The sequence below is a fragment of the Streptomyces ziwulingensis genome, assembly GCF_039542605.1.
Lineage (GTDB): Bacteria > Actinomycetota > Actinomycetes > Streptomycetales > Streptomycetaceae > Streptomyces > Streptomyces ziwulingensis.
Genome location: NZ_BAABIG010000041.1, coordinates 114,521 through 172,191 on the forward strand (window position 1 = coordinate 114,521; position 57,671 = coordinate 172,191).

At 71.6% G+C, this 57,671-nt stretch carries 48 protein-coding genes and 1 pseudogene (1 of these 49 cut by a window edge); 36 read left to right on the forward strand and 13 right to left on the reverse strand.

What is annotated here, in order from left to right:
• Both ABEB00_RS20965 and ABEB00_RS20970 read left to right on the forward strand, forming a co-directional pair.
• A protein-coding gene (locus ABEB00_RS20965) for a glycosyl hydrolase family 95 catalytic domain-containing protein (RefSeq protein WP_345621462.1) crosses the window boundary here: on the forward strand, positions 1 to 1,677 show its 3' portion. 552 nt of this gene lie to the left of the window's left edge; only the last 1,677 of its 2,229 coding nucleotides appear in the window; the start codon falls outside the window, past its left edge; its stop codon occupies positions 1,675 to 1,677.
• 34 nt (positions 1,678 to 1,711) lie between these two features.
• Positions 1,712 to 2,425 (forward strand): glycoside hydrolase family 12 protein, encoded by a 714-nt coding sequence (locus tag ABEB00_RS20970; RefSeq protein WP_345621463.1) that lies wholly within the window; start codon positions 1,712 to 1,714, stop codon positions 2,423 to 2,425.
• A gap of 43 nt (positions 2,426 to 2,468) precedes the next feature.
• On the opposite strand, the gene ABEB00_RS20975 is transcribed toward ABEB00_RS20970, so the two are convergent.
• The gene (locus ABEB00_RS20975) at positions 2,469 to 3,482 is read right to left on the reverse strand and encodes a LacI family DNA-binding transcriptional regulator (protein ID WP_345621464.1); all 1,014 of its coding nucleotides are present in this window, start codon (positions 3,480 to 3,482) and stop codon (positions 2,469 to 2,471) included.
• 368 nt (positions 3,483 to 3,850) lie between these two features.
• Here ABEB00_RS20975 and ABEB00_RS20980 point away from each other — a divergent pair, with 368 nt between their 5' ends.
• The 8 genes from ABEB00_RS20980 (at position 3,851) to ABEB00_RS21015 (ending at position 14,037) form a co-directional block, all read left to right on the forward strand.
• Complete coding sequence (locus ABEB00_RS20980; protein ID WP_345621465.1) at positions 3,851 to 5,791, forward strand: acyl-CoA dehydrogenase family protein; 1,941 nt, start codon at positions 3,851 to 3,853, stop codon at positions 5,789 to 5,791.
• 94 nt (positions 5,792 to 5,885) lie between these two features.
• The gene (dxr, locus tag ABEB00_RS20985) at positions 5,886 to 7,142 is read left to right on the forward strand and encodes a 1-deoxy-D-xylulose-5-phosphate reductoisomerase (RefSeq protein ID WP_345621467.1); all 1,257 of its coding nucleotides are present in this window, start codon (positions 5,886 to 5,888) and stop codon (positions 7,140 to 7,142) included.
• 8 nt (positions 7,143 to 7,150) lie between these two features.
• Positions 7,151 to 8,443: a M50 family metallopeptidase gene (locus ABEB00_RS20990; RefSeq protein WP_345621526.1), complete on the forward strand. Its 1,293-nt coding sequence runs from the start codon at positions 7,151 to 7,153 to the stop codon at positions 8,441 to 8,443.
• 206 nt (positions 8,444 to 8,649) lie between these two features.
• On the forward strand, positions 8,650 to 9,807 hold the full coding sequence (gene ispG / locus ABEB00_RS20995) for a flavodoxin-dependent (E)-4-hydroxy-3-methylbut-2-enyl-diphosphate synthase (protein WP_345621469.1): 1,158 nt from the start codon (positions 8,650 to 8,652) through the stop codon (positions 9,805 to 9,807).
• Positions 9,808 to 10,146: 339 nt separating this feature from the next.
• Positions 10,147 to 10,842: a TrbL/VirB6 family protein gene (locus ABEB00_RS21000; protein ID WP_345621470.1), complete on the forward strand. Its 696-nt coding sequence runs from the start codon at positions 10,147 to 10,149 to the stop codon at positions 10,840 to 10,842.
• A gap of 11 nt (positions 10,843 to 10,853) precedes the next feature.
• Positions 10,854 to 11,702, forward strand: a complete 849-nt coding sequence (locus ABEB00_RS21005; protein WP_345621471.1) for a GNAT family N-acetyltransferase — start codon at positions 10,854 to 10,856, stop codon at positions 11,700 to 11,702.
• A 26-nt stretch (positions 11,703 to 11,728) separates the two neighbouring features.
• Complete coding sequence (locus ABEB00_RS21010; RefSeq protein ID WP_345621473.1) at positions 11,729 to 12,262, forward strand: GNAT family N-acetyltransferase; 534 nt, start codon at positions 11,729 to 11,731, stop codon at positions 12,260 to 12,262.
• Positions 12,263 to 12,336: 74 nt separating this feature from the next.
• Positions 12,337 to 14,037: a proline--tRNA ligase gene (locus ABEB00_RS21015; protein WP_345621474.1), complete on the forward strand. Its 1,701-nt coding sequence runs from the start codon at positions 12,337 to 12,339 to the stop codon at positions 14,035 to 14,037.
• Positions 14,038 to 14,090: 53 nt separating this feature from the next.
• Here the strand turns inward: ABEB00_RS21015 and ABEB00_RS21020 are convergent, their stop codons facing one another.
• From ABEB00_RS21020 to ABEB00_RS21030, 3 genes are read right to left on the reverse strand one after another with little or no spacing between them, the layout of a single operon-like run.
• A complete protein-coding gene (locus ABEB00_RS21020; protein WP_345621475.1) occupies positions 14,091 to 14,990 on the reverse strand; it encodes an aminoglycoside phosphotransferase family protein in 900 nt (299 codons plus the stop codon).
• Between the two features lie 41 nt (positions 14,991 to 15,031).
• A complete protein-coding gene (locus ABEB00_RS21025) occupies positions 15,032 to 15,499 on the reverse strand; it encodes a DUF4439 domain-containing protein (RefSeq protein WP_345621476.1) in 468 nt (155 codons plus the stop codon).
• Positions 15,496 to 16,026, reverse strand: a complete 531-nt coding sequence (locus ABEB00_RS21030; protein ID WP_345621477.1) for a hypothetical protein — start codon at positions 16,024 to 16,026, stop codon at positions 15,496 to 15,498. Before ABEB00_RS21030 ends, ABEB00_RS21025 begins: the two co-directional genes overlap by 4 nt.
• 296 nt (positions 16,027 to 16,322) lie before the next feature.
• On the opposite strand from ABEB00_RS21030, the gene rimP reads away from it, so the two are divergent.
• From rimP to ABEB00_RS21080, 10 genes are all read left to right on the forward strand, one after another.
• Positions 16,323 to 16,865: a ribosome maturation factor RimP gene (gene rimP, locus ABEB00_RS21035; protein WP_345621478.1), complete on the forward strand. Its 543-nt coding sequence runs from the start codon at positions 16,323 to 16,325 to the stop codon at positions 16,863 to 16,865.
• Between the two features lie 2 nt (positions 16,866 to 16,867).
• Entirely contained in the window at positions 16,868 to 17,866 is a 999-nt protein-coding gene (nusA, locus tag ABEB00_RS21040; RefSeq protein WP_345621480.1) for a transcription termination factor NusA, read from the forward strand.
• A 139-nt stretch (positions 17,867 to 18,005) separates the two neighbouring features.
• A complete protein-coding gene (locus tag ABEB00_RS21045) occupies positions 18,006 to 18,320 on the forward strand; it encodes a YlxR family protein (protein WP_345621481.1) in 315 nt (104 codons plus the stop codon).
• 145 nt (positions 18,321 to 18,465) lie between these two features.
• Positions 18,466 to 21,606 carry a translation initiation factor IF-2 gene (gene infB, locus ABEB00_RS21050; protein ID WP_345621482.1) on the forward strand — a complete coding sequence of 1,047 codons (3,141 nt, stop codon included), beginning with the start codon at positions 18,466 to 18,468 and terminating at the stop codon, positions 21,604 to 21,606.
• Between the two features lie 197 nt (positions 21,607 to 21,803).
• Positions 21,804 to 22,100 carry a DUF503 domain-containing protein gene (locus ABEB00_RS21055; protein WP_345621484.1) on the forward strand — a complete coding sequence of 99 codons (297 nt, stop codon included), beginning with the start codon at positions 21,804 to 21,806 and terminating at the stop codon, positions 22,098 to 22,100.
• A gap of 134 nt (positions 22,101 to 22,234) precedes the next feature.
• Entirely contained in the window at positions 22,235 to 22,729 is a 495-nt protein-coding gene (gene rbfA, locus ABEB00_RS21060) for a 30S ribosome-binding factor RbfA (protein ID WP_345621485.1), read from the forward strand.
• The gene (gene truB, locus ABEB00_RS21065; protein ID WP_345621486.1) at positions 22,726 to 23,631 is read left to right on the forward strand and encodes a tRNA pseudouridine(55) synthase TruB; all 906 of its coding nucleotides are present in this window, start codon (positions 22,726 to 22,728) and stop codon (positions 23,629 to 23,631) included. Before rbfA ends, truB begins: the two co-directional genes overlap by 4 nt.
• 321 nt (positions 23,632 to 23,952) lie before the next feature.
• Positions 23,953 to 27,111: a trypsin-like peptidase domain-containing protein gene (locus ABEB00_RS21070; protein ID WP_345621487.1), complete on the forward strand. Its 3,159-nt coding sequence runs from the start codon at positions 23,953 to 23,955 to the stop codon at positions 27,109 to 27,111.
• Between the two features lie 24 nt (positions 27,112 to 27,135).
• On the forward strand, positions 27,136 to 27,309 hold the full coding sequence (locus tag ABEB00_RS21075; RefSeq protein WP_425586538.1) for a zinc-binding dehydrogenase: 174 nt from the start codon (positions 27,136 to 27,138) through the stop codon (positions 27,307 to 27,309).
• A gap of 719 nt (positions 27,310 to 28,028) precedes the next feature.
• Entirely contained in the window at positions 28,029 to 28,988 is a 960-nt protein-coding gene (locus ABEB00_RS21080; protein ID WP_345621488.1) for a bifunctional riboflavin kinase/FAD synthetase, read from the forward strand.
• 156 nt (positions 28,989 to 29,144) lie between these two features.
• On the opposite strand, the gene ABEB00_RS21085 is transcribed toward ABEB00_RS21080, so the two are convergent.
• The 4 genes and pseudogenes from ABEB00_RS21085 to eccE form a co-directional block, all read right to left on the reverse strand.
• Positions 29,145 to 32,162: a MinD/ParA family ATP-binding protein gene (locus ABEB00_RS21085; RefSeq protein ID WP_425586541.1), complete on the reverse strand. Its 3,018-nt coding sequence runs from the start codon at positions 32,160 to 32,162 to the stop codon at positions 29,145 to 29,147.
• 192 nt (positions 32,163 to 32,354) lie between these two features.
• Positions 32,355 to 32,471, reverse strand: a pseudogene (locus ABEB00_RS36095) (SCO5717 family growth-regulating ATPase); the annotation flags it as partial.
• A gap of 204 nt (positions 32,472 to 32,675) precedes the next feature.
• Positions 32,676 to 33,536 carry a hypothetical protein gene (locus ABEB00_RS21090; protein ID WP_345621491.1) on the reverse strand — a complete coding sequence of 287 codons (861 nt, stop codon included), beginning with the start codon at positions 33,534 to 33,536 and terminating at the stop codon, positions 32,676 to 32,678.
• Positions 33,536 to 34,858 carry a type VII secretion protein EccE gene (eccE, locus tag ABEB00_RS21095; RefSeq protein ID WP_345621492.1) on the reverse strand — a complete coding sequence of 441 codons (1,323 nt, stop codon included), beginning with the start codon at positions 34,856 to 34,858 and terminating at the stop codon, positions 33,536 to 33,538. The genes ABEB00_RS21090 and eccE overlap by 1 nt, the downstream gene beginning before the upstream one ends.
• Positions 34,859 to 35,417: 559 nt before the next feature.
• Between eccE and eccB the strand changes: the two genes are divergently transcribed.
• The 10 genes from eccB to ABEB00_RS21145 all read left to right on the forward strand — a co-directional run bounded on the left by eccB (position 35,418) and on the right by ABEB00_RS21145 (position 45,996).
• Entirely contained in the window at positions 35,418 to 37,031 is a 1,614-nt protein-coding gene (gene eccB / locus ABEB00_RS21100) for a type VII secretion protein EccB (RefSeq protein WP_345621493.1), read from the forward strand.
• Between the two features lie 241 nt (positions 37,032 to 37,272).
• A complete protein-coding gene (locus ABEB00_RS21105) occupies positions 37,273 to 37,584 on the forward strand; it encodes a WXG100 family type VII secretion target (RefSeq protein ID WP_345621496.1) in 312 nt (103 codons plus the stop codon).
• A 214-nt stretch (positions 37,585 to 37,798) separates the two neighbouring features.
• Entirely contained in the window at positions 37,799 to 38,083 is a 285-nt protein-coding gene (locus tag ABEB00_RS21110) for a WXG100 family type VII secretion target (protein WP_345621497.1), read from the forward strand.
• Between the two features lie 346 nt (positions 38,084 to 38,429).
• On the forward strand, positions 38,430 to 39,656 hold the full coding sequence (gene mycP, locus ABEB00_RS21115) for a type VII secretion-associated serine protease mycosin (protein ID WP_425586542.1): 1,227 nt from the start codon (positions 38,430 to 38,432) through the stop codon (positions 39,654 to 39,656).
• A 55-nt stretch (positions 39,657 to 39,711) separates the two neighbouring features.
• Positions 39,712 to 40,047 (forward strand): hypothetical protein, encoded by a 336-nt coding sequence (locus tag ABEB00_RS21120; RefSeq protein WP_345621499.1) that lies wholly within the window; start codon positions 39,712 to 39,714, stop codon positions 40,045 to 40,047.
• Between the two features lie 43 nt (positions 40,048 to 40,090).
• Complete coding sequence (locus ABEB00_RS21125; RefSeq protein ID WP_345621500.1) at positions 40,091 to 41,629, forward strand: WXG100 family type VII secretion target; 1,539 nt, start codon at positions 40,091 to 40,093, stop codon at positions 41,627 to 41,629.
• Between the two features lie 88 nt (positions 41,630 to 41,717).
• Positions 41,718 to 43,040 (forward strand): S8 family serine peptidase, encoded by a 1,323-nt coding sequence (locus ABEB00_RS21130; protein ID WP_345621501.1) that lies wholly within the window; start codon positions 41,718 to 41,720, stop codon positions 43,038 to 43,040.
• A 940-nt stretch (positions 43,041 to 43,980) separates the two neighbouring features.
• Positions 43,981 to 44,739 (forward strand): hypothetical protein, encoded by a 759-nt coding sequence (locus ABEB00_RS21135; RefSeq protein ID WP_345621502.1) that lies wholly within the window; start codon positions 43,981 to 43,983, stop codon positions 44,737 to 44,739.
• Positions 44,740 to 45,026: 287 nt separating this feature from the next.
• Complete coding sequence (locus ABEB00_RS21140) at positions 45,027 to 45,368, forward strand: hypothetical protein (protein ID WP_345621503.1); 342 nt, start codon at positions 45,027 to 45,029, stop codon at positions 45,366 to 45,368.
• 136 nt (positions 45,369 to 45,504) lie between these two features.
• Positions 45,505 to 45,996 (forward strand): hypothetical protein, encoded by a 492-nt coding sequence (locus tag ABEB00_RS21145; protein WP_345621504.1) that lies wholly within the window; start codon positions 45,505 to 45,507, stop codon positions 45,994 to 45,996.
• A 645-nt stretch (positions 45,997 to 46,641) separates the two neighbouring features.
• On the opposite strand, the gene ABEB00_RS21150 is transcribed toward ABEB00_RS21145, so the two are convergent.
• Positions 46,642 to 47,001 carry a hypothetical protein gene (locus ABEB00_RS21150; RefSeq protein ID WP_345621505.1) on the reverse strand — a complete coding sequence of 120 codons (360 nt, stop codon included), beginning with the start codon at positions 46,999 to 47,001 and terminating at the stop codon, positions 46,642 to 46,644.
• A gap of 491 nt (positions 47,002 to 47,492) precedes the next feature.
• On the opposite strand from ABEB00_RS21150, the gene ABEB00_RS21155 reads away from it, so the two are divergent.
• The 3 genes from ABEB00_RS21155 to ABEB00_RS21165 are packed head-to-tail and all read left to right on the forward strand — an operon-like array spanning position 47,493 to position 50,235.
• Entirely contained in the window at positions 47,493 to 49,154 is a 1,662-nt protein-coding gene (locus ABEB00_RS21155; protein WP_345621507.1) for an alpha/beta hydrolase, read from the forward strand.
• A 58-nt stretch (positions 49,155 to 49,212) separates the two neighbouring features.
• Positions 49,213 to 49,686, forward strand: a complete 474-nt coding sequence (locus tag ABEB00_RS21160; protein ID WP_345621508.1) for a hypothetical protein — start codon at positions 49,213 to 49,215, stop codon at positions 49,684 to 49,686.
• Positions 49,687 to 49,719: 33 nt separating this feature from the next.
• A complete protein-coding gene (locus tag ABEB00_RS21165; protein WP_345621509.1) occupies positions 49,720 to 50,235 on the forward strand; it encodes a type VII secretion target in 516 nt (171 codons plus the stop codon).
• A gap of 244 nt (positions 50,236 to 50,479) precedes the next feature.
• On the opposite strand, the gene ABEB00_RS21170 is transcribed toward ABEB00_RS21165, so the two are convergent.
• The gene (locus ABEB00_RS21170) at positions 50,480 to 51,199 is read right to left on the reverse strand and encodes a hypothetical protein (protein WP_345621510.1); all 720 of its coding nucleotides are present in this window, start codon (positions 51,197 to 51,199) and stop codon (positions 50,480 to 50,482) included.
• 1,146 nt (positions 51,200 to 52,345) lie between these two features.
• A complete protein-coding gene (locus tag ABEB00_RS21175) occupies positions 52,346 to 53,068 on the reverse strand; it encodes an ArsR/SmtB family transcription factor (RefSeq protein WP_345621511.1) in 723 nt (240 codons plus the stop codon).
• Between the two features lie 126 nt (positions 53,069 to 53,194).
• Between ABEB00_RS21175 and ABEB00_RS21180 the strand changes: the two genes are divergently transcribed.
• From ABEB00_RS21180 to ABEB00_RS36105, 3 genes are all read left to right on the forward strand, one after another.
• Complete coding sequence (locus ABEB00_RS21180) at positions 53,195 to 53,695, forward strand: GNAT family N-acetyltransferase (protein WP_345621512.1); 501 nt, start codon at positions 53,195 to 53,197, stop codon at positions 53,693 to 53,695.
• A gap of 119 nt (positions 53,696 to 53,814) precedes the next feature.
• Positions 53,815 to 54,132, forward strand: a complete 318-nt coding sequence (locus ABEB00_RS36100) for a transposase family protein (RefSeq protein ID WP_425586543.1) — start codon at positions 53,815 to 53,817, stop codon at positions 54,130 to 54,132.
• 211 nt (positions 54,133 to 54,343) lie between these two features.
• Positions 54,344 to 54,652, forward strand: coding sequence for a hypothetical protein (locus ABEB00_RS36105; protein WP_425586539.1), 309 nt, complete (start codon positions 54,344 to 54,346; stop codon positions 54,650 to 54,652).
• Positions 54,653 to 55,907: 1,255 nt separating this feature from the next.
• On the opposite strand, the gene ABEB00_RS21195 is transcribed toward ABEB00_RS36105, so the two are convergent.
• Both ABEB00_RS21195 and ABEB00_RS21200 read right to left on the reverse strand, forming a co-directional pair.
• Positions 55,908 to 56,486, reverse strand: a complete 579-nt coding sequence (locus ABEB00_RS21195; protein ID WP_345621513.1) for a hypothetical protein — start codon at positions 56,484 to 56,486, stop codon at positions 55,908 to 55,910.
• 75 nt (positions 56,487 to 56,561) lie between these two features.
• Complete coding sequence (locus tag ABEB00_RS21200) at positions 56,562 to 57,602, reverse strand: HEAT repeat domain-containing protein (protein ID WP_345621514.1); 1,041 nt, start codon at positions 57,600 to 57,602, stop codon at positions 56,562 to 56,564.
• Positions 57,603 to 57,671: the final 69 nt, after the last annotated feature.

Consider the following 57,671-nt stretch of genomic DNA (forward strand, 5'->3'; position numbering starts at 1 on the left):
CGCGTCGGCCACGGCGCCGTCCTCACCGCCGAGGGCGCCCTGCTCAGCCTCACCACCCGCTATCCGGGCGGAGACCTGGCGGTCACCGGCACCACCCTGGTCGTCGTCACCGGCGGCCGGACCGTCCTCGCGCCCCCCGGCGCGCGCGTCGAGGACGCCGCCGAGGTGCTGCTGCTGACCCGGGTGCGCCGGCACACCGGCGAGCCGGACGCGGCGGCCGAGGGCCGCGCCCTGCGGGACCTGGCCGAGGCCGGCTATCAGGACTTGCTCCGCCGCCACCTCGCCCTCCACCGCACCGCCTACCAGCGGGTCACCCTCGACCTCGCCGCCGACCCCGCCGACCGCGCCCTGCCGGGCTCCGCACTGCTCGCCCGCCCCGACAGCGCCGCCCTCCCGGAGCGCCTCTTCGCCGCCGGCCGCTACCACCTGCTCTCCGCCAGCGGCCTCCTCCCGCCCCGGCTCACCGGCCTGTGGACCGGCGACTGGGACACCGCCTGGTCCGGCGCCTTCACCACCAACGCCAACCTCAACCTCCAGACCGCCGCCGCCGCGGCCACCGCCCTCCCCGAGGTCACCGAGGCGCTCGCCCGCCTGGTCCACCGCCAACTGCCCGACTGGCGGGACAACGCCCGCGAGATCTTCGGCGCCCGGGGCGTGGTCGCGCCCTCGCACACCGACGGCGAGTGTGGCCACACGTACCACTTCAGCCGCGAGTACCCCCTGCACCTGTGGACCGCGGGCGCCGACTGGCTGCTCAAGCCGCTCGTCGACCACGACGAGTGCCACGGCGGCCACGACCCGCGCACCACCGCAGCCCTCGCCGAAGTCGCCTTCTTCTACGAGGACTTCCTCACCCGCACGGACACAGCCGGCCGCCTCACCGTCGTACCGTCCTACTCACCGGAGAACCGGCCCGCCGACGCCAGTTGGGGCGCGCTGGACGCCGCCATGGACCTCTCCGCCGCCCGGCACGCCCTGCGCACCGCCGCCGACCGCCACCCGGAGCACGCGGCCCGCTGGCGCGCCCTCGCCGACCGGCTGCCGCCGCACCGGATCAACGCGGACGGCGCGCTGGCCGAGTGGGCCCGCCCGGACCTCGCCGACACCTACGACCACCGCCACCTCAGCCACCTCTACGGCGTCTGGCCACTGGACGAGATCAACCCGTACGACACCCCCGAGCTGGCCGCCGCCGCGCACCGCGCGCTCGCCCTGCGCGGCGCCGAGAACGACTCCGCGCACGGCCACCTCCACCACGCCCTGGTCGCCGCCCGGCTGCGGGACGCCGACCGGGTGGCGCACGCGCTGGCCACCGTCCTCACCGGCGACTTCTTCCACGCCTCCCTGATGAGCGCGCACTACCCCCGCCGCGACGTCTACAACGCGGACGCCGCCCACACCCTCCCGGCGGTGCTCGTCGAGGCGCTCGTCCACTCCACCCCCGACCGCCTGGTCCTGCTGCCCGCCCTCCCCGCCACCTGGCCGACGGGCGCCCTCAAGGGCGTACGCACCCGGTTCGGGGCGGAGCTGGACCTCACCTGGGCGGCGGACGGCACCGCCACGGCCGTCCTGCGCCCCACCCGCAGCCACCGCATCGACCTGAGGACTTCCACCGGCGCCGAGCCGCTCGACCTCGTCGCCGGAGAAGACCGCGCCTTCGGTTTCAAGGCGCGGTGACCCGGCACCACCCCCCACCCATGGAAGGGACACCATGGCAACCCGCACGCTCGGCCGCGTCACCAAGGCACTCCTGGCCCCGGCGCTCGCCCTCGGCGCCACCGCCGGCCTCGCCGCCGCCCCCGCCCAGGCCGCCGTCTGGAACTCCTGCGACCAGTGGGGCAACACCACCCTGAACGGCTACCTCCTCTACAACAACATCTGGGGCTCCGGCGCCGGCAGCCAGTGCGTCTGGGCCAACTCCGGTACGAACTGGGGCGTCTGGGCCGACCACCCGAACACCGGCGGCATCAAGTCCTACCCGAACAGCAAGAAGGTGATCAACAAGGCGATCGGCTCGCTCACCTCGCTGAGCAGCACCTACCACGTCACGGTCCCGTCGGCGGGCGCGTACAACACCTCGTACGACATCTGGGACACCGACTACGACCACGAGATCATGCTCTGGGTCAACTACCACGGCGCCGTGGGACCGCTCGGCACCTCCCAGGGCTCGGTCACCCTCGGCGGCCACACCTGGAACGTCTACAAGGGGAACAACGGCGCCAACGAGGTCTACTCGTTCCTGCGCGCCTCGGACTCCACCTCCGGCACCGTCAACATCCTGCCGATCCTCAAGTGGATCAAGGACACCAAGGGCTGGATGGGCAATGAGACCATCGGTGACGTGCAGTTCGGCTACGAGATCACCTCGTCGGCCGGCGGTCTGGACTTCCGCACCGACAACCTGACGGTCAGCGGCGGCTGAGCCGCCGCCGACCGTCAGGCCGGCCCGGCCACCGGTCCGGCCGTCACGGCCGGGCCGGCACCGGCCCCGAACTCGCCCGGACCGTCAGCTCCGGTGCCAGCAGCACCACCTCGTCGCTGCCGCGCCCGCCGAGCTTGGCGACCAGTTGCTCCACGGCGTGCCGGCCCATCTCCTGCGCGGGGACGGCGACGGACGTCAGCCGCACCGACGCGTGGAGGGCGACCTGCTCCGGACAGACGGCGACCACCGACACGTCCTCGGGCACCGCCCGGCCCTGCTGCCGCAACAGCGCGAGCAGCGGTTCGACGGCCGACTCGTTCTGCACGACGAACCCCGTCGTGCCGGGCCGCTCGTCGAAGATCCGGGCGAGGGTCAGCGCCAGCGCGTCGTACCCGCCCGCGCAGGGCCGGTGCAGCAGCCCCAGGCCCAGTCGGCGGGAGCGGTCCCGCAGCCCCAGCAGGGTGCGCTCGGCGAACCCGGTGTGCCGCTCGTAGACGGCCGGGGCCTCCCCTATGACGGCGATGTCCCGGTGCCCGAGCGCGGCCAGATGCTCCACGCACAGCGCGCCGGTCGCCTCGAAGTCGAGATCGACACAGGTCAGCCCGTCCGTCTCGGCGGGGAGCCCGATCAGTACGGAGGGCTGGTCGGTGGCGCGCAGCAGGGGGAGCCGCTCGTCGTCGAGTTCCACGTCCATCAGGATCATCGCTTCGGCGAGCCCGCTGCCGGTGACCCGGCGCACCGCGTCCGGCCCCTCCTCGCCGGTGAGCAGCAGCACGTCGTACCCGTGGGTGCGGGCGGTGGTGGTGACGGCGATGGCGATCTCCATCATCACCGGCACGTACATGTCCGTGCGCAGCGGGACCATCAGCGCGATGATGTTCGACCTGCTGCTGGCCAGGGCCCGCGCGCCGGCGTGCGGGTGGTACCCGAGCCGCCGGATGCTCTCCTCCACCCGCTGCCGGGTGGCGAGGGAGATGGACCGCTTGCCGCTGAGGACGTAGCTCACCGTGCTCGCGGAGACTCCGGCGTGCCGGGCGACCTCGGCGAGAGTGACCATCCAGCTCTCCATGACTGTGTGAAGCGCTTCGACAGGAAGCGCTTGCGGAACTGGGGGCGACTGAGGGTGGCTAGACAGTAGTCCCGCGCCCGATGGGTGTCCATAGCCGGTCGAAGCGCTTCGACACTCGCCACCGCACCCCCTCCGGCACCCCGACCGAAACCCCTTCGGCGCCTTCTTACGCGCCTTCTTCGGCGCCTCGGCCGAACGGCCGCGCGAAGGGTGGCGGCACCCGTCCGAATCCGGTACATACGATCGAGTAACGCCGATGGGTGACACAGGCCCGCGAACTCCGCCGGAACGATCCTCACGGGCCCTTCCCCCCCGATCCCTATGCGCGGATCCCTATGCGCGGCGAGGTGAGCCTCATGACCGCACCAACCACCCCCTCCTCCCGGCCGGCCGTCACCGAACGCGAGGCCCGCGAGGTCGCCGAGGCGGCCCGGGAACAGCACTGGCGCAAACCCAGCTTCGCCAAGGAACTGTTCCTCGGCCGCTTCCGCCTCGACCTGATCCACCCGCACCCGCTCCCGGCCGCCGAGGACACCCGACGCGGCGAGGAGTTCCTCGCCGCGCTGCGCGTCTTCTGCGAGACGCGGATCGACGGCGCCGTGATCGAACGCGACGCGCGGATCCCCGACGAGGTGATCACCGGCCTGCGGGAACTCGGCGCCTTCGGCATGAAGATCGACACCAGGTACGGCGGCCTCGGCCTGACCCAGGTCTACTACAACAAGGCGCTCGCCCTGGTCGGATCCGCCAATCCGGCGATCGGCGCCCTGCTCTCCGCCCACCAGTCGATCGGCGTGCCACAGCCGCTGAAACAGTTCGGCACCCAGGAGCAGAAGGACACCTTCCTGCCGCGCCTGGCCGACGGCGACATCTCCGCGTTCCTGCTGACCGAACCCGACGTCGGCTCCGACCCGGCCCGGCTGGCCACCACCGCCGTCCCCGACGGCGACGCCTACGTCCTGGACGGCGTCAAACTGTGGACCACCAACGGCGTCGTCGCCGACCTCCTCGTCGTCATGGCCCGGGTACCGAGGTCCGAGGGCCACCAGGGCGGCATCACCGCCTTCGTCGTAGAAGCCGCCGCCCAGGGCGTCACCGTCGAGCACCGCAACGCCTTCATGGGCCTGCGCGGCCTGGAGAACGGCGTCACCCGCTTCCACCGGGTCCGCATCCCCGCGGCCAACCGCATCGGCCCCGAGGGCGCCGGCCTGAAGATCGCCCTGACCACCCTCAACACCGGCCGGCTCTCACTGCCCGCCATGTGCGTCGGGTCCGGCAAGTGGTGTCTGAAAATCGCCCGGGAGTGGTCCGCGGCGCGCGAGCAGTGGGGCCGGCCGGTGGCGCTGCACGAGGCCGTCGGCTCCAAGATCGCCTTCATCGCGGCCACCACCTTCGCCCTCGAAGCCGTCCTCGACCTCTCCTCCCAGATGGCCGACGAGGACCGCAACGACATCCGCATCGAGGCCGCCCTCGCCAAGCTCTACGGCTCCGAGATGGCCTGCCTGATGGCCGACGAACTGGTCCAGATCCGCGGCGGCCGCGGCTTCGAGACCGCCGCCTCGCTCGCCGCCCGCGGCGAGCGCGCGGTGCCCGCCGAGCAGATCCTGCGCGACCTGCGCATCAACCGCATCTTCGAGGGCTCCACCGAGATCATGCACCTGCTGATCGCGCGCGAGGCGGTCGACGCCCACCTGTCGGTGGCCGGCGACCTCATCGACCCGGACAAGACCCTGACCGACAAGGCCAGGGCGGGCGCACAGGCCGGTGTCTTCTACGCCAAGTGGCTCCCGAAACTCGTCGCGGGCCACGGCCAACTGCCCACCTCTTACAGCGAGTTCAAGCACGAGGTCGACCTCTCCGGCCATCTGCGGCACGTCGAGCGCACCGCCCGCAAACTGGCCCGCTCCACCTTCTACGCCATGTCCCGCTGGCAGGGCCGCATGGAGACCAAGCAGGGCTTCCTCGGCCGGATCGTCGACATCGGCGCCGAACTCTTCGCGATGAGCGCCGCCTGCGTCCGCGCCGAGCTGCTGCGCGGCCGGGGCGAGCACGGCCGCGAGGCCTACCAGCTCGCCGACGCCTTCTGCCGCCAGTCCCGCCTCCGGATCGAGGAACTCTTCGGCCGGCTGTGGGCCAACACCGACGACCTCGACCGCAAGGTCGTCCAGGGCGTGCTGTCCGGCACCTACGCCTGGCTGGAGGACGGCATCGTCGACCCGTCCGGCGACGGGCCGTGGATCGCCGACGCCACCCCCGGCCCCACCGCCGAGACGGACAAGCACCGTCCCATCAGGTGAGATGCGGCCGGCGGCGCTCCCCGGGCGGACCACGTGCCGCCCGCCCGGGGGACGCGCTGTCCTGCCGGACGGCCGTTGCGGCAACAATGGGGGGATGAGCGACAGTCCTGCCCCTCTCGCCGACCCGCATCTCGTCTACGACCCGGTGGCCGGCGACGGCCCCAGGGACGTGGTGATCCTCGGTTCGACCGGGTCCATCGGCACCCAGGCCATCGATCTCGTCCTGCGCAACCCGGACCGCTTCCGGGTCACCGCCCTGTCCGCCAACGGCGGCCGGGTCGCCCTCCTCGCCGAGCAGGCGTACCGGCTGCGGGCCGGGACCGTCGCGGTGGCCCGCGAGGACGCCGTCCCCGCCCTGCGCGAGGCCCTGCGCGCCCGGTACGGCACCGGGGAACCGCTCCCCGAGATCCTCGCCGGACCCGGCGCCGCCGCCTCGCTCGCCGCCTCCGACTGCCACACCGTGCTCAACGGCATCACCGGCTCCATCGGCCTCGCGCCGACCCTCGCCGCCCTGGAGGCGGGCCGCACCCTCGCACTCGCCAACAAGGAGTCGCTCATCGTCGGCGGCCCCCTGGTGAAGGCGCTCGCCAAGCCCGGACAGATCATCCCGGTCGACTCCGAGCACGCCGCCCTCTTCCAGGCCCTGGCCGCCGGCACCCGCGCCGACGTGCGCAAACTCGTCGTCACCGCCTCCGGCGGCCCGTTCCGCGGCCGGACCAGGCAACAGCTCGCCGACGTAACGGTCGAGGACGCCCTCGCCCACCCCACCTGGGCCATGGGACCGGTGATCACGATCAACTCCGCGACCCTCGTCAACAAGGGCCTGGAGGTCATCGAGGCACACCTCCTCTACGACATCCCCTTCGACCGCATCGAGGTGGTCGTGCACCCGCAGTCGTACGTCCACTCGATGGTGGAGTTCACGGACGGGTCCACGCTGGCCCAGGCGACGCCCCCCGACATGCGCGGGCCGATCGCCATCGGCCTCGGCTGGCCGGAACGGATTCCCGACGCCGCCCCCGCCTTCGACTGGAACAAGGCGTCCACCTGGGAGTTCCACCCCCTCGACAACGAGGCGTTCCCCTCGGTGAACCTCGCCCGCCGGGTCGGGGAACTCGCGGGGACGGCCCCGGCGGTGTTCAATGCCGCCAACGAGGAGTGCGTGGAGGCGTTCCGCGCCGGCGCGCTGTCGTATCTCGGGATCATGGAGACCGTCACCCGGGTGGTCGGCGAACACGGCACCCCGCCGCCGGGAACTTCCCTGACCGTCGCGGACGTCCTCGAAGCGGAGACCTGGGCCCGCGCCCGGGCCCGGGAACTGACGGCACAGACGGCGGAGGCCCGTGCATGACGACCTTGATGTTCATCCTCGGCATAGTCGTCTTCGCGGTCGGCCTGCTCTTCTCGATCGCCTGGCACGAGCTGGGACACCTCTCCTGGGCCAAGCTCTTCGGCATCCGGGTGCCCCAGTACATGGTCGGCTTCGGCCCGACGCTCTTCTCCCGCAAGAAGGGCGACACCGAGTACGGCGTCAAGGCCATCCCCTTCGGCGGCTACATCCGCATGATCGGCATGTTCCCGCCCGGCCCCGACGGCCGGGTGGAGGCCCGCTCCACCTCGCCGTGGCGCGGAATGATCGAGGACGCCCGCTCGGCCGCCTTCGAGGAACTCCAGCCCGGCGACGACAAGCGCCTGTTCTACACGCGCAAGCCGTGGAAACGGGTCATCGTGATGTTCGCGGGCCCGTTCATGAACCTGATCCTCGCGGTCGTGCTGTTCCTGATCGTCCTCATGGGCTTCGGCATCTCCCAGCAGACCACCACCGTCAGCTCGGTCTCCCAGTGCGTCATCTCCCAGACCGAGAACCGTGACAAGTGCACGGACACCGACGCGCCCTCCCCGGCCGCCGCGGCCGGCCTCAAGGCGGGCGACAAGATCGTCTCCTTCGACGGCGTCCGGACCGACGAGTGGAACGGCCTCTCCGACCTGATCCGCGCCAACCCCGGCAAGGAGATCCCGATCGTCGTCGACCGGGACGGCGCCCAGGTCACCCTGCACGCGAAGATCGCCTCCAACCAGGTCGCGAAGAAGGACGGCAGCGGCCAGTACGTCCAGGGCGAGTACGTCACCGCCGGCTTCCTCGGCTTCAGCGCCGCCACCGGCATCGTGAAGCAGGACTTCGGCTCCTCGGTGACCTGGATGGGGGAGCGGATCGGCGACGCCGTCGACTCCCTCGCCGCCCTGCCCGGCAAGATCCCCGCGCTGTGGGACGCCGCCTTCGGCGACGGACCCCGCGAACCCGACTCCCCGATGGGCGTCGTCGGCGCCGCCCGCGTCGGCGGCGAGATCTTCACCCTGGACATCCCGCCCACCCAGCAGCTCGCCATGGCCCTGATGCTGGTCGCGGGCTTCAACCTCTCCCTGTTCCTCTTCAACATGCTGCCGCTGCTGCCGCTGGACGGCGGCCACATCGCGGGGGCCCTGTGGGAGTCGCTGCGCCGCAACGTGGCGAAGGTCCTGCGCCGGCCGGACCCCGGTCCGTTCGACGTGGCGAAGCTGATGCCGGTGGCCTATGTGGTGGCGGGCGTCTTCGTCTGCTTCACGCTGCTCGTCCTGGTGGCGGACGTCGTCAACCCGGTGCGCATTAGCTGACGGCCCGATCGTCCGATGAAAAGCCCGATCCGGAGAGCATGTCCCTCCGGACCGGGCTTCACGCCCTCGCGCGCCGAGATGGCAGCCAAAGGGTGTATTGCCCGTACGCCTGTGTCCGGTGTTCATGTCGGTGCCGTAATCTCGAATGTCTGAGCCCGCCGCTGACGGGACCGGACCTTGATCCACGACTTGGGGTTGCACAGCAGATGACTGCGATTTCTCTCGGCATGCCGTCCGTTCCGACCAGGCTCGCCGAGCGCCGCAAGAGCCGGCAGATCCAGGTCGGCACCGTGGCGGTGGGCGGGGACGCGCCCGTGTCGGTGCAGTCGATGACCACGACCCGCACCTCGGACATCGGCGCCACGCTCCAGCAGATCGCCGAGCTGACCGCCTCCGGCTGCCAGATCGTGCGCGTGGCCTGTCCCACCCAGGACGACGCCGACGCCCTCGCCGTGATCGCCAGGAAGTCGCAGATCCCGGTCATCGCCGACATCCACTTCCAGCCCAAGTACGTCTTCGCCGCGATCGAGGCGGGCTGCGCGGCGGTCCGCGTGAACCCCGGCAACATCAAGCAGTTCGACGACAAGGTCAGGGAGATCGCCAAGGCCGCCAAGGACCACGGAACCCCGATCCGCATCGGCGTGAACGCGGGCTCCCTGGACCGGCGGCTCCTGCAGAAGTACGGCAAGGCCACCCCCGAGGCGCTCGCCGAGTCCGCCCTGTGGGAGGCGTCCCTCTTCGAGGAGCACGACTTCCGCGACATCAAGATCTCCGTCAAGCACAACGACCCGGTCGTCATGGTCGAGGCGTACCGGCAGCTCGCCGCCCAGTGCGACTACCCCCTCCACCTCGGCGTCACCGAGGCCGGCCCCGCCTTCCAGGGCACGATCAAGTCGGCCGTCGCCTTCGGCGCCCTGCTCTCCCAGGGCATCGGCGACACCATCCGGGTCTCCCTGTCGGCCCCGCCGGTCGAGGAGATCAAGGTCGGCATCCAGATCCTGGAGTCGCTCAACCTCCGCCAGCGCGGCCTGGAGATCGTCTCCTGCCCGTCCTGCGGCCGCGCCCAGGTCGACGTCTACAAGCTGGCCGAAGAGGTCACCGCCGGCCTGACCGGCATGGATGTCCCGCTCCGCGTCGCCGTCATGGGCTGCGTCGTCAACGGCCCCGGCGAGGCCCGCGAGGCCGACCTCGGCGTCGCCTCCGGCAACGGCAAGGGCCAGATCTTCGTCAAGGGCGAGGTCATCAAGACCGTCCCCGAGTCCAAGATCGTCGAGACCCTCATCGAGGAGGCCATGAAGCTGGCCGAGCAGATGGAGGCAGACGGCGTGGCCTCCGGCGAGCCGTCGGTGGCGGTGGCAGGCTGACGGGCTCGTTGTCCGGTGTCGGTGTGTCGGTGTCGGTGGCGGGCTGACGGGCCTGCCGTTGGTGGCGGTGGCGGGCTGAGGCTCATTGTCGGTGTCGGGTTGCCGCGCCTGCTGTTGGTGGCGGTGGCGGGCTGACGCGCCCGCTGCCGCGGGCTGACGCGCCGCACACCCGGAAGCGGGCCGGGATCTCCCAGCCCGTCCGTCGTCCGAGGAGGACGAGGCCCGTCCGGGGTCGACGCGGGGCACGGGGGCAGCGGCCCCCGGAGGGCCTGTGACCCTCAGGTCGGGTGCCCAGCGGCCCGGCTGGGCGGAGGGTCTGGGACGAGGGTGTGGGGCCCGGTGGTCGGACGGCCGTGCGGCCATGCGGCCCGGCGGCCGGACGGTCTGCGGCCCGGCGGCCGGACGGCCATGCGGCCCGGCGGCCGGACGGCCATGCGGCCCGGCGGCCGGACGGCCATGCGGCCCGGCGGCCGGACGGCCATGCGGCCCGGCGGCCGGACGGCCATGCGGCCCGGCGGCCGGACGGCCATGCGGCCCGGCGGCCGGACGGCCATGCGGCCCGGCGGCCGGACGGCCATGCGGCCCGGCGGCCGGACGGCCATGCGGCCCGGCGGCCGGACGGCCATGCGGCCCGGCGGCCGGACGGCCATGCGGCCCGGCGGCCGGACGGCCATGCGGCCCGGCGGCCGGACGGCCATGCGGCCCGGCGGCCGGACGGCCATGCGGCCCGGCGGCCGGACGGCCATGCGGCCCGGCGGCCGGACGGCCATGCGGCCCGGCGGCCGGACGGCCATGCGGCCCGGCGGCCGGACGGCCATGCGGCCCGGCGGCCGGAAGGCCCGCGATCCGGTGGTCGGAAGGCCCGCGATCCGGTGGTCGGACAGTCTGCGGCCCGGCGGCCGGACGGTCCGTGACCCGGTGGCCCGACGGCCGGGCGACCCCGCGGTCACCGGCGGACAAGGGGCGGCCGGAACGCGGGGCGACGCCGCCAAGCATCCGCAGGTACAGTGCGGAGATCAGCAGACCTTAGGGTGAGGCCCCGCACAGTGTTGACCCAGACCACCTCAAGGGTCCTCGAACCGAGCGACCTGGACGCCGCGCTCGCCGTCCTCGACCGCGAGCCGGTCGTCAACGCCTTCGTGACCTCCCGGGTGCAGATCGCCGGCCTCGACCCCTGGCGGCTCGGCGGCGAGATGTGGGGCTGGTACGAATCCGGCATGCTGACCTCCCTGTGCTACGCGGGCGCCAACCTCGTCCCCATCTGCGCCACCCCGCGCGCCGTGCGCGCCTTCGCCGACCGCGCCCGCCGGGCCGGCCGGCGCTGCTCCTCCATCGTCGGCCCCGCCGACGCCACCACCCAGCTCTGGCGGCTCCTCGAACCCACCTGGGGCCCGGCCCGCGAGGTCCGCGGCCGGCAGCCCCTCATGGTCACCGACCGCATGCCCGCCCGCATCGCCCCGGACCCGCACGTCCGCCGTGTCCGCAAGGACGAACTGGAGGCGGTCCTGCCGGCCTGCGTGGCGATGTTCACCGAGGAGGTCGGCATCTCCCCGCTGGCCGGCGACGGCGGCCTGCTCTACCAGGCCCGGGTCGCCGAACTCGTCGGCACCGGCCGCTCCTTCGCCCGCTTCGGCACCGACGGCCGGGTCGTCTTCAAGGCCGAGATCGGCGCCGCCACCGACCGCGCCTGCCAGATCCAGGGCGTCTGGGTCGCCCCCGAGTACCGCGGCCAGGGCCTGGCCGCCCCCGCCATGGCCGCGGTCCTGCGCTACGCCCTCACCGACATAGCCCCCGTCGCCAGCCTCTACGTGAACGACTTCAACACCCCCGCGCGACGCACCTACCAGCGCGTCGGCTTCCAGGAGACCGGCGCCCTCATGAGCGTGCTCTTCTGATCCGGCCCCCCTGTAGGCTCCCCGCCATGGATCTGGTGATCGGCCCACTCGACCTCTCCGCCCACGTGGACGAGGCCCTGGCCGTGCAGGCCGCCGCATTCGGCCTCGGCCCCGACGAGGTGGCCGTCCGCCGCCAGATCGTCCTGCGCCACATGACCCAGCCGGGCGCCCGGGCCCTCGGCGCCACCGACACCGACGGGCGGCTCACCGGCTTCGTCTACGGCATGCCCAACGACCGTACCCACTGGTGGTCCACGGTCGTGGAGCCCTACCTGCGCGCCCAGGGCAACGACGGCTGGCTCGACGGCTCCTTCGTCATCACCGAACTGCACGTCCACCCGGCCCGGCAGAGCCGCGGCGTGGGCCGCGCCCTGATCACCACGATCACCGACGCCGCCACCGAGCCCCGCTCGATCCTCTCCGCGATCGACACCGACAGCCCCGCCCGCGGCCTCTACCGCTCCCTCGGCTACCAGGACCTCGCCCGCCGGGTCCTCTTCCCCAGCGCCCCCAAGCCGTACGCCGTGATGGGCGCCCCGCTGCCGCTGCACCGGCCGTAACCGATTACCGCGACCAGGGACCGCCCGGCTAACCTCGTTCGTCAGTACCCCCAGCAGCAGGAGACACGAGAACCATGGCGAACGCACCGGTCCAGCGCATGTCGAAGTTGTTGGCGAAGACGCTGCGCGACGACCCGGCCGACGCCGAGGTCCTCAGCCACAAACTGCTGGTCCGCGCCGGCTACGTCCGCCGCACCGCCGCCGGCCTGTGGAGCTGGCTGCCGCTCGGCAAGAAGGTCCTCGCCAACGTGGAACGGATCGTCCGCGAGGAGATGGACGCCATCGGCGCCCAGGAAGTGACGCTCCCCGCCCTGCTGCCCCGCGAGCCCTACGAGGCGACCGGCCGCTGGGACGAGTACGGCCCCGAACTGTTCCGCCTCCAGGACCGCAAGGGCGGCGACTACCTGCTCGGCCCCACCCACGAGGAGATCTTCACCCTGCTGGTGAAGGACCAGGCGTCCTCCTACAAGGACCTGCCGGTCATCCTCTACCAGATCCAGAACAAGTACCGCGACGAGGCCCGCCCCCGGGCCGGTATCCTGCGCGGCCGCGAGTTCCTGATGAAGGACTCCTACTCCTTCGACACCGCCGACGAGGGCCTCGCCGAGTCCTACGCCCTGCACCGCGCGGCCTACCAGCGCGTCTTCGAGCGCCTCGGCCTCGACTACCGCATCTGCGCGGCCACCGCCGGCGCGATGGGCGGCTCCAAGTCCGAGGAGTTCCTCGCCCCCGCCGAGGCCGGCGAGGACACCTTCGCCGACTGCCCGAACTGCGACTTCGCCGCCAACACCGAGGCGATCACGTACGAGCTGAAGCCGGTGGACGCGGCCGGGGTGCCCGCCGCCGAGGAGATCCCCACCCCGGACACCCCCACCATCGAGACCCTCGCCGCCTCCCTCGGCGTCCCGGCCTCCGCCACCCTGAAGAACCTCCTCGTCAAGGTCGACGGCGAGATCGTCGCCGTGGGCGTGCCCGGCGACCGCGAGGTCGACCTGGACAAGGTCGAGGCGCACTTCGCCCCGGCCGCCGTCGAACTCGTCACCGCCGAGGACTTCACCGGCCGCCCCGACCTCGTCCGCGGCTACGTCGGCCCCCAGGGCCTGGCGAAGGTCACCTACCTCGCCGACCCGCGCGTGGCCCCCGGCACCGCCTGGATCACCGGCGCCAACAAGGACGGCACCCACGCGAAGAACGTCGTCGCCGGCCGCGACTTCCAGGTCGACGCCTACGTCGACGTCGTCGTGGTCCAGGACGGCGACCCCTGCCCCAAGTGCGGCACCGGCCTCACGCTGGACCGCGCCATCGAGATCGGCCACATCTTCCAGCTCGGCCGCAAGTACGCCGACGCCCTCAAGCTCGACGTCCTCGGCCAGAACGGCAAGCCGGTCCGCGTCACCATGGGCTCCTACGGCATCGGCGTCTCCCGCGCGGTGGCCGCCCTCGCCGAGCAGCACGCCGACGACAAGGGCCTGGTCTGGAACAAGGAGGTCGCCCCGGCCGACGTGCACGTGGTCGCCGCCGGCAAGGCCCTCCAGACCGAACTGGCCCTCGACGTCTCGGAGAAGCTGGCCGCCGCCGGCGTCCGCGTCCTGGTCGACGACCGCGCCGGGGTCTCCCCGGGCGTGAAGTTCACCGACGCCGAACTGATCGGCGTCCCCCAGATCCTGGTCGCCGGCCGCCGCTCCGCCGAGGGCGTCGTCGAACTCAAGGACCGCCGCACCGGCGAACGCGAGGAGCTGACGGTGGACGAGGCCCTCGCCCGCCTGACGGCCTGACGCCACCGGGGTCCGTCCGGCACGAGCCGCCGGACGGACCCCGCGGGCGGTCCCTACAGCCAGCCCGCGAACTCCAGCAGCAGTTCCGCGTCCCGGGGGCGGCCGACGCGGGCCGCCCGGACGCCCGACTCCACCGCCCGGAACAGGGTCCAGCCGCGCAGCCGGTCCCGGTCGACCTCCAGCGACTCCGCGAGCCGCTTGATCCGCCGCCGGGTCGTCGCCGCCCCCGAGGGCTGGGCGATCAGGTCCTCCACCCGGTCCCGTACCAGCCGGGCCAGATCGAACGCCGGTTCCCCGACCACCGGGTCCGGCCCCACCGCCAGCCACGGCATCCGGTCCCCGGCCAGCACCTTGCTCTGCCGGAACGTGCCGTGCAGCAGCCGCTCCTCCGGCGGCGCGGCGAGCAGTTCCTCGCGGGCCAGCAGAGCCGCGTCCACCAGCGGCGCCACCTCCGGATGCGCCTCGGCGCCCGCCCGCATCCCCGCGGCCTGCCGCCCGGTCCGCCCGGCCACCGTCTCGAAGGGATGGTCCGCGGGCGGCTGGACCCACAGCCGCCGCAGCGTCCCCGCCGCCTCCAGCAGCGCCCTCGACTCCGCCAGCGACCGCACCGACACGTCCGGGTGCAGCCGCTCCAGCAGCAGTACGCCCTCGGCGGCCCGCGGCTCCAGCAGTTCCACGGCGCCCCGGCCGCCCCAGTGCGCCAGCGCGGTCCGCTCCGCCTCCGGACGGGCCCGGGGCGGCGCCAGCTTCAGCACCGCGGGCCTCCCGTCGGCGGCCGACACCAGCACGACCAGGCTGCCGCGCCCGCCGGGCACCTGCACCCGTTCGACGGTCAACCCGCGTAGATCCACGGCCTGCCGGAGCGCCTCGGGCAGCCGCTCCAGCCAGTCGTCACCCTCCGGTGCCGTCTCACCGAGCGCCCTGACCAGACGCCGCGGCGGTTCGAAAGCCATACGCGAGCCGTTCCCTTCCCGTACGGGCCCTGCCGTACGCGTTACGCCGCCGGGTCCGCCGGGGCCGACGCGGTGCCGGCCCGCTCGGCGAGCCCAGGGAAGGCTACGCTCCCGCCGCGCCAGCGCACCGCACGCACCGCCGCCTCCCGCAGCGCCTCGGCCGCCGCGGCCCGCCGGCCGCCCCCGGCCGCCCGGACCAGGTCCGAGTAGACCCCGGCCACCCGCTCCTCCAGCTCGGCCGCCAATCGCGCCGCCGCGGCCGCGTCCGGCACCGCGAAGGGCAGCGCGTACCCGGCGGCCGAGGCGACCGGCGTACCGCCCAGACCGCTCACCTCGCGCTCCAGCGCGTCCCGCCGCGCCCGGTGCGCGTCGTACGCCGCCCGCGCCTCCGTGCGCCGGGCCTCGCCGACCCGGCCGCCGACCACCCCGTAGCCGTAGACCGCCGCGTGCTCGGCGGCCAGCGCCGCCTGCAGAGCCGTCAGCTCCCGCTTCCGCGTCTCGCCGCTCACCCGTCACCCTCCGTCAGCAGAAACACGTGCGCCGCCCCGGCCGCGGCGACCGAGGCGAGCAGCCGGGCCAGCTCGCCCGGCACGTCCAGCAGCGCCTCGGACCGCCGGGCGGCGAGCTTCCGCTCGGCGGCGGCGAGCCCGGCCAGCGCGTCCTTCTCGGTCGCCGGTACGGCGGGCGGCTCGGCGGCGGTCGGCCCGGCGGCCCGCGCCGACCCGGAGGGGGCGGGCGAGGCCGCCCGCGCCCCGCCGAACGCCACCGCGTGCCGGGCGACCTCCGCCCGCAGCGGGCCCAGCCGCCCGGCCAGGGCCGGATGCGCGGCGATCACCGCGTCGTACCGCCCGGCCAGCGCCGCGCTGTCCCGCGCGGCCCGCGCGCGGGCCCGGTCGGCGACCGTCGGGGAGCCGCCGCCCCCGGGGCCGTCGCCGTCACCGGTGCAGCCGGTCAGCAGCGCCGCCCCGGCGGCGGTGACCAGCAGGCTCCTTCTGCGCGGCCCCGCGAGCGGGCGCGGCGATGGGGGGAACAGCACGGCAGACGTCCTCGGCAGGCTCGTACGGAAAGCGGCGGAAAGCGGAGGTAAGGAAGAGGAAGCGAGGAAAGGGAAGTGAGGAAGGGGAAGTGAGGAAGGGGAAGCGGGACGGGGCCGCCGTCGCGACGGGCTCCGGAAAAGGCGTGTCCTTGATCACCGTACCCGGGCGGCCGCGCGCCGTCGCTCAGCGGCGCCGGGGCACCCAGGTGGACGTCAACACCCTCTGCGACCGGATACGCTTTGACCAGACACGCGACCCATCCCACAACAGCACACGCGGCCGAGGAGTCACCCGGATGAGCACCACCCAGAGCGAGAGGCTGCGAGAGCTACTGGAACCGCTGGTCAGCTCCCAGGGACTCGATCTCGAGGAGATCGCGGTGGACTCGGTCGGACGCAAACGGCTGCTGCGTGTCGTCGTCGACTCCGACACCGGTGCGGACCTGGACCGGATCGCCGATGTGAGCCGCGCGCTCTCGGCGAAGCTCGACGAGAGCGACGCGATGGGCGACGAGGAATACACCCTTGAGGTCGGCACCCCCGGCGCGGAGCGCCTCCTGACGGAGCACCGCCACTACGTGCGCGCCACCGGACGGCTGGTCGCCTTCCAGCTCGCCGAGGGCGACGAGGTGACGGCCCGGATCCTGGACGTGGACGCCGACGGAGTCGCTGTCGAGGTGCCCGGCGTGAAGGGGCGCAAGCCCACCGCGCGCAGACTCGCCTTCGCGGACGTGACCCGGGCGCGGGTCCAGGTCGAGTTCAACCGCAAGGACAAGCAGGACGTGCAGGACGTGCAGGACCAGAAGAACGTGACGGAAACGGAAGAGGAGGAGGCGTAGCCATGGACATCGACATGAGTGCCCTGCGGGGCTTGGTGCGGGAGAAGGAGATCTCCTTCGACCTGCTGGTCGGGGCGATCGAGTCGGCCCTCCTCATCGCCTACCACCGCACCGAGGGAAGCCGCCGCCACGCGCGCGTGAAGCTCGACCGGGAGACCGGTCATGTGACCGTGTGGGCGAAGGAGGACCCGGACGACCTGGAGGACGGGCAGGAGGCCCGCGACTTCGACGACACCCCGTCGGACTTCGGCCGGATCGCCGCCACCACCGCCAAGCAGGTCATCCTGCAGCGGCTGCGCGACGCCGAGGACGACGCGACGCTCGGCGAGTACGCCGGCCGCGAGGGCGACATCGTCACCGGTGTGGTCCAGCAGGGCCGCGACCCGAGGAACGTGCTCGTGGACATCGGCAGGCTGGAGGCCATCCTGCCGGTGCAGGAGCAGGTGCCCGGTGAGAGCTATCCGCACGGCACCCGCCTGCGGTCCTACGTCGTGCGGGTGGCCAAGGGGGTGCGCGGTCCGTCGGTGACCCTCTCGCGCACCCACCCCAATCTGGTGAAGAAGCTCTTCGCGCTGGAGGTGCCGGAGATCGCCGACGGGTCCGTCGAGATCTCCGCCATCGCCCGCGAGGCAGGCCACCGCACCAAGATCGCCGTCCGCTCCACCCGCTCGGGCCTGAACGCCAAGGGCGCCTGCATCGGCCCCATGGGCGGCCGGGTCCGCAACGTGATGGGCGAGCTGAACGGCGAGAAGATCGACATCGTCGACTGGTCGGACGACCCGGCCCAGATGGTGGCCAACGCGCTCTCGCCGGCCCGCGTCTCCAAGGTGGAGGTCGTGGACATGCAGGCCCGCTCCGCGCGGGTGACGGTGCCCGACTACCAGCTCTCGCTGGCCATCGGCAAGGAGGGCCAGAACGCCCGCCTCGCCGCGCGGCTGACCGGCTGGCGCATCGACATCCGCCCGGACACCGAGCAGCCGTCGGAGCAGCCGTCCAGGTGATGCGGAGGTCCCCGGTCCCGAGCGGGCCCGGGGAACAGATCCAAGCCGCCCGTCGCTGAGATCACGACAGTCTCGTGGCGGCAAGTGTTCGATCCTTGCCCCGAAGGGGTGGGGTCGTCGCGGGGAGGTAGACTACAGAGTGTCTGGCCGGACACGCGATCGTGCATGCCCAGAGCGCACCTGTGTGGGGTGCCGGGAGCGAGCGGCCAAGACCGGGCTGCTGCGCATCGTGGCGGTCGAGGGCGAATGCGCCCCCGATCCTCGCGGTACGCTGCCCGGCCGGGGTGCGTACGTTCACCCCACCGAGGTCTGCCTCGACCAGGCGGTTCGCCGCCGGGCGTTCCCGAGGGCACTGCGCGTCCCGGGACCGCTCGACGTAAAGGCGTTGCGCCGACACGTCGAGCAGACACAGGGTTGCCGATCGGTCGCCGATGGCGGGCGACCGGGCAAGTAAGACGTGCCGCACGGAACCCCGTGCGGCTTGGTACCTCGCGAGTCGAAAGCAGGTCGAGATTGCGATGAGCACTCGATGAGTACGCGATGAGTACGCCCATGAACTAGCGACGGTCCGGACGCAACCCGGACCTCAAAGGAGCGAAGTGGCTAAGGTCCGGGTCTACGAACTCGCCAAGGAGTTCGGTGTCGAGAGCAAGGCTGTCATGGCCAAGCTCCAGGAACTCGGTGAATTCGTCCGTTCGGCGTCTTCGACGATCGAAGCGCCTGTCGTACGCAAACTGACTGACGCCTTCCAGGGCGGTGGCAACGGCAAGTCCGCCGGCAAGCCCGCCCCTCGGAAGGCCGCCCCCCGTCCCGCCGGCCCCTCTCCGGCGCAGACGGCCCGTCCGGCCGCCCCGCGGCCGGCCGCACCCAAGCCTCCGGCGGCAGAGCCCGCCGCGGCCCAGCCTCCGGCGGCGCAGGCCCCGGCGGCTCCCTCCGCGCCCGCGCAGGCCAACGGCCCGCGTCCGGGTCCCAGGCCCGCGCCGCGTCCGGCTCCGGCCGCCCCTGAGTTCACCGCGCCTCCGGCGGCCCCCGAGGCCCCCGCGGCCCCGGCCGCGTCGGCTCCGGCCGCCTCGGCCCCGTCGGCTCCGGCCGGTCCGCGGCCCGGCGCGCGTCCCGGTGCCCCGAAGCCCGGCGGCCGGCCCTCCGGTCCCGGTCAGGGCCAGCAGCGCGACCAGCGCGACCAGCGTGACCCGCGTGACCAGGGCCGCTCCGGCGGCGCTCGTCCCGGTGGCCAGGCGCCCCGTCCGGGCGCCCGCCCGTCCGGTCCGCGTCCGGGCAACAACCCCTTCACCTCCGGTGCGAACGCCGGAATGGCCCGTCCGCAGTCGCCCCGTCCGCAGGGTGGCGCGCGTCCCGGTCCCGGCGGTCCCGCCGCCGGTGGCGGTCCGCGTCCGCAGGCGGCCGGCGGCCAGGGCGGTCCCCGTCCCCAGGCGCCGGGCGGCAACCGTCCGAGCCCGGGCGGGATGCCCCGTCCGCAGGGCGGCGGCGCAGGTCCCCGTCCCGGCGGCGGTCCGCGTCCGAACCCCGGCATGATGCCGCAGCGTCCCGCTGCCGGTCCCCGTCCCGGCGGTGGCCCCGGCGGTGGCGGCGGGCGCGGCCCGGCCGGTGCCGGTCGTCCCGGCGGCGGCGGTCGTCCGGGCGGCGGCGGCTTCGCCGGTCGTCCGGCCGGTCCCGGTGGCGGCGGCGGTGCCGGTCGTCCCGGTGGCGGCGGCGGTTTCGCCGGTCGTCCCGGTGGCGGCGGCGGCTTCGGCGGTGGCGGCGGTGGCCGTCCCGGCTTCGGCGGCCGTCCCGGCGGTCCCGGTGGCCGCGGTGGCACGCAGGGCGCCTTCGGTCGTCCCGGCGGTCCCGCGCGTCGCGGTCGCAAGTCGAAGCGGCAGAGGCGCCAGGAGTACGAGGCCATGCAGGCCCCGTCGGTCGGCGGCGTGATGCTGCCTCGCGGCAACGGCGAAGCCATTCGCCTGTCGCGCGGTGCCTCGCTCACCGACTTCGCGGAGAAGATCAACGCCAACCCGGCGTCGCTCGTCGCGGTCATGATGAACCTCGGCGAGATGGTCACCGCGACCCAGTCCGTCTCCGACGAGACCCTGCACCTCCTCGCCGGCGAGATGAACTACACGGTTCAGATCGTCAGCCCGGAGGAGGAGGACCGCGAGCTGCTCGAGTCCTTCGACATCGAGTTCGGCGAGGACGAGGGCTCCGAGGAGGACCTCGTGGTCCGTCCTCCGGTGGTCACCGTCATGGGTCACGTCGACCACGGAAAGACCCGACTGCTCGACGCGATCCGCAAGACGAACGTCATCGCGGGCGAGGCCGGCGGCATCACCCAGCACATCGGTGCCTACCAGGTCGCGACCGAGGTCAACGAAGAAGAGCGCAAGATCACCTTCATCGACACCCCGGGTCACGAGGCGTTCACCGCCATGCGTGCCCGTGGTGCGCGCTCGACCGACATCGCGATCCTGGTCGTCGCGGCCAACGACGGCGTCATGCCGCAGACGGTCGAGGCGCTCAACCACGCGAAGGCGGCCGACGTGCCGATCGTCGTCGCGGTCAACAAGATCGACGTCGAGGGTGCCGACCCGACCAAGGTCCGCGGTCAGCTCACCGAATACGGGCTGGTGGCCGAGGAGTACGGCGGCGACACCATGTTCGTCGACATCTCCGCCAAGCAGGGTCTGCACATCGACTCGCTGCTGGAGGCCGTGGTCCTCACGGCCGACGCCTCGCTCGACCTGCGTGCCAACCCGCACCAGGACGCGCAGGGCATCTCGATCGAGTCCCGCCTCGACCGCGGTCGCGGTGCGGTCTCGACCGTCCTCGTCCAGCGAGGCACCCTGCGGGTCGGCGACACGATGGTGGTGGGCGACGCCTACGGCCGCGTCCGCGCCATGCTCGACGACAACGGCAACAACGTCGCCGAGGCGGGTCCGTCGACTCCGGTCCAGGTGTTGGGTCTCACCAACGTCCCGGGTGCGGGCGACAACTTCCTGGTGGTCGACGAGGACCGTACGGCCCGTCAGATCGCCGAGAAGCGCGCCGCCCGCGAGCGCAACGCCGCGTTCGCCAAGCGCACGCGCCGCGTGTCGCTGGAGGACCTGGACAAGGTGCTCAAGGCCGGCGAGATCCAGCAGCTCAACCTGATCATCAAGGGTGACGCTTCCGGATCCGTCGAGGCCCTGGAGTCCTCGCTGCTCCAGCTCGACGTCGGCGAAGAGGTCGACATCCGGGTCCTGCACCGCGGTGTCGGTGCGGTCACGGAGTCCGACATCGACCTGGCGATGGGCTCCGACGCCATCGTGATCGGCTTCAACGTGCGCGCCGCCGGGCGTGCCGCGCAGATGGCCGAGCGCGAAGGGGTGGACGTCCGGTACTACTCGGTCATCTACCAGGCGATCGAAGAGATCGAGGCGGCCCTCAAGGGCATGCTCAAGCCGGAGTACGAAGAGGTCGAGCTGGGCACGGCGGAGATCCGCGAGGTCTTCCGCTCGTCCAAGCTGGGCAACATCGCGGGTGTGCTCATCCGTTCCGGCGAGGTCAAGCGCAACACCAAGGCGCGCCTCCTGCGCGATGGCAAGGTCATCGCGGAGAGCCTCAACATCGAGGGTCTGCGTCGCTTCAAGGACGACGTCACCGAGATCCGGGAAGGCTTCGAGGGCGGTATCAACCTCGGAAACTTCAACGACATCAAGGTCGACGACGTCATCGCGACGTACGAGATGCGCGAGAAGCCGCGGGTGTGACACCCGGCGCTTCCAGGCCGGCCGACGGGATTCGTCCCGTCGGCCGGCCGACGGCTGTCCGCACCCCTGCGGGCGCCGGCCGCGGGCCGCGAAACCCCGTCGAGCGATCGGCGGGTTCGCGGTACCGTTCTTGATGTCCCTGTCCGCCGGAGCGGGCAGGACCATCGATCCCGTACCGGCGGGCAACCCGGACACACATGTACGTGGGGACCCTGTCCTTCGACCTGCTTCTCGGCGACGTCCACTCGCTGAAGGAGAAGCGCTCCGTCGTCCGCCCGATCGTCGCCGAGCTCCAGCGCAAGTACGCGGTGAGCGCGGCCGAGGTGGACCACATGGACCTCCACCGGCGGGCCGTCATCGGGCTCGCCGTGGTCTCCGGTGACGCGACGCACCTGACCGACGTACTGGACCGGTGCGAACGGCTGGTCGCCGGCCGGCCCGAGGTGGAGCTGCTGTCCGTCCGACGGCGCTTCCACGGCGAAGACGACGACTAGACCGCACCCAGAGACACACCCAGAGACACACACCCAGAGACACACACCCCGAGACACTCACTCACAGACGCACCCTCGAAAACGCACACCAAGAACCGTACGCAGAAGAGCAAGAAAGAACGGGAGACGGACCAGTGGCCGACAACGCGCGGGCCAAGAGGCTGGCGGACCTCATCCGGGAAGTGGTGGCCCAGAAGCTGCAGCGTGGGATCAAGGACCCGCGGCTCGGCACGCACGTCACCATCACGGACACCCGGGTCACGGGTGATCTGCGGGAGGCGACCGTCTTCTACACGGTCTACGGCGACGACGAGGAACGGCAGGCCGCCGCGGCGGGCCTGGAGAGCGCCAAGGGCGTTCTGCGCTCCGAGGTCGGCCGGGCGGCGGGCGTGAAGTTCACGCCGACCCTGACCTTCATCATGGACGCCCTCCCGGACACCGCCAAGAACATCGAGGACCTCCTCGACCGGGCGCGCCAGTCCGACGCGGCGGTGCGCGAGGCGGCCGCGGGCGCCGGGTACGCCGGCGAGGCCGACCCGTACCGCAAGCCGGGCGACGACGACGAGACCGCCGACACCGACGACGACACCGACGACGGGGCCGACGAGACGGACGACACCGCTAAATGAGCGACAAGCACACCACGCCCGACGGCCTCGTCATCGTCGACAAGCCGTCGGGCTTCACCTCGCACGACGTCGTCGCCAAGATGCGGGGCATCGCCCGCACGCGGCGCGTCGGGCACGCCGGCACCCTGGACCCCATGGCGACCGGGGTCCTGGTCCTCGGGGTGGAGCGGGCCACCAAGCTCCTCGGGCACCTCGCCCTCACCGAGAAGGAGTACGTGGGCACCGTCAGGCTCGGCCAGACGACCCTGACCGACGACGCCGAGGGCGAGGTCACGAGGTCGGTCGACGCCTCGAAGGTCACCCGGGAGGCCGTCGAGGCGGGCGTCGCCGAACTGAGCGGCGACATCATGCAGGTGCCGTCCAGGGTCAGCGCCATCAAGATCGACGGCGTGCGCTCCTACAAGCGGGCGCGCGAGGGCCAGGAGTTCGACATCCCCGCCCGGCCGGTCACCGTCTCCTCCTTCGCGGTGTACGACGTCCGGGAAGCCGTCGCGGACGACGGCACCCCCGTGCTCGACCTGGTGGTGTCGGTGGTCTGCTCCTCCGGCACCTACATCCGCGCCCTCGCCCGCGACCTCGGCGCCGGCCTCGGGGTCGGCGGACACCTGACCGCGCTGCGCCGCACCCGGGTCGGCCCGTACAAACTGGACACGGCGAGGACGCTGGACCAGCTCCAGCAGGAGCTGCAGGTGATGCCGATCGCCGAGGCGGCCGGTACGGCCTTCCCGCGCTGGGACGTGGACGAACGGCGTGCCCGGCTGCTCACCAACGGGGTGCGGCTGGAGATGCCCGAGGAGTACGCGGGCGTGGGCGCCGTGGGCGTCTTCGACGCCGCGGGACGCTTCCTCGCACTGGTCGAGGAACAGCGGGGCAAGGCCAGGAGCCTGGCCGTCTTCGTTTGAGCACAGCCCTGGGGCCGAGCCCCCGGAGTCCCCGGAGGACCTGGAGCGTTGGGGCCGGGACTCCCGGGGCCGGGTGTCGTCCGGCCCCGGGACCACCCGTGGAGCGGCGGCCACGGGACGTCCTCGCCGCCGCTCCAGGGTCCCCCCTCGGTTCCCCCACCTAGGTCTGTCCAGCAGACCCGCTCCGGTCACCCGTCCGGGCGGGCGCTCGGAGTGAACCGGGGGAGCGGAAGGGGGCGCGTTCGCCGCGCGAGGTGTCCCGCCGATCATCGCCCGCCTACCGTCGAGCACAGCGCACGGTGCACGGCGGGGAGGTCCACGATGGCGTCGCGCAACCGGTCTCAAGACACCCCCGCCCCCGGCGGCGGCACACCGCCGGACCCGGACCCCGTCCACCCCGGCGGACCCGCCGCCGGTCCCACGCTGGTCCGCGTGCACGACCTCGCCGGACGCCTGCGCGGCACCGGTTTCCTCGCCGACCACCACGGCACGGTCGTCACCAGCCACGAAGCCGTCGACGGACTGCCCCGGCTGGTCCTGCACGGCGCCGGGGACCGCCGCTGCGCCGTGACCGCCGACGCCGTCGTCCCGCTCCCCGCCCTGGGACTCGCCCTCGTGCGCACCGCGGGCCTCTGCCTCGCCCCGCTGCCCTTCGCCGCGCGCGAGGAGACCGAGCCCGGCAGGTACGTGCGGATCGCCGCCGGCGGCTGGCGCGAGGCACGCGTGCTGGGCGCCACCGACGTGACGTACACCGCCACGGACGGCTTCCACTGTCTGGGCGACGCCCTGGAACTGGCGGTCGGCACGGCGGGCCGGGACGCGCTCCGGCTGGGCGGCGGAGCGGCCGGCGGCCCGGTGCTCGACGCCGCGACCGGCGCCGTGCTCGGCGTCCTCGGCACCGCCCTCAGCTCCGGCCACGGCGACATCGGCTTCGCCGTGCCGCTGCGCCCCGCCCCGGGCCCGCTCGCCGACCTGGTCGCCGAGAACGCGGCCACGGTCCCCGCCCACGGGGCCGACCTCAACCTGGCCGGGGTGCTCGAACTGACCGGCGTCTCGGTCGGGCAGGACGGGCCGGCGGGGGCCTCGGCGGGCAGGACCGGAACCGGCGGTGCGGGGCGTGCGGGGCGAGTCGTCGAACGGGAGGCGGTCGCCAGGGAACTGGCCGCCTTCACCGGCGGTCCCGCCCGGGTCCTCGCGCTGGTCGGCGCCCCCGGCAGCGGTCGTACGACCGAACTGGCCGCCCTCGCCCGCCGGCACGCCGGCGGCGCGCGGCCGGCGCCCACGCTGTGGCTGCGCGGCGCCGGCCTCGGGGCGGACGACGTCTCGGTGGCGGACGCGGCGGGCCGCGCCCTGGGCCGGGCCGCCCGCGCCCTGGCGGCGGGCGCCGGACGGGCCGGGGGGAGGGGCAGGGGACCCGGTGGTTCGGAGTCCGGGGGGTGCGGGCCCGGCGGCTCCGAGGTCGTCGGCTACCAGGTCGGCGGCTACGAGGTCGGCGGCGCCGGGCTCGGGGACGTCGGGCCGGGACGGGTGGCCCAGGTGGCCCGTACCGCCGGCCGGCCACTGCTGATCCTGCTCGACGCGCCGGAGGAGATGCCGTCGGCACTGGCCCACCGGCTCGCCGAGTGGACCGGGGGCACGACCGCCTGGCTGCGTGAGACGGGCGCCCGGCTGGTGATCGGATGCCGGGCGGAGTACTGGGAGCGGGCGGGGGCGGCCTTTCCGCGGGAGGTGCTGCACGGAGCGGGGGCTGGGGCCCGGAGGATGGTGGACGCGGTGGCGGGGGCGGGGACCGGAGGCTCGGGTGGCGGGCGGTGGGGGAGCGGCGCCGGGGTGTCCGCCCTGCGGGCCGGCGCGCTGCCGCCCTGTGTGTGGCTGGGGGACCTGTCGGAGCGGGAGGCGCGGGCGGCCCGGGCGCGGCTCGGTCTGCCGGACGGGGCGGTGGCGGAGGCCGACGCCCGGCACCCGCTCACTCTGCGGCTCTGCTCCGAGGTCCGGACCGCGCTCGGCGACCCCGACGGGGTGCCCGGCGGGATGCCCAGCGGGATGCCCGGCGGGCTGGGCCGCGCCGAGATCCTCGCGGCGTACCTGGACCTGATGTGCCTGCGGGTCGCGGCCAGGCTGGCCGACGGCGACTCCCTGTGGGGCAACGCGGAGTGCCGGCTCGCGGTGAAGGTCGCCGGGCAGGTCCACGAGGCCGCCCGGCGCAGCCTCGGCCGGGAACAGGGCGAGCTGGACCGGGAGTCGTTCGAGGCCGTGTTCCCTCGGGGCCGGGCACCGGCCCGCCTCGGCGGCGGCACCGGCTGGGCCGCGGCCGTCCTCGCCGAGGGCCTCCTCGTCCCCGCCGGCCAGGGGTACCGCTTCGCCCACGAGGAACTCGCCGACTGGCTCCAGGGCACCCACCTGGACCTGGACGAGGCCCTGCGCGCCCTGGTGTACCGGCGCCGCCCCCCGGACACGGCGCCGCCCCTGCCGTACCACCGCATCGGCCCCGTCGTGGAGGCCCTGCTCCTGCTCGACCGCCGGCCCGACGGCCACCGGCTCGCCGCCCGCCTGGAGGAACTGACCCACGCCCTGGACGCCGAGCCGTGCCCCTGGTGGCCGGCCCGGCTCCTCGCCGAAACCCTGCTCAGGGTGCCCGACCCGGCGCCGTACACCGGGGTGCTGCGTACGCTCGCCGACGCCGTCGCGGCCCGGCGCGACGAAGGGCGGCCGGTGCCGGGGGAGTTCGGGCCCGGCTTCTGGGCCGCTCTGCCGCTGCCGGTGGACACCCGGCTGGACCTGCTGCGCCGGCTCGTACGCGCGGACGGGCCGCCGCCCGTGCCCCGGTCCGGGCCCGTGCCCCGATCCGGGCCCGTGCCCGCGTCCGGGTCCGCGCCCGAGCCCGAAGCCGAGCCCGAGCCCGCGTCCGGACCCGGCTCGCGCCACCTCGACACGGTCGCCGCGGCCCTCGCCGCCGACCCCCGTGCCGTACAACCGCTCCTCGTCCGCTGGTTCGACGACGAACGGCCGCTGCCCGCCGCGCCGCACGCGACCGTGGCCACGGCCGCGCAGGCACTGCTGCACACCCACCGCCACCGCGCCCCCGACAACCTCGTCGAGGTGCTCGTCGACCGCGCGCACCGCCGGGCCGGCGAACTGCTCGGCGTCCTCGCCGAGGACGAGGCCGCCGTGCTGTGCCGCGCCGCCGACCGATGGGCGCGCGACGAACGGCCCGAGCGGCGCGCCGCCGCGGCGACGTACGGGCTGCGCGCCGCCCCGCACGCCCGCACCGACACCGACCGTGCGCTGCTGCGCCGGGCCGCCCTCGCCCTGCTGGCCCGCGACGCCGACAGCCCCCTGCACGGTGCCGCGCTCGCCGTGCTGATCGGGGACCCCGGCAGCCGCGACCGCCACCTGGAGCGGGCGTTGCGCCACTTCGCGCAGGGCGACCCCCACCTCCCGCCGAGCGCCGTCGCCGCCGACCGCGAGGCGGCGCGGTGAGGGCCGTAGGTTCCACCGAGTTCGGTGGCCGCGAGGTCGTGCGGGTGCTGGAGCTGCCGGAACCGCACGCGGGACCAGGCCGAGTCCGGTGTCCTCACGCTCCGCGTCGCGCGGACCTACCCGCTTGAACAGGTCGCCGAAGCGCATCGGCTCATCGAGGAGGGCGGGGTGCGGGGCCGGCCCGTGCTGGTGTTCTGAAGAGGTCGCGCGGGTGGTCATGGTGTTCGGCGCGACGGGAGTCCCAGCGGTGGGTGGGCCAGGCTTCGCGGCCTCGGGCGGCGGTCCAGATGCTCGCCAAGGTGCACGAGAGGCCGCGCCCGACGCCGAGGTGATCACGGTCGGCTGCCTCACGGTCGGCTACCCGGCCGTCCTGCCGGAGGAGGGCAGCGACTGCAATCGCCTTGCCGCCCTCACCGAGCCGAGCTGGGTTCGATGGACTACTGGCCGGCCAGGCTCCCCGGCACCCTGCTGGACCGCGCTCCCATCAACAAGCGCGTCACCCCCGGTCCACCCCGACGCCGCAGGACACGGAAACACCGCCTTCCACGCCGAAGGAGTCCTCCGCATCGCCCTCCTCGGACGCTGACCAGCAGGCTGACCCGGTCGTCGGCCCGGACACCGGCCGGACACTCGAATCCCTGGCCGGCGAAGGGGTCACCGCGTGAACCCGGTCGGTGCGAGCGGCGCGCACCGGGAGCCGCGGGCCGAGGTGAGCGCCGGGAGCCTCCATGCCGATGCGAGCGGCGGGCGGGCGGCATGGCACCCTTAGACCTGCGATGAGGCATCCCCGGAAACCACCCGGGACGACCATGGACACCACCACGGAAACCACGGACACCACCACGGAAACCACGGACACGGGTTCCGCTTCGACGGCTTCGACGACTTCGACGAGTTTGCGACAAGGAGCAGACACAGTGCAGCGCTGGCGTGGCTTGGAGGACATCCCCGAGGACTGGGGACGCAGCGTCGTCACCATCGGCTCCTACGACGGTGTCCACCGCGGGCACCAGCTCATCATCAGGCACGCCGTGGACCGGGCCCGGGAACTGGGCGTGCCGGCCGTCGTCGTCACCTTCGACCCGCACCCCAGCGAGGTGGTCCGCCCCGGCAGCCACCCGCCGCTGCTCGCCCCGCACCACCGGCGCGCCGAACTCTGCGCCGACCTCGGTGTGGACGCGGTCCTGATCCTCCCGTTCACCAAGGAGTTCTCGAAGCTCTCCCCGGCCGACTTCGTGGTCAAGGTGCTGGTGGACAAGTTGCACGCGCGGGCGGTCGTCGAGGGCCCCAACTTCCGCTTCGGCCACAAGGCCGCCGGCGACGTGGAGTTCCTCACCGACCAGGGCCGGGTCTACGACTTCGACGTCGAGGTGGTCGACCTGTACGAGTCCGGTGCGGCCGGCGGCGGCGAACCGTTCTCCTCGACCCTGACCCGGCGGCTGGTCGCCGAGGGCGAGGTGCTGGGCGCCGCCGAGATCCTCGGCCGCCCGCACCGCGTCGAGGGCGTCGTCGTCCGAGGCGCCCAGCGCGGCCGCGAGATGGGCTTCCCCACCGCCAACGTCGAGACGCTCCCGCACACCGCGATCCCCGCCGACGGCGTCTACGCCGGCTGGCTGCACGCGCAGGGCGAGGCGATGCCGGCCGCCATCTCGGTCGGCACCAACCCGCAGTTCGAGGGCACCGAGCGCACGGTGGAGGCGTACGCGATCGACCGCGTCGGGCTCGACCTGTACGGCCTGCACGTCTGCGTCGACTTCCTCGCCTTCGTCCGCGGCCAGGCCACGTTCGACACGCTGGACGCGCTGCTGGAACAGATCGCACGGGACGTCGCGCGCTGCCGCGAGCTGGTCGCCGGGGCGGAGCAGCGGAAGGCATAACCCCGGGACGGGGTGGGGATGCGGCGGGGGCCGGCACCACATGGTGCCGGCCCCCGCCGCATCCCCACCCCGTCCGGGTCCGCTACTGCTGGGTCCAGCCGGGCGGTACGCCGCCGCCCTGCGGGTCNCGCCGCATCCCCACCCCGTCCGGGTCCGCTACTGCTGGGTCCAGCCGGGCGGTACGCCGCCGCCCTGCGGGTCCTGCGGCGGTGGCGGCTGCTGCTGCCAGCCCTGGCCCGGCGCGGGCTGCTGCCGCGGGGGCTGCTGCCAGCCCTGCCCCGGCTGCGGGGCGCCGCCGGGCGGGCCGTAGGGCTGCTGCTGCGGGTGCGCGTACCCCTGCGGCGGCTCCGCGTAGCCCTGCTGGGGCTGCTGCGGGTACTGCATGTTCGGGTTGCCGAAGCCTTGCTGGGTACGGGTCATGTCCTCGGCGACCATGGCGGCGAGGTCGAAGTACGCCTCGCGTGTCTTGGGCCGCATCATGTCGAGGTCGACCTCGGCACCCGCCGCGAGATGCTCGTCGAACGGCACCACGACGACACCGCGGCAGCGGGTCTCGAAGTGCGCCACGATGTCCTCCACCTTGATCATCTTGCCGGTCTCGCGGACACCGGAGATCACCGTGAGCGACCGCTGGACGAGGTCGGCGAAGCCGTTCGCCGAGAGCCAGTCGAGCGTGGTCGAGGCGCTGCTCGCACCGTCCACCGACGGGGTGGAGATGATGATCAACTGGTCGGCGAGGTCCAGTACCCCGCGCATCGCGCTGTAGAGCAGACCGGTGCCGGAGTCCGTGAGGATGATCGGGTACTGCCGCCCCAGCATGTCCAGCGCGGCCCGGTAGTCCTGGTCGTTGAAGGTGGTGGAGACCGCCGGGTCCACGTCGTTGGCGATGATCTCCAGCCCCGAAGGCGCCTGCGAGGTGAAGCGCCGGATGTCCATGTAGCTGTTGAGCTGCGGGATCGCCTGGACGAGGTCGCGGATGGTGGCGCCGGTCTCCCGCCGGACCCGCCGCCCGAGGGTGCCGGCGTCCGGGTTGGCGTCGATGGCGAGGATCTTGTCCTGCCGCTCGCTGGCGAGCGTGGCGCCGAGCGCCATGGTCGTCGTGGTCTTGCCGACGCCGCCCTTGAGGCTGATCACCGCGATCCGGTAGCAGGACATCACCGGCGTACGGATCAGCCCCAGCTTCCGCTGCCGCTCGGCCTCCTCCTTCTTGGCGCCGAACTTGAAACGGGACGGAGCGGTGTTGTTCTTGCGCGCCTTGGGCTGGTTGCGCAGCAGCCGGTCGGAGGTCAGCTCCACGGCCGCGTTGTAACCGAGCGGGGTGCCGGGCGACGCCTGCTGCTGGGGAACACCGGGCCCCCCGGGCTGCGGCCCGGGCGGGGCGGTCCAGTTGCCCGGACCGCCGTAGGCGCCGGGCTGCTGTCCCTGTCCCTGCGGTGGTCCCTGAGATGGTCCCTGTGGGTGCGTCTGTGGGTGCGTCTGTGGGTGCGCCTGCGGCGGCTGTTGCTGGTAGGGCTGGGGCTGCGCCGGCGGCTGCTGGTGGGGCTGCGGTTGCGGCTGGGCCGCCTGTGGCTGGTGCGGCTGGTGCGGCTGCTGCGGCTGCTGCGGGGCGCCCGGCTCGCCGGTCTCCTGCTGGGCCGGGCTCGGGTAGCCGTAACCCGCCTGCTGGGGCGGGAAACCGTAACCGGCCGGTCCCGGCTGCGGGGCGGCCTGCTGGGGCGGCTGCTGCGGGTAGCCGTAACCGGGGGCGGGCGGCTGCGCGCCGTACGGCTGCGCAGGCTGGGGCGTCTGCCGGGGGTCGGCCGCGGCGGGCTGCTGACCGGGATAACCCGGGTGGGGCTGCCGGCCGGGCTGCTCGCCGGGACCCACCGGCTGGGGCGGGCCGAACGCGCCCTGCGGGGCGGGCTGGTGACCGGAGTGACCGGGGTGACCCGGCTGCTGCTGGGCGGGCGGCTGGGGGTAGCCGTATCCGGCGCCGGGCCCGGTTTCCTGCCCGGCTTCGGGCCCGGCCTCGGGCCCGGCCTCGGGGTGGGGCGCGGTGGGATTGACGCCGGGGGCCTGCTGAGGCTGGTGGAACTGCGGGGCCTGCTGCGGCTGGTGGGGCTGGTGTGTCTGATATGCCTGGTGCGGCTGGTGGAGCTGCTGGGCCGGGTGCTCGGGCTGCTGCGGGACGGGCTGTGCCGGTACGAACCCCTGCGGCAGCGGCGGGAGGCCCTGGCCGCCGGTCTGGTGCTGTGCCGGGGGCTGCTGTCCCTGTGCTCCGGGCAGGGGATCGGACGCCGGGGGAGCGGGTTCGGCGGCAGCGGGGGCACCCGGGGCGACGGGGACGCCGTGGGCCGGTTCGGGCGTGGGTCCGGAGGCGGCGGCCGCCCCCGGACCGGCCTGCGCGTCGGGGTCCGGCACCGCGTCCGGGGCCTGCGCGGCGTGCGGCGTCTGCGAGGTCTGCGAGGCGTCCGTCCCGGCGGGCGTCGAAGGGGCACCGGTGGAGGTCTGGACGCCGGGGTTCGCGGGCTCGTCGCCCTGGGCACCGGAGTAGGGCGTACCGGGGTCGGGGGCGCCGGGGCCGGGTCCGGCGAAGTGACCGGACTCCGCCTCCTCGCCCCCGGCCCCGGCCCCGTCCGACGCAGTGTCCCGCGTGCCTGCCGCCGTGTCGCGCGAGCCTGCCGTGCCCGCCGTGCCCGCCGGTTCAGGATCGTCGTCCCCGCCGCCGAAGAGGCGGGCCGCCTCGGCGTCGGCGGCGGCGTGGTCGACCACGACCTGAGACCCGGGCAACGGCTGCTCGGGTGCGGGCCGCTCGGGTGCGGGCCGCTCGGGTGCGGGCCGCTCGGGCTCCGCAGCCGCCGGTGCGGAGCCCTGGACGTCCTCGTCGAGCGGGCGCAGCACCGGGAAACCGGGCGCGGCCGGCGGCTGGGCGGGCTGCTGAGGCGACCGAACCGGCGTGTGTGGCTGCTGGGACTGCTGTGGCTGCTGTGGCTGCTGGGGGTAGCCGTATCCGCCGGGCGTCGCGGGGACGGTGCCCTGCTGGGGCGGCGGGAAGCCGTAACCGCCCGGAGCGGCACCTTGAGGGGCGCCGACGGGCCCGCCCTGCCCCGACGGAGGCGGCACCGGCGGCCCGGCCTGCTGCGGCACACCCTGCGGAGCCTGCTGCGCCGGTCCGGGCACCGGAGCTGCGGGCACCTGCGGTCCCGGGACCGGCGGTCCGGGCACCTGTGGTCCCGGGACCGGCGGCGCGGTGTGCGGTGCCGCGGGTACGCCGGGAGGCCGTGCCGGCGTCATGCCGGGCGGACCCGTGGGCGTACCGGAAGGCGGTCCGACCGCCGCCGGTGGCGGCGGTGTCGGACCGGCGTCGGAGCCACCTTGTGTGCTTTGGGCATACCAGGCGGGAGGCGTGTAGACGATCTCGAACTCCCCGGTGAGATCGACCTCGTGATCGTCCCCGTCCGAGGAAGGGCTGCCGCCGTTGTACTCGGACCGATCCCTGTTCACTGCTTGCCTCCTGGTCAGCGACTGCTGCTGAGCTGGTCGTCATCGCGGTCGGGCGGACCCGGTGGCGAGTCCCCGTACGACTGCGATCGTCACCGCACCGACAGAAGCCTAATCACTCGCATGGCGGGACGGAAAAGCCCCCGTGCGAGGACCGGAGGGCCCGGCGGTCCGGCCGCCTCGGCGCTTCCCGGAGACGACGGCCCGTCAGTCCATGCGGCGGGCCACGCCGAGCAGTCCCGTCTCCGCGTCGGTGGGTTCGGTCATCACGAACTTGTGGTGCTTGCGAGTGCACCACAGGGCGACGCCGTCGTGAAGGGTCGGAAGATGCTGGAGATGCTCGCCCGGAATGCCCAGGGTGTCCCGGACCACCTCGGTCTCGTACGGCGAGATGCGCTGGACGCCCACCAGATCGGCCTGGGCCAGCCAGCGCGGCGCGTGCTCGCTGACGAACGGCAGCACCGTCACCACCGACTGCCACGGCACCGAGGTCACCCGGCCGCGCGGCGGGCGGATGCCGCAGTCCCGGAACAGCACGACCGGGCTCGACACCGAGGGGCCCTGCGCGGGCACCCGGCCCACCGGATAGACCGTCACGCACTGCTGGCCGCCGCCGGCCGCCTGGGCCAACTGCTGCCAGGCCTGCGGACGGCCGGTCTCGACGCCCACGCGCGCGCCCGTCGCGGCCGCCCGCAACGCCATCACCTGGGCCAGCCACAGCCCACCCACGAGCACGACCTCGAAGGTGGTCGGGCGGGCCAGGCCGAGCACGGCCGGCCGGCCCTGCTGGTCGGCGCCGATCAGTACGCCGTCGTCACCGATCGGCATGCTGATCGCGGCCAGTTCGTCGGCGCTGACGACGTGCCGGTTGCGGCGCGGACCGCGCAGTCCGAACCCCGCGCTCAGGATCCGCCGGGGCCGCTGCGGCGCCTGCGGCTGCCGCACGATCGGGATCATGCCGGTGTCGGTGGGCGAGGCCACGTGCGCGGGCGTGCGCCCTTGGGCGTTCTGGCCCTGTGCGTTCTGACCCTGCTGTCCCGGGGGCACGGTCGGGGCGGGCTGGGACATCAGTACGTACCTCCGAGCGGCAGAGTGGCGAGGGCACCGGGGACCTGTTCCCGGTCCAGGCGGACCAGGCCGACCTTCGCGGCACTCGCGGCCCGCTCCAACTCGCGCCCGACCTCAGCCAGTTCGCTGTCGCCGCGCGCGGTGACCCGGACGTGCCCGGTGAGGCAGACCCCCCGCTTGCCGGCCCTGCTCAGGGTCATGCTGAAGGTGGTGGCGAGCACGGGCAGCGAGGTGAACCGCGTGACCAGCTCCGGCAACGCCACCCCGCCGCTGCCCAACTGCGGCCAGCGCGAGACCCAGTACGTCGTGTGGTAGCGGTCGTCGACCCGCCAGTTCCGTACCGACTCGACCGTACGGCGCTGGGGCGCGCGCCCCTCCTGGGAGTGCTGCGCGTTGGCGCGTGGGTTGAGGCAGGCGGAGGTCGCGAGCGCCTGGACCAGTTCGGTCTCGTCCAGGATGGTCGCCTGGAAACCGGCGCCGGCCAGCCGGCTCGCGAGCTGGTCCGCCACCCGCAGCAGCGCCCGCTGCGCGCCGGGGACGCCGTCCCCGCGGGCCTGGACCGCCTCCGAGGACAGTTCCGGGTCGAGCTTGAGGGCGACCCAGGTGAGCCGCAGCGCGGGCGCGCCCGACTGCGCCTGGAGCGGTCCGTACGACCGCGCGGCGAGCGACTGCGGCGGCAGGTGCGGCGCGGGCGCCGGCTGGGTGTGCTGCACGACCTGGGCGGAGGCGAGCCGGATGCCGTCCACCTCCAGGGTGTCCTGGATCAGCCGCAGCGGCAGTTGCCGCCCGGCGGCCTCCGGGCGCAGCGGCTGGTCGCCGGGTTGCACGAAGAGCACCGCGGTCAGGAAGGTCCCGTCGCCGATCATGCCGATCGAGCGGTTGTCACGGGAGACGAAGGGGTACGTCCGCAGCGCGGGGTCGCACTCCACCGCCGCGGCCAGCATCGGGTCGGTGCCGGGTGGGACGGGGTCCTTGGCCTCGCGCCGGCGGCGGCGCAGCGCCCGCGTCGTCTCGTACCACTCGGGCAGCGGCCGGCTGCCCCGGCGCAGGACGGCCAGGAGCAGCAGCAGCGCCGCGACGGCGCCGGCCGGGGCCAGCAGCCAGGAGACGTCGGCGACCCAGGCGGCCAGCACGACCGCCGCCGCGAGTTCCACGAGGATGAGCTGTTGCAGCCGTACCGGGCCCAGACCGCCGGGGCGGGGCAGGGTGCGCGGCGACGCGGCGGCGGAGGCGGCCGGAGCGGGCGGCGTGCGGGTGCCGCCCGGTTCTCCCGGTGGCTGCTGTGCGCGGCGTCCGCGCCGAGTGCTCGTAGCGCTGGTCATCCCCCGGACATCCCTTTCGCGAAGTAGCGGCCGTGCGTCGGGCGGTCCCTGGCGTACGAGGTCCCGGCGACGGGCCAGGGGCACCGAAGGCCCACATCATCCATGCGAGTGGCTCACGGTACCCGCTGCGGTCCGCGAGGCGACACAGGGGACACCGGCCCCAGGTGGCCAGGGTGGCACGGAGGGGCCCCGGGTGGTGGAGGGCCGCAGTGAAGCTCTGTGAAGATGCCGGGGCGGCCGGCCACCTGCGGGACGGCCGCTCGGGGCGCAGGGCATAGTAGGTGCCTGAGTGGCCGAAGCGCCGGTCGGACACGGCCGATTCGCGTGGGACGCGGATTCGCGCGTGACGCGGATCAGCGCGTGATGCCGCGCGCGCATGCATGATGGGGCCGGGGCCGGGGCGGGGCCGCTCGGATGGGGTGGCGCCGGGCAGCGCGGGGAAGGGCGGCGCAGGGCGGCGCAGCGTGAGGCAGCGCAGGGCAGTCCGCCACGCCGTCGAGCGGGAACAGCGGGAACAGCGGGAACAGTCGAGCGGGAACAAACGGGAGATACGGGGACCATGGCACAGCAGCGTCGGGACGAGCTAGCCGCCTACACGTTCGCTCGCAAGCGCACCGTCGCGGCGTTCCTCGCGCCGTCGCCGGGCGGCTCGGAGGAGGGCGCGCCGCGTCCCGTCCGTACGGTCATGCCCAGCCTGGCGGTCGGCCTCGTCCTGGTGGTCGGATTCATCGCCTGGGGCGTCATCAAGCCGACCGCGCCCGAGGGTTGGGACACCCCAGGCGAGCACATCATCGTCGACAGCGACTCCACCACGCGCTACGTCGTCCTGCCCGACGAGACGTCGAACGGCAAGAAGACCCCGACGCTGCACCCCGTCCTCAACTACGCCTCCGCCAAGCTCCTCCTCGACAAGGGCAAGGGCACCGTCGTCGAGGTCCCGGGCAAGGAGATCGACAAGAGCGGCATCCCGCACGGCTCGACCCTCGGCATCCCGTACGCCCCCGACCGCCTCCCCTCCGAGACGGACGCGAAGGAGCCCAAGACCTGGGCGGTGTGCGAGCGCCCGGCCCCCGGGTCGGCCGCCGCGATCGACCGTGCCGTCTTCGTCCTGGACGAGGCCGACGCCAAGTCCCTGGACGGTGCGGGCAAGGTCGACCCCCGCGAGGCCCTGTACGTCATCGACTCCAAGACCTCCCTGGAGTACCTGGTCGACGGCAAGGGCAACCGCTTCCTGCTGGGCGGCGAGTCGGGCCTGGACTCCACCACCATGGAGCAGTTGCGCGCCGCGGTGATCGGCACCAAGCTCACGCCGCAGCCGGTGAGCCAGGAATGGCTGAACACCCTCAACGAGGGCGGGGCCATCGCCTTCCCGGAGGTCCCCTCCATCGGCGCGCCGACCTCGGTCCAGGGGCTCCCCGCCGAGGCGAGCACGGTCGGGCGGGTGCTGAAGGCCAAGGACGCGCAGGGCGAGCAGTACTACGTCGTCCTCAAGGACGAGGTCGCCGCCATCACCCCCTTCGTCGCCGCGCTGCTCCAGCAGTCGCCCGACGCCGGGAAGGCGTACGGGACGGACGGCATCAGCCCCGTCCAGGCCGACACCCAGGCCATCATCGTGGCCAACGGCGGCCGAGCGGCCGGCTTCTACGCCGACAAGGGCTGGCCCCAGGCCGTCCCGCGGCAGGCCAACCCCGCGGCCACCGCGACCGGCGCGGCCCTCACCACCTCGTGCAGCGTCTACGACGGCACCATCGGCCAGGACAAGAAGCCGCAGCTCGCCGCGTGGGCCGGAGCGACGTACCCCGAGAAGGCGATCGCCGACTCGCTGAGCGCCTCCGTCTCCTCCGGCTCGGGCCTCCTCTTCCAGGAGGTCACCGGCGCGGCGGCGGGCGGCGGCGCGACATACCTGCTGACGGACACCGGCCTGAGGTACTCGCTGCCCACGAACAACGACAGCGCGGCGGCGGCGAGCGGCGGCGAGGCGTCCTCGTCGCAGAGCGGCGCGTCGGGCGAGGCGGGCGCGTCGGGCGAGGCGAGCGAGACGGACAAGGCGCGCACGCGGCTCGGCTACGAGAACGTCTCCGATCCCGCGATCGTCCCGCAGAGCTGGGCGACCTTCATCCCGAAGGGGCCCACGCTGGACACGGGGGGCGCGCGGCAGCCGCAAAGCCAGTGATCGGAATTTCAACAACCCTGCTACGAGCCCTGATTGATGCCTCGCTTGAGGTTTCGCTCGACGGTAAACGACGCAGGGATCACGAATTGATCGCTCGCGTGTGTGAGCCCTGTAACTGATTGGTCTTGCCTGTCGTCCAGTGACAGGCTGACGATAGAGTGTTTGCAGCGCTCAGGCGTGTGAACTTCTCCGGGCGCCGGTGCAGGGCCCGGGGCAACAACGACATGGGGGAAGGTTCATCATGGCCGGCCAGTTCCGGGTAACAGAGGACGAACTCACCAAGCTCTCCGGTGACATCACCAACGTCAACGGTCAGCTTCAGGGCGAGATCCGCCGCCTCAACGGAGTGATCGAGCAGATCGCCGGCGGTTGGCAGGGCCAGGCGGCCAAGTCGTACCACCAGCTCCAGGAGCGCTGGAACACGGACGCGAAGAAGATGAGCGACATCCTCACCGACATCAAGGAAGCCGTGGACTCCACGCGGAGCAACTACTCCGCGTCGGAAGAGCAGCAGAACTCCGAGATCAGCAAGATCATGTCCGACTTCGGCTGACCAGCCGGCAGGTCCCTCGGCTGATCAGGTCAGGCGACCCTTCGGCCGATCAAGCCAAGCGCGGGTCCTTCGGCTGATCAGGCCAAGCGGGTCCTTCGGCTGATCAGGCCAAGCGGATCACGGCTGTTCTTTCGGTTTCGGCCTCGGTCTCGGCCTCGACCGATCTCCACTGACTCTCCACGACTCACCACGACTTTCCTGAAAGGGAACGACGATGTCGATCCTCGTCAATTACGCGACCATCACCAACGCCTCCACGGACGTGAAGACGACCGCCGGCCGTATCAAGCAGCAGCTCGACGACCTCGAGGCCGCGGTCAAGCGCGTCGCCAGCACCTGGGAAGGCGAGGCGCAGGAGGGCTACCAGCGCAAGCAGCGTGAGTGGGACAAGACCGCTCAGGACCTGCACGCCACCCTGCTGAAGATCTCCACGGCCCTGCAGAGCGCCGCCGACAACTACCAGGCCACCGAGAAGAGCAACGCCTCGACCTGGGGCTGAGCCCGTCGGCGACCCACGGGGGATGTGAGATGGACAGATGCGGCCCAGCCGACGCCATGGCGTCCGCTGGGCCGTCCTCTGCTTCACACCCGGTGGCTCGGCGCTGGCAGGCGAGGAACCCTGGGGACACGACATGGAGGACCTGAAGGTGGAGGGCAGCACGCGCCGCTCGCCCGGCCGAACGGGCACCGGCGCCCGCGTGGGTGCCGATGCCGGTATCGGTACCGGCATCGGCATCGGCATCGGCATCGGCATCGGTGGAAGCCGCGCCCTGCGGCGGACCTTCGGCGTGCTCGCGGTCACCGGCATCTGTCTCGCCGGGGCACCGGTGGCGGTGGCGGACACGATGGAGCCCGTGCGCGTCACGGGAGAGTCCCCTTCCGCCCCCGCCCCCGCCCCCGCCCCCGCCTCGGGTTCGGGTTCGGGCTCGGGCAACGTGGACTTCGGCCTCTCCGCCACCACGGAGTGCGTCTTCGGCGGTGACGTCATCAAGTCCACGCCGTGGTCCCTCCAGCGGATCCTCCTGGACGAGTTGTGGGAGGAGACGAAGGGCGCGGGCGTCACCGTCGCGGTGATCGACACGGGCGTGGACGACTCCAACACCCAGTTGCGCGGCGCGATGGCCTCCGGGGGCAAGGACTACGTCGGTTCCACGGACGGCACCCAGGACATCGAGGGCCACGGCACCCGGGTCGCGGGCATCATCGCCGCCCGCCCGCTGAAGGGCGGCCGCTCCGGCTTCGTGGGCCTGGCCCCCGAGGCCAAGATCCTCTCCTACCGCTACACCGGCGGGGAGGAGAAGCAGGGCGACTCGGGAACCATGTCGAAGGCGATCCGGGACGCCGTCGCCAAGGGCGCGAAGATCATCAACATCTCCTCGGACACCGAGAACAAGGAAGACAACACCGGGCTACGCAAAGCCGTGGCGGACGCCGTGGACGCGGGCGCCCTGATCATCGCGGCGGCCGGCAACGACGGCGCCGAGGGCACCCCCGCCGAGACCTACCCGGCCTCGTACCCGGGCGTCCTGGCCGTCGCCGCCTCCGACCGTAACGACGAACGCGCCTTCTTCTCACAGACGGGCGACTTCGTCGACGTAGCGGCACCCGGGGTCGGCATGGTCTCCACCGTCCCCGAGGACGGCCAGTGCACCGCCGACGGTACGAGCTTCGCCGCCCCGTACGTCGCGGGTGTCGCCGCCCTGCTGAAGAGCAAATACCCGGACTGGGACGCGGCCCAGATCGCCACCCGCATCGAGGAGACCGCCCAGCGCCCGGGCCGCGAACCCAACCAGTACGTAGGTTGGGGAGTCGTCGACCCGGTCGCCGCTCTCTCGGAGGAATCCACCCCGGGCACCACCCCGAAGCCGGACCCCGCGGTCGCGGCCGGCTCCGGCGGCGTCGTCCCCATGGAAGTCACCATGGGGGAGAGCGAGGAGGAACGGGAACGCCGAGCGGCGATCTACGTCCTGGGCACGGCAATGGTCCTGGTCCTGGTGATAGCGGGCAGCGGCGTAGCCGTACGGGACTGGCGCACCAGGCACGCGACCCGCCCCGGGCGAGCCACCCGATGACCGGGTCACCGAGCAGCGCCGAAAATCTGAAAAACAGGGGAGAGGACAACGGGGTATGAGCAACGGAATGCGGGTTGATCTGAGCGCGCTGGATGAGGTCATCCGGAAGCTCAACGGCCTTCTCTCGGACATGGACAAGGCGAACACCAAGGCCAAGTACGAGACGGATATTCCGAACAGCGCGTTCGGTAGTGCCAAGTTCCTGGAGTCCAACGAACTTCACGAAGCTCACCAGAAGCAGAAGGCTCGGATCGAGAACATCATCAGGTCCCTGCACACGCTGGTCGATGATTTCGGCTCGAGCACCTCGAAGGTCAGGGACAAGTACAGCAACCAGGAGCAGGCGAACGCCCAAGGCGTGAGCGCTGCTCCCAAGGGTGCGGCCAACTAGCGGTTCAGCGACCGGTCACTGACGACGAGGGGGACCTTCGAAGATGTACGGCTACGGCTACCAGAGTCCTGAGATGATCAAGGCTCAGCAAGAGGCGCAAGAGCAGCGGATCCAGGACAAGCACGACGAGAAGCTCGATGACCTCCCCGACGGAGGTATGGGCGGCCCGGACCGCAGCCAGCTCGACACGCCTTTCATGCAGATGAGCATCCCTGAGCTGCGATCCATGATTCTGGATGCGGATCCCGGTCGGATCTACGAGGTCAGCCAGCACTGGAAGTCCGTCCACAACATCCTTTCCGGCGGCGACGGCGACGGGAAGAGCGGCGGTGTGGACCAGGTCTCATCCAAGGACAGTGTTGCGGGCATGCTGCAGAGCGCTGTGGAGAACGTCCTCGAACACTGGGAGGGCGACGCCGCCGAGGCATTCCGCAAAAAGGCCAACGAAATCATGCAGAACGTCCGCAACGGAGCTGCATGGGCCAACCACTACGGCGAGATCACGCACGCCGTCCAGAACGACCTGCGGAACTCCATCGCCAAGATGCGGGAGGTCGAAGAGCCTTCTGGCTGGTCGAGAGCCTGGGACAAGCTCACGGATGACGAGCGCAGCGACGAGCAACTTCTGGAAGACATCAACAAGGGAGTAAGCACCGACGCCGCCCGCCAGGCAAACGCGGACTCCTTGTCAGCGGGTAAAGAGGCCCAGCTTCAGGGGGTGGCGATCATGGAGCAGTTGGGGGTCAATTACAAGGCGTATGCGAAGCGTGGTGGAGAATTTGACGACGGCGGAGACCCCTTCCTGCCTCCGAACCCCGAAACGCCGATGCCTACCCCCATCTCCATGCCACCATCAGGTGGTAAGGGGCCAAGCAACGCCAGCGGCTCTACCAAGCCGTGGAGCGCTGGCCCAACAAACACCGTGAAGCCAGCCCCCACAGTGTCCCGAACCCCGGGTATCACGGGAGGATCGCAGCTCCCGACAACCGGTACGAAGGTGGACGGTATCTCTCCGGGCCTGACCGGAACTGGACCTGGTATCAGCGCTGCTACGGGTGGCGGAGGTGGCGGTGCTATCGGCACTGCAGGGGCTCAAGGGCCGGGCATCGTGACGCCCGGTGCCGTTCCGGGTGTCGGCCGCGGTGGCACTGCAGGACGCGGTGGCATCGGTGTGGCCGGTGGTCGAGGCGGACTGGCTGGAGGCGGTGCGGCGGCGGGACGCGGTGCTGGTGGGCGAGCCGGCATGGGAGGCATGGGCTCTGGCGCCGGCGCCGCAGGCCGCGGTGCTGCCGGTGCGGGTGGCCGCGGAGCTCTTGCGAAGTCTCGCGGTGGCGTCGTCGGTGCGGCAAAGGGCATCACGGGGAAGGGTGCAGGCGGTGGTGCAGGCCTCCACGGCAGCCGGGGAGGCACCCAGCGCGGCGCCATGGCTGGTGGTGGGGCTGGCGCCCTGGGCGGCCGCAAGGGTCGCCGGCCGGAGGACGAGAACAGCACGGGAGACCGTCCCGACTACCTTGTCGAGGACGAAGAGACCTGGATCTCGGAAGAGGACCGCAACCGTAATGTGCCGCGCACTATCGAGTAGTTGAACGGATGAGCCGCACGCGCGAAGCGTGCGGCTCGCCTTGTGAATGACTGGTAAAGCCAGTCGAAGTTGAGTGAGGAGCAAGCAGGTGGGTGTCAAACGAGTCTGGTCCACGACAGGAGTTGTGGCGTTGACGGGAGCCTTGCTCCTCACTTCAGCCTCGACGGCGTCGGCAGATTATGTCCGCGACGGACAATGGCCGCTAACGGTGTACGACGCGGAGAAGGTTTGGGAGACGTCTCGAGGTGCAGATGTCACTGTCGCTGTGGTCGACTCAGGTGTCGACGCCAGCCATGTGGATCTTACCGGGCAGGTACTTCCTGGTAAGGACTTCACCGGGTCTGACAACCCTCAGCAGGATAATGCCGGACATGGCACTGGAATGGCCAGCCTCATCGCCGGTCACGGACATGGGGCAAATGGTGCCGCTGGTGTAATGGGTCTTGCCCCGGAATCAAAGATTCTCCCCGTGAGGGTAGACACCAGTGAGAACAATGTTGACACCGCAGCCCTGACGGCCGGAATTCGCTATGCGGTCGACCAGGGTGCATCTGTCATAAATCTCTCCATCGGTGATAGTAGTGCCTATCCCGGATCGAAGGCTGCCGAGGCCATCGCTTACGCCCAAGATCACGATGTCGTAGTAGTGGCTGCTACAGGAAATGACGCTGGCACTGTTAGCTATCCTGCGGCACTGCCGGGGGTTGTGGCCGTATCTGCTGTGGATCAAAGTCTCGGATTTTGGGGCAAGTCAAACACCGGGAATGTAACCGTCGCTGCCCCAGGTGTTCAGACACCTCAAGCTGACCCCACAAGCCCTAGCGGGTACGTGAAAGCAGATGGAACTTCCGGCTCTGCCGCTTATGTATCGGCGATCGTCGCTCTTCTCCGCTCCGAGTACCCAAACCTGAGCGCAGGGCAGACCATTAACCGTCTTATCAAGGCAGCTTCGTTCCTGGAGAACAAGGGAAAGAAGGCGCCCGATAGCCAACTGGGCTACGGCATCGCCCGCCCAGGCTCCGCGCTGACCATGGACATCCCCGCAGGGCCCAAGGAGGGCCCCCTCGCCAAGGCCTCCACGTCCACGAATTCCGGCGCCGCCTCCGACGGCGATGACAGCAAGACGCAGGCGAAGAAGAAGAGCAAGTCCTCCTCGGGCGGCATCCTGGTCATTGCTGGGATCGCAGCCGTCGTAGTCGTCATCGCCATCCTCTTCGCGGTGATCCGTAGTCGCCGTAACCGCGGCAATCGCGGTGGCGGCCCCGGTTCCGGCGGAGGAACGCCCGGGTATCCCGTGGGATACCCGCAACAGCCTCCGACGGGCCAGCAGCCGTATCCGTATCCCCCCGACGCCGGCCAGAGTCAGGGGTATCCGACGCCTCCAGGGCAGCCGCCTCGCCACGGTCAGTGAGAGGCGAGCAGAGACGGTGGTACGAGAGGCGGTCTACGCCCAACCCGGGGCGCACCGAGACAGTCGTGCCCGTGGGCGCCATCGTCCTCACGGTGGCCCGTGGTCGCCGTAACCGCGGCCAGGGAAGTGGACCGGGCCCTGATGGCGGGCTGCCTTCATGCAAGGGGAGTTGTCCGATATCACTGGACCGAGTGAGCAGCCGTCGTTCTCAGGGAAGTCTGGAGCGGCGACGGACAGGGTGTGTGAGGACTTCGGCTGATGCTCCCTGCGGCATGGACGCGTACATCGACCGGAGCCGCGCCCAAGATCGGAGCATGGTGCGCGGGTATCGGGTCGGTGTCGGTGTCGTCCGTACTCGCGCTGTGGCTGCTCTGCGACAACCCGCCGCTGCGGCGGCTGCTGATTCTTCTGCGCCTCGGCTGTGTGACGGCATGCCTGGGAGTGATCGCTGCGCTGCGGCGATACGCCTGGGGCCCCCGTCCCTTCGCAGAGGTCGCCGAGGACTTGTGTGCCGAAGCGGCCGAAGGCGCGAGAGCCGACGATGAGGTGTCCCGGCGCTCCTCGTCGTCCTGGCCCTCGTTGCCGTGCCGCCTTCCGTCGAGGCGGGTGAAACAGATCCGATTGGCCGCCGGGGTGTTCGGACTCGCCACAGCGGTCATCGCGACGCTTGCCCTGACCGCAGGCAGACCCGAGCGGGGCGATCTGACCGAGCGCCTGCACGCCGCCGTAGCCGAGTTCGGTGTCGCACGGGCGGAGAAGGTCGGTGAGGTGCGACAGAAGCCGACCTCCAAGGGGAAAGATCCATACGCGGCCACGGTGGTCGTCCAGCTCCCCGTTCGCGTCGACGGCGCCGGTGACGACGAGGGTCAGGTCGACGACTTTCGAGCGGCCACGTCCCGGCGATCCGGTGCCCGTCCTGTACGCGCCCACCGCACCCGAGTTGGGCGCCCTGGCCGGCGACGAACGCGGTCTCGGCTGGCGGGTGTGGGGCGAGACGCTGCTCGCGTCCGCTTGGTGGTTCGTGCTGGCCGCGGCGCTCCTCGCCGGCCTGGGAGCCGTCCACCACGCATGGGGGCGGCACGGTTCTCGCGCGTTCTCGCTGTCGGACGGGAGGGACAAGGCCCTGTGCGGCCGTTACACCCGCGTCGGCGGGCCGGGTACGTTCGTCGGCTCCGTGGAGTCCCACGGCAATACCTACCTTGAGGTGGAAACCGATGCGGGCCGGGTGTGTTTCCGGTCGGATCTAGGCAAGCGGGGACTGCCCGCCGTGCTGGAACGGCAGGAACTGTCGTTGTGCTGGGACGCTCGCCGCGGAGCGCGCGGGTGGCGGGTGTCTCCGAAGAAGACGCCCGCTGTCCTGGTGTTCGACACGGGCCTGGTCGTGCACGGGATGTTGAGTGTCGAGCAGGATCGGGCGTTGAACGACAGGGGTGCGACCGTCGAGGAGCAAGCCCCGACTGGTGATATGCGGCGGGCATTCTCGGTGTTCTCAGTGCGTTCGCGGCCGGCGGGGATACTTAAGCGGGGGCACCGCCAAGTCGTCCCCGCCGCGCGGTCGTCCGGGCGGTTCAGCAGCGACCTGAATGTTGAATTTCAACCCCTACACGCAGCAACCCCCGTATCAGGGCCAGTAGACCAGGGCACAGCGGCGGCCCTCTACGTGCCCGGCCGGCCCCGATCGGCCGGGGTGGGTAAGTGAGTAGCCGAGACTTTGAGGAGCCAGCTCATGGGGGAACATTCAAGACGGATGTCGATCAATTGGGGGCGGTTCCTCAAAACCCTTGAAGATTGAGTGAAGTATCTGGGTGGCGCGCGATCAGGCCTGGCGCATGTGCGGGCCGAACAGATCGGCACGCAGCGGCTGGACGAGGTCTGCGACTGATTTCAGGAGCGCTGGAAATACGGTTCTGAACAGACCAAGGAAATGGTCGAGGCCGTCAGCGAGGGCGTGAAATCCAACAAAGAACCTGGCGGACCCGGAGCGGCGTGGACATGTTTGCCGCTTGGGTCTCCATCGCCGGAGACACCGTCGAAATGATTCCCGGCGGAGAGGCGCTCGGTTTGACGGCGAGGGAGGTCGCCGACGGAGTGAGTACGGCCGGCAGGACGGGGGTGGCCGTGTCCCACACGGAGAAGGCCGGTGCCTTCGTGAAGGAGATCGTCCCTGCCTTCTCGAAGAGCGCCGCGGACGAAGTCGCCGATACATGGCGCCTCGCCGGGGAGAGCGCGGGGGCCTCGGGCAAATTGATGGCGTCCATCAGCGCCAACGGCCCGAATGTCGCGGCGAATCTTGTGTCCTCCACGGAGAGCCTGGGGCTGGTGTCCTAGGACGGCTCCGCACACAATTCGGCGGAGAGTACGAAGGCCGCGGCCACTCTCCACGCTGTCGCGGAGATGGCAGGATGGGCGTGACGAAGAGGGCAGATGTGACAGACATGGGGGCAGCGGAAAGGCGAACAGCGGCGTGACGGGCGTGACGGGCGTGACCGGCGTGGACACGGAGGCAGAGAGCCGTGCGAAACTCCTTTTCTCATACGGACTGCCGCACGGTTACCTACGGCTGGACCTGAATCCTCCGGTCGAGAAAGTCATCGAACTCGTCGAGCAGGTACTCAGCCTTCCAGCCGAATTGCGGGAGCGGGCGGAAAGCGTCACACGCTTCTACGCCGGCGTCGCGGGCCTGCTGAACGCGCAGGACGTCCTCGGGTGCGCCCTGGGTCCGCACCCGGACGGGGCCGGAGGTTTCACCTCCTCCGTTCTCATGGTCTGCGCCGTCCCGGCGTCCGGAGCCGACGCCAGGCTCGTGCTCGCGAGCCTGGCGGGGACCGCTTCGGACCGGCCGGACGAGGGCATGCGACCACTCGACTCGACTCGACTCGACTCGACCTGCCGGGCGGGACGGGATTCCTCGTCACGGGTGCGGACACGCGTGGCATCGCCGTACTGCAACTGGTGACGTTCGCTGTGGAACTGGCCGACACGCACCATGACTTCGGGTGAACCGAAGCGGTACACGGACGGAGATGAGATGCCGGAGAGCCCCCATGCCGCGGCGGCCTCAGCGGCCACGGACGTCGCCAAGGTGATGAGAGACAACTACGTCATCCTGGCGAGACTTCTCGCCGCACGGCTGGCCTGTGTGGTGGTCCTGGTCGGCGTACCCGTGGCGGTGAACAGGGCAGGCGCGGAGGCGTCGTTCCTTCTGACACTGCCCTTGGTCGTGGCCGCGTTCGTGTGTGTACTCACGGCCTACCGCCTGTGGGCCGGCGTCCGCCTGACGCAGTGCCGCAAGTCCTGCGTCACTACCCTACCCTCTGCGATTCCACAGCCGGGTGGTCAGAAAGGGCTCGCGCTGGACCGAGTACAGCACCGTCTTCGAGGTCAAGGTGTCCCACCGCGGTGAGCACGGAGCTTGGCTGATGAAGGCGATCAACGCTTCCGGACCCCGGCGTTGGCCGGGGGCTCTGTCTCTGGTACGCGCGCGGCACCGGCAGCAAACGGGTGGTGTACTGACGTTGCCGGGCGCCGGTGACCTGCTGTCGGTGACCTGCTGTCGGTGACCCCGCGGCCCGGCAGCCACTGATCCGACCGTCGGACCGCATCATGCTGATCCCGCCGCGGGCAAGGAACGAAGGGTCACCCCGTCCTTGAGGGTGGGCGAGGCTTCCCCTGCGAAGGCGTGGGCGGACGCGAGTCGCCGCAGGACGCTGAGCGGGACGCCCCGGTATTCGCGGGGATGCAGCGTGATGAGGTATACCCACCCCTCGGGCTGTACTTGCCGTGTGACGTGGTGGAACACCCGGCTGCGCCGGCTGAAACGGTGCCGGCCGGCTTCCTCGGCGAGGCGGGCGAGTTCGCGGGCCAGGTGCGCCTCGTGCCTCGTGACGTCGTGCGACATCCGTCGCAGGAGTGCCACTGGGGACATGAACCGGGACAGCGGTTCGAGAAGGCGCGGCAGCATGTCCTGCGTTCCGTCCCCGAAGAACGAAGAACACCGTGAGCAGCCAGAGCGTCCGCAGGATGAGATCGAGCGGGACGACGATCCACTGTGCGACGAACCAGGCAAGGAGGCACAGCCGCGAGGGATGCGTGAGCGTCGGATCACCGGACGACCGAAGACGTGGTGCCGCAGCCACGTCCGCTCTCCCATCATGCTGTCGAGGAAGCCGACCGGTTGTGGGGCCTGAGTGATGAGGCCTGAGTGATGAGGCCTGAGAGGTGGGCCTGAAAGGTGGGCCTGAGTGGTGGGATCTGCTACGAGAACGAGCGTCGGGACACAGGTTATAGGGCGGACGTAGTCCCTCCACAAGCTTGATCCGGTGAGTGAGACGTCGGTTAGGGTGAACGTCTCGAACTCATGAGTGGGTCGTAGCAACGGGGGTTGCCTCATGTCTGTGTGTGCGGGTCCGCCATGCCCTGAGGGCCGTGCGGGCCGACCGGGTGGGAGCCGACATGGCTTCTGACTTCACCCGGCTGATGAAGCAGGACTTCTCCGATCTCGAAGCCGCCGCCAAGTCCTGGCGTGCACTGTCGACGACCATGGACTTGCTCACCGACCGCCACCGCAGACAGGTCACCGGGCCTTTGCACCAGGCATGGAAGGGTGACGACGCCGACGCGGCCCTCTTCTACCTGGAGGACGTCGAGTCGCGGATCGGCATCGTCGAAACGGAGGCCATGGCCGTCGCGTCGGTACTGGAGACCACCGGGTTCTGGATGGAGGCCGCCCAGACCAAGCTGCGCAACGCGGTCCGGCGAGCGGAGCAAGACGGCTTCGAGGTGGACGCTGACGGATGGGTCAGCGACCCGACGACGGACGATCTGCCCCGCCAGGACCCCGACGTCCAAGCGATCATCGCGGACCGCAACTCGCTGCTCGGCGAGTACCGCGCCCGGATCGACGAGGCGCTGACCGAGGCGCGGAAGGCGAGTGGCGACGGCAGCACGGCCCTCGGTGAACTGAGCGGTGACATCCTCACCGACCCGCTCAACAACGACTCGGCGGCTGAATCCGCCCTGGACGTCAAGAACGCGATGAAGGCCGTGGGCGTAACCGCCCCCCAGATACCCGGCGACGATCCGAAGGCGGCCGCCGACTGGTGGAAGGCGCTCAGCCCGGCTGACCGCCAGACGTACACCACGCTCTATCCGAAGGAGATCGGGGCGACGGACGGACTGCCGACCGACGTACGCGACGACGCCAACCGTACGTCCGTGACGCAGGAATTGAACGCTCTGCAATACGGCAACTACGCGGAGCACTTTCCGGGCGAGAGCACGGAGACCGTCAACAGGCGGCTCAACAACCTCACGCTGCTCAATGACCGCATCGAGGCGTCGGACAGCGCACCGAAGGGCAAAGAGCTGTACCTGCTCGGCTACGACTCCAAGGACGACGGCCGGGCCATCATCGCCATGGGCAATCCGGACACCGCCGCGCACACGGGGATCCTGGTGCCGGGGACCAACACGAACATGGAGGCCGTGCCGGGCCAGGTCGAGCGCATCGGCAAGTTGCGGTCTTCGGCGGAAGAACAGTCCAACGGCGAGAGCGTGGCAATGGTCACCTGGCTCGGCTATGACGCCCCCGAAGCTTCCCTGACCGACTTCAACAGTGTCGGCGGAACCGGCCGGGCCGAGGACGCCGCGCCGGATCTGCGGCAGTTCGTGGCGGGTACGCAGGCGGCCCACGACGGGTCGCCGAGTCACACCACCGTACTGGGCCACAGTTACGGGTCCACCGTGGTGGGGGCCGCCGCCGCCGGAGGAGCGGGCCTGGGCGCCGACGACGTCCTCGTGGTGGGCAGTCCTGGCATGACGGTGGACGAGGCGCAGGACCTCCAGATGGACCCGGAGCATGTATGGATCGGCGGTGCCGAGGACGACGCCGTCAGCAACCACGCCTCCGACCTCACTCTCGGCCGTGACCCGATGCTCGGAGGCTTTGGTGGCAACAATTTCGGAGTGGACACCCACGGCCACAGTGGATATTGGGACACGGGCAGCGAATCCCTCGCCAACCAGGGTGCCGTCATCGCGGGACGGCAGCCCACACAGGTGCCGAAGGAGGGCACGGAGCTGCCGCCGGAGGCGTACATCGTCCCCGGTCTGTGACTCGTTCTTCCGTACGGTCATCGCCCTCGTGGTGGCCTTGCTCTCGACTGGAGGCTGCATGTCCCCGAGTGAAGACGACCCGAACGCCCCGCTGCCCCGCATGGGGAAGGACGCTGCGGTGAAATGGGCCGAGGACTACACGGCGTACATGGCCCGTCTCACCGATGTCGAGCTGACTCCCGCGACGGCCAAGGTGAACTTCGAGGCGTGCGTCGGAGGTGACGACGAGGTCGCTGAGGACGGCCGGTACAGCCTCTTCTACTACGTCTACTCCGAGGCTCCCGTCACGGAGCACACGCGCGTCGTGCGGACCCTCCGCCGGGAGCTCCCGCAGCAGGGATACGAGGTCACGGGATACAGGGAGTTCAAGGACGCTTACACCTCCGCGGTGTTCCGCGCCCGCAGTACAGAGAACTCCTATCTGGTCACGGCCACGACTGTCGGATCGGGCAAGACGGAGCCCCAAGCCCTCTCCTTCGCCGTCCGCACCCCCTGCATGCTCCCGCCCGGCGCGACCCAGCAGCAGTTCTGACCGCCCGAACCGAACGTGTGAGAGGAACCGGACGTGTCGAGGACCACCGATGTCGAACCGGCCGAGCTGCGTGCCTCCGCCGGCGCGTGCGACGGCATAGCCCGTGACATGAAGAGCCCCGCCGACAAGGCGGTGAAGGAGGCCGGCACCGCGGGCGGCTCGCTCACCGGCTGGTCGGTCGGGCCCGCCCTGACGGAGATCGCGAACAGTTGGAAGCCCGCGCTCGACGGCCTGCACGCCCGGGTCCGGGCCGGCGGGGACAACCTCCGCTCCTCCGCGGACGGTCACGAGTGGAACGACAAGCGGACCTCCCAGGACTTCGAGCGGACGGACGGTGACACCGCGGTCCAGGCCACCCCCGGCGCGATGCCGGCGGTACTGCGCCCGAGCCCGGGCACACAGCACCCCGTCGGGCACCCGAGCGGCCGTCCCGTCGGTCACGGGACCGGCACCGCCCCGGACCCGCGCGCCTCGTACGGCACCAACATGCCGACGTACGACGAAACCATCGGCACCCGCCCCACGCCGGGCACGAACGACTTCGGCTGAGGCTGAGGAGGAGACGTAGGCGCAGACGCAGACGCAGGCGGAGGCGGAGCGGAACGGTGACGGAGGCCGACTAGGCCCGGGGCAGCCGTGTGCTGGCGGGTCTGCGGCAGTCCCTGGAGCATCTCGACTCGGCCCCGGTCAGCCCGGTTCTGGCGTTCCTCCTCGTGGACGAGGGCGGGCACTTCGGCATCGGCACCGCCCGGAGAGCGCGTGACATGAGTGTGCGGCCGGTCCCTCGCGGGCGTCAGCGCCGGCCGCGGCTCCTGCCGATGGCGTAGGCGAGACCCCAGGCGACGACCGCGGCGATCACGAGGCCGAGCGGGGAGACCCAGTCGACGCCGCCGTTGATCTCGTCGTTCCACCACGCCTTGGCCGGGATGAGGGGGTCGACCTGCATCATGTCGCCGATGGCCGCGGGCGACTGGCTCTCGGCGAGGATGAGGGGCACGGCGTTGGTGAACCCGAAGAAGGCAGCGAGCGCGGCGACCACGGCACCGCCGAGGGGAGCGCCGGTACTGCGGTGGCCCATCAGGCCGACCAGCGCGCCGACGATCGCCGCGTTGACGACGGCGTGGACCAGGTAGAGGGTCTGGGACGCGGCGAGCGACTGCTCCTTGTAGGTGAGCACGATCAGTCCGCTGTACAGCAGCGACACGACGACCGACACGCACAGCCCGACGAAGACCGCGCCGACGGGATGACCACTGCGCGCACGCGGCGGCTGTCCGTACGGCGCCCGGTACGGCGGTACCGGCTGCGCCGGGTACATCGGCTGTCCCGGCACCTGCGCCGGCGCCCCGTAATACATCGGGGGCTGGCCGGGGACGGCGGGCGGCGCCGGCGGAGGTCCGAACCCGGGCGGCGGCTGCTGCTGGTGGTGGGGCGGCGGGGCGGGCGAGTTCTGCGGGGGGCGCGGAGGCTGTGCCGGCGGCGGTGGCGGCTGGAACGGCGGCGGCTGACTCATGGTCTCCCCACGGAGTGAACTGGCGGAAGCAGCAAGTTATCAGTGACCCGTGGACGACGCGTCAGCGTCTCGGCACCCTCTGTTCACACGCCTGCCCCGCCCTCCTCGTCCGCCGTGTACAGGGGTGGGCGGGGTTGCCCGTTGCCTCTGCTTCCTCACTCGTTGTACAGCGGGTGCGTCCAAGCACCGGCACCGGCCGTGGAACCTTGGTCGTCGAGGTCCCGGACGCGGCATCGACGATGTGCTGGCGCAGGAGGTTGCTCTCCTCCCGGTGCCGTCGAGTCGGCCCTCGTCGGGTCTGTGAGGGACGCGCGGCCGATGAGGCCGAGCATCCGACGGAAGACGTCCGCGGCCATGCCAGTCCCGTCCGGGAGGGGGCTACCGGCGTTCCCGACTCTGCCGGCGTCCGTCGTCCCGATTCCGAAGATCCCCGCGGGCCGCCAGCTCGACCAGACGGTTCGCCAGGGGAGTTCCACTCCCGCGTTCAGGAACTGGTCGGCCAACTCCGTACGTTTCGAGGCGAACCGTAGGGACACCGTCGGGATAGGCCACCCGCAGGGTCTCGTACAGCCCGTTCGGTGCGCAGATGGCGAGCACCGAGCCGTTCTCCAGCACGCTGCCGGGCAGGACGCCCGCGTGAGCGGCGTGCAGCGGCAGAGCCCGAGCGGCGTAACGCGCCACCGGCCCGTTACCGCGCCGCCCACCCTCGTGCTCGGCACCGAGGGAGAGGAGAAGTGCCTCGACCCATCTTGCCTGGGCCGCCGGACAAGGCCGTGCGCGCCGCAAGGCGTGCACGAGCCCGTCGGAGGTGAACCCCACCGCCGGATCACCGGACGGATCCTCCGACAGAGAGAGGTCCGTCCGGCGGCGGGCCAGGGCCTGCGGTTCCTCGACGCTGGCGGGTGCTTCAGCGGCGTGGCACAGCAGCCCCCAGAAGGCCACGGACACCTGCCTGGTCTCGGCAGCGGCCAGGGCGTGCAGCCATGGGGCCCCTTGCTCCTCGGCGATGCCACCGTCGAGGGGGGACGACGGCGCGGATGGCAGGGCGATCTCGTACTCGTGATTCGGGGGTACGGGCAGGGCCCCGGGTCGAGTCCTGTTCGTCCGACTTGATCATGTGTCGGCGCGGCCCGAGCCGGACCGGAATCAAAGTTCGGTTGGCGGCAGGCCGAGGTGGTCGTGCCATGCCGCGCATCCTGCGGGTGTCACGAGCAGGGCGCGGGTAGTGCCGATGCGCGTCATCCATCCGGTGGTGAGTGCGTGGGTGCACAGGGCGGCGCCCACGGCGCCGGCCAGGTGGGGACGGCGCTCGGTCCAGTCAAGACATGCGCGTACTGGTGGGCGGCGTGAACCGGTGGGCACCGTGATGCCGATCTCGACGAGCCAGAGGGTGCCCTTGTTGGTCAGGCCCGGATCGGATCCCCACTCCAGCAGTCCGCGCTCGACCATCGCGTCGGTGATCGCCAGTGCGACGGTTCCGGCCAGGTGGTCGTAGCACAGCCGGGCGCGGGCCAGTGCGTGCTGTCGGCCGGAGGCCGACAGTGAACGTGGCCGGGCTTTGTCCTGCGGGGCCAGCGCGGCAAGGCTTTCGATCAGTTCGACCACCCTGCGGTCGGCTACCCGTACATAGCGGTGGCGTCCGTGTCGCTCCTCGACAAGGAGTCCGCCGTTCACGAGCAGGTTCAGGTGTGAGGTTGCGGTGGACGGTGCGATGCCGGCGTGACGCGCGAGCTCAGTTGCCGTCCACGCCCGGCCGTCGAGCAGCGCGAGGCAGAAAGCGGCCCGGGTGCCGTCGGCCAGTAGTTTGGCCACCCCTGCCAGGTCCACCCCCACGTCCTGACCTGCGCGCTGAAAGTCCACGGTGTCCATTGTCGCCGACGTCTCTTCGACGGCTGTCGAAGCGTCCGCGTCCTAGCGTCGGCACGTGCGCAGGGCTCGCCAGCCCCGCATCCGCCCGCGAGGCCGCGCCGCCTCTGCTCACGTACTGGAGCAACCATGACTTCGTCCGACATCGCCGTCACAGGCTCCCACCAGCCTGAATCCCGGACGTACTTCGTACTCACGGACACCCCCGCCCCGGCGGACATCGCGGCGATCTCCGACGCGCTGGACCGCTTCAACGTCGAGCACACGGGGATCGCCGACCGCAGACCTCTGGCCGTCCTGGTCCGTGATCCCGCAACGCGCCAGGTGGTCGGCGGGCTGACCGGGCGTACCTCGCTCGGGCTGTTCTTCCTCGACCTCTTCTACCTGCCACCCCGGTTGCGGGGCAGCAGGCTGGGAACACAGATCCTCCGGAAGGCCGAGGACGAGGCCCGTGCCCGTGGCTGCCGCACGGCCGTGCTCTACACGATCACCTTCCAGGCTCCCGGCTTCTACCAGAAGTACGGGTGGAAGCTGCTGGGAGAGGTGCCCTGCGATCCACCGGGTACCAGCCGCGTCTTCATGACCAAGGACCTCACCGCACCAAGCGGCGAATCAGTTCGGTCCCGGTAAGGTCGCCGTGCTCGTTGCACCATCATCCTTCCCGTGCTCCGCTCCTGCCACAGGCCGCGTCCCGAGTGTCACGGAGCGAGGCGGTGCTGCCGTCCGGGCTGCTCGACGCGCTGGCCCGGGTGCCCGATCCTCGCAATCCGCGCGGCGTACGGTTCCGGCTGGCGACGTTGCTCGCGGTCGGAGTGTGTGCTCTCACCAGCGCCGGCCACAACTCCCGGACCGCTGTCGCCGAGTGGGTACGCCGCTGCGACCAGGATGTCCTGGCTCGACTGGGCTGCCCTCCGGCCAGGGACCGGCGAGTTCCTCCCCCGTCGCGGCGTCCCACACCCGGTACCGCTCGTCCCGGCCGCCGCGCGCGACGACCGCTGTCCGGCCGGCGCGGTAGTCGTCGCCGGCGACGGCCAACTGGTGCAGGGGTCCGGGACGCACGGACCTGACATCCATCGCCCCCGGTGATCGCCAGCGCGCCCAGCGGACCTTCCAGGGAAGGTCGAGCCCACAGGCGGCGATCTCGGCGGCGGTCTCCCGGTCACCGCGTGCGGTGCTCGTGAGATGCAGCCAGGAGGCCCATTCGCCCTGGGACAGTGAATCGACGCCGGACGTCCACAGGTTGACGGCATCACCGGCGGGGGAGTCGAACCGTACGGGATGAGCGTCGTCGCACTGGGCCGCGTCGATCAGGGCGACCTGGTCGGGATGCGCGGCCAGCCGCCCTCGACGTTGTACGGAGTCGAACTCATCCGCCTGCACGACGTGCATGGCCAGGCCCTGCACGAGATATCGGCCGGTCGTGCCGGTGACGGGCTGGGCCCCGAGCCACTCGACGACGTCACGGTTCACGTCGCGTACGAGTCCTGGCTCGGTGGTGCGACGGAGTGCTTCCGCGACGCGTTCGTCCCGGAAGGACACACAGTCGTCGGCATCCACCTCGATCATCGCGCGCGTGGACCGCAGTAGGGCGGTGACGTCGACGGGCCGCCCCGCCCTCCTCCCCAGAGCCTGGGCGAGCGCACTCCAGACGGCATACGGAGTACGGCGCACCTCGGCCAGGGCGAGCGCCCGCAACGCGTCGGTGCCCGCGTCTCCCGGATCCTCCGCAGCCGGATGTTCCGCAGCCGACTCCGGCTGCCCGACGGGCTGGAGCGTCATCACCTTGTTTCCGTGCCACTTCCTGGTGTCGGCCAGGTTCCTTTCCAGGACCACCTCGCAGCGGCCGGCCACGGCGAGCTGGACCGCGAAGCGATGCACCATCCGGTCGGGTTCCGCCGAGCGACGAGTGCGGCCTGCCCGCTGGGTGTTGGCGATGACGACCAGGCCACCCCTGACAGCGGAGTCCGCCAGCACGCCGGCCCAGTCGGAACGGCGCGCCGGAAGGGTTCGCCCGGTTCTCTCGACAAGCTGGAGGATGAGGTCCTCGCAGGTCAGTCCGGTGGCGTCCAGGAACACCGAGTCGGGGACGCACTCGTGCAGCCGCAGAAGTGTCCGGGTCCGTCCGGAGTCAGGCGGCCCCGTCACTTCCGCCAACAGACGTGTGTCGGTGTCGGCAAGACCGAGCGGCAGGGCGTGCTCCGGGACCCGCTTGGGTGAGGAGGGCCCCAGACGCTCTCGAACCACTCGGCGGGAGCGTTATGTGCCTCATCGGGGAAGTCGGCGGCACCCAGCCTGGTGTCCGTACGCAGCATCCTCTTGAGGAGGCCCGGTCGCGCCGCATTCCGGTCAGCCGGTCGGAGGGCGATATCCGGAATCGTAGGTGCGTCGTCGCCGGGATCGTCGGCGGGTTCGCCGCTGTCGAGATGCCACGCCGAACGGCCGCCCCGGCCGGTCGTGGCAACGGCCAGGGTGTCCGACCGGGCGGGTACGAGGTCCAGGCGGCGTACGGTCGGGCGCCTGATCAGGTGCTCCGTCGTGGCGACACCGGGCCCGGTGCCATGGGACCACAGGGTGTGCCAGGGCAGAGTGGACCGGTGGGCCGCGGCGAGGAGCCCTTCGGCCAAGGTCTTGCCGGACCGGCCGCGGCCGAGAAGCGAATGGTGCAGAAGAGCCAGCCACTCTCCGTGTGAGGAGGGCCAGATTCCGCGTTCGGCTAGGTAGTACAGGTTGGCAAGTGGGACGGAAGGGGACTCCGCCATCGCTAGGCCGCGCAAGGCGGTCACGTGGGCTGGGTTCTCGGCACCGGTCGGGTCCGCGGCGTACTCACCCGAGCCGCGCAATGTCAGCTCGCGCCCCCGGAGAGCGGCCACCAGCAGCCCACCATGGGCGCGGTGTGCGCCACCTCGATCAAGGGCCGCATCCGCACCCTGCGTTCATGGTTCCCGATGAGGGTCCGCACCACCTGCTCGATGGCCCGTTCCGGCTCACGCGTGGTGCGCAGGGAGCCTGCCCACTGCGTGTTCACCAGCAGCACCACCGGCCCCGCCGTGACACCGGTCACCACCTTCGAGAAGTCCGCGTCGTACGTGCCGGGCGCGGCCACGCCGAGGGCGTCCGTCAGTTCGCGCGCGACCTCCTCGGAGTGCAGGCCCGCGCAGTCGAGGTGGAGCGCGTCGGAACGCCGTTCGGCGATCTCCCGGAACAGCCCGGTCTTGCCGGCCCCTTCCCCGCCTCCGGTCCACAGCCACGCAGTGCTGTCGCGGGGCCTGTCGATCCAGCGCAACGCACTGGCGGGGGCGAGGCCGGGTGAGACTTCGGCGGGTCTGGGGCGGATGCACCCGCTCTCACTGCCCTCGACGGTGGCAGCGGTGTGAAGGTCGGTCGGGGCGTCCGCTGGGGTGTGGGGGAGCAACTTGGTCATGTCGAAGGCGGAAGATGCCCCAGGAGGGGTGGGGCAGGAGAGGGGCCCCTCCCGCGCTGCCTTTGGCGGGCGGTGTCAAAGGGGCAGGGCTCCCTTGAAGTGCAGGTTCGACAGGTCGGGGTGTGTGGTGGCAAGCCAGCCGTGCCCCCTCGTGTCACGTGGGAGCACAGACCCGGGCTCGATGGAAAGGTTATCGGCTGCCGTCAGCGCATAGGGGACGCCCTGCGCGTATTCTTCTGCCTCTTCCTCGTCAACCGCGTCCTGCCTGTACTCGATTTCGAACGGCAACGGATCGCCCGAGAATTGGGGGAAGGCATGAGTGCTGAAGCCGCGTACCGGGTGTCCGTTACGAGAGACGTACCAGTTTTCCGCAGAATTGTAGGGATCGGTCAGGTAGAAGTGGGCTTCGCCGCATCGCTCACTCACTCTGTCGGCCAGGGTGAAACCATCCCGCTCGTCCAGGTAGGAGTTTCCCCACAACAGGCGCCAGGTGGTGAACCTGGGTGTCGATACGTTGTCGTCTTCGGGGTCGAGTGCCGCGCGCCAACTGGTGATTTCTGGGGTGATGTACACGCGGTAGACGGTCTGCGTCTCTGCTTGCGCGTCCTCGACTTTCAGGGCGTCGGTGAATTCGGTGGCTGCGGCGATACCGGCCGTGCTGGTGATCGCCTGAAGGTCGTGCAGGCCGAGGGTGGACACGACGGTATCGAGCCGGTCGGCCGGAAATGCCAGCCAGCGGCCGGCCTCTGACGGGAGCTTGACCGGGTGCTGGTCCTTGAGCTTGATCCGCAACAGGCGTTCCACAGCGTGTCGGTCCGCAATGCCGAGTGCCGCGGCACCACCCGCGTCGACCAGGACCTTCAGTGCCAGGGACCGCAATTCCCCGGGGCCCTCCTGCCGGATCTGTCGCAAACGGGGTACCGCATCGACATCTATACGTTTCAGGACGGCCTCAACTCGCCTTCTCAGAGGAGTCGGGGCGTTGTCGCCAGCATGAAGGAGTAGGCGGTCGATCGCCTGTCCACCGAGCGTGACCAGAGAGTTCTCCGCAGCTCTCCGCAGCTCCCGGTCGCCTTCTGACAGGTCTCTCAGCAGAGCGTCGATGTTGTCTGACATGGCCACACCTTACTAGGGGCTTTTCTGAGATCTCCAGTGCGGGCTCATCAGCATGCTACCGGCGACGAC

Excerpts from the sequence above, each read along its gene's own strand:
- ABEB00_RS20970 (WP_345621463.1), top strand. The coding sequence starts at position 1,712 with ATGGCAACCCGCACGCTCGGCCGCGTCACCAAGGCACTCCTGGCCCCG.
- ABEB00_RS20975 (WP_345621464.1), bottom strand. The coding sequence starts at position 3,482 with ATGGTCACTCTCGCCGAGGTCGCCCGGCACGCCGGAGTCTCCGCGAGC.
- ABEB00_RS20980 (WP_345621465.1), top strand. The coding sequence starts at position 3,851 with ATGACCGCACCAACCACCCCCTCCTCCCGGCCGGCCGTCACCGAACGC.
- dxr (WP_345621467.1), top strand. The coding sequence starts at position 5,886 with ATGAGCGACAGTCCTGCCCCTCTCGCCGACCCGCATCTCGTCTACGAC.
- ABEB00_RS20990 (WP_345621526.1), top strand. The coding sequence starts at position 7,151 with ATGTTCATCCTCGGCATAGTCGTCTTCGCGGTCGGCCTGCTCTTCTCG.
- ispG (WP_345621469.1), top strand. The coding sequence starts at position 8,650 with ATGACTGCGATTTCTCTCGGCATGCCGTCCGTTCCGACCAGGCTCGCC.
- ABEB00_RS21010 (WP_345621473.1), top strand. The coding sequence starts at position 11,729 with ATGGATCTGGTGATCGGCCCACTCGACCTCTCCGCCCACGTGGACGAG.
- ABEB00_RS21015 (WP_345621474.1), top strand. The coding sequence starts at position 12,337 with ATGGCGAACGCACCGGTCCAGCGCATGTCGAAGTTGTTGGCGAAGACG.
- ABEB00_RS21020 (WP_345621475.1), bottom strand. The coding sequence starts at position 14,990 with ATGGCTTTCGAACCGCCGCGGCGTCTGGTCAGGGCGCTCGGTGAGACG.
- rimP (WP_345621478.1), top strand. The coding sequence starts at position 16,323 with ATGAGCACCACCCAGAGCGAGAGGCTGCGAGAGCTACTGGAACCGCTG.
- nusA (WP_345621480.1), top strand. The coding sequence starts at position 16,868 with ATGGACATCGACATGAGTGCCCTGCGGGGCTTGGTGCGGGAGAAGGAG.
- ABEB00_RS21055 (WP_345621484.1), top strand. The coding sequence starts at position 21,804 with ATGTACGTGGGGACCCTGTCCTTCGACCTGCTTCTCGGCGACGTCCAC.
- truB (WP_345621486.1), top strand. The coding sequence starts at position 22,726 with ATGAGCGACAAGCACACCACGCCCGACGGCCTCGTCATCGTCGACAAG.
- ABEB00_RS21070 (WP_345621487.1), top strand. The coding sequence starts at position 23,953 with ATGGCGTCGCGCAACCGGTCTCAAGACACCCCCGCCCCCGGCGGCGGC.
- ABEB00_RS21090 (WP_345621491.1), bottom strand. The coding sequence starts at position 33,536 with ATGTCCCAGCCCGCCCCGACCGTGCCCCCGGGACAGCAGGGTCAGAAC.
- eccE (WP_345621492.1), bottom strand. The coding sequence starts at position 34,858 with ATGACCAGCGCTACGAGCACTCGGCGCGGACGCCGCGCACAGCAGCCA.
- eccB (WP_345621493.1), top strand. The coding sequence starts at position 35,418 with ATGGCACAGCAGCGTCGGGACGAGCTAGCCGCCTACACGTTCGCTCGC.
- ABEB00_RS21105 (WP_345621496.1), top strand. The coding sequence starts at position 37,273 with ATGGCCGGCCAGTTCCGGGTAACAGAGGACGAACTCACCAAGCTCTCC.
- ABEB00_RS21110 (WP_345621497.1), top strand. The coding sequence starts at position 37,799 with ATGTCGATCCTCGTCAATTACGCGACCATCACCAACGCCTCCACGGAC.
- mycP (WP_425586542.1), top strand. The coding sequence starts at position 38,430 with ATGGAGCCCGTGCGCGTCACGGGAGAGTCCCCTTCCGCCCCCGCCCCC.
- ABEB00_RS21120 (WP_345621499.1), top strand. The coding sequence starts at position 39,712 with ATGAGCAACGGAATGCGGGTTGATCTGAGCGCGCTGGATGAGGTCATC.
- ABEB00_RS21125 (WP_345621500.1), top strand. The coding sequence starts at position 40,091 with ATGTACGGCTACGGCTACCAGAGTCCTGAGATGATCAAGGCTCAGCAA.
- ABEB00_RS21150 (WP_345621505.1), bottom strand. The coding sequence starts at position 47,001 with ATGCTGCCGCGCCTTCTCGAACCGCTGTCCCGGTTCATGTCCCCAGTG.
- ABEB00_RS21155 (WP_345621507.1), top strand. The coding sequence starts at position 47,493 with ATGGCTTCTGACTTCACCCGGCTGATGAAGCAGGACTTCTCCGATCTC.
- ABEB00_RS21160 (WP_345621508.1), top strand. The coding sequence starts at position 49,213 with ATGTCCCCGAGTGAAGACGACCCGAACGCCCCGCTGCCCCGCATGGGG.
- ABEB00_RS21170 (WP_345621510.1), bottom strand. The coding sequence starts at position 51,199 with ATGAGTCAGCCGCCGCCGTTCCAGCCGCCACCGCCGCCGGCACAGCCT.
- ABEB00_RS21175 (WP_345621511.1), bottom strand. The coding sequence starts at position 53,068 with ATGGACACCGTGGACTTTCAGCGCGCAGGTCAGGACGTGGGGGTGGAC.
- ABEB00_RS21180 (WP_345621512.1), top strand. The coding sequence starts at position 53,195 with ATGACTTCGTCCGACATCGCCGTCACAGGCTCCCACCAGCCTGAATCC.
- ABEB00_RS36105 (WP_425586539.1), top strand. The coding sequence starts at position 54,344 with ATGAGCGTCGTCGCACTGGGCCGCGTCGATCAGGGCGACCTGGTCGGG.
- ABEB00_RS21195 (WP_345621513.1), bottom strand. The coding sequence starts at position 56,486 with ATGACCAAGTTGCTCCCCCACACCCCAGCGGACGCCCCGACCGACCTT.
- ABEB00_RS21200 (WP_345621514.1), bottom strand. The coding sequence starts at position 57,602 with ATGTCAGACAACATCGACGCTCTGCTGAGAGACCTGTCAGAAGGCGAC.